This is a genomic window from Paenibacillus sp. 01L418, from assembly GCF_056400045.1.
Map to the genome: position 1 here is coordinate 1 of NZ_JBFTSN010000009.1, position 56020 is coordinate 56020.

The 56020-nt window shown below is 43.8% G+C and carries 41 protein-coding genes; 33 read left to right on the top strand and 8 right to left on the bottom strand.

The features are described from left to right. The 9 genes from AC1DSE_RS02500 to AC1DSE_RS02540 form a co-directional block, all read left to right on the top strand. A partial coding sequence (locus AC1DSE_RS02500; RefSeq protein ID WP_477527366.1) for an NADPH-dependent FMN reductase occupies positions 1–385 on the top strand: 385 nt, incomplete at its 5' end. Positions 386–551: 166 nt separating this feature from the next. Then, positions 552–836 carry a hypothetical protein gene (locus AC1DSE_RS02505; RefSeq protein WP_477508977.1) on the top strand — a complete coding sequence of 95 codons (285 nt, stop codon included), beginning with the start codon at positions 552–554 and terminating at the stop codon, positions 834–836. 362 nt (positions 837–1198) lie between these two features. Next, positions 1199–2374, top strand: a complete 1176-nt coding sequence (locus tag AC1DSE_RS02510) for a family 16 glycosylhydrolase (protein ID WP_477508976.1) — start codon at positions 1199–1201, stop codon at positions 2372–2374. Positions 2375–2431: 57 nt separating this feature from the next. Beyond that, entirely contained in the window at positions 2432–3649 is a 1218-nt protein-coding gene (gene bglS / locus AC1DSE_RS02515) for a beta-glucanase (RefSeq protein ID WP_477508975.1), read from the top strand. Between the two features lie 81 nt (positions 3650–3730). Beyond that, on the top strand, positions 3731–5062 hold the full coding sequence (locus tag AC1DSE_RS02520) for an ABC transporter substrate-binding protein (protein WP_477527367.1): 1332 nt from the start codon (positions 3731–3733) through the stop codon (positions 5060–5062). A 42-nt stretch (positions 5063–5104) separates the two neighbouring features. Further along, positions 5105–5998, top strand: coding sequence for a carbohydrate ABC transporter permease (locus AC1DSE_RS02525; protein WP_441880255.1), 894 nt, complete (start codon positions 5105–5107; stop codon positions 5996–5998). A gap of 13 nt (positions 5999–6011) precedes the next feature. Beyond that, complete coding sequence (locus AC1DSE_RS02530; protein WP_441880257.1) at positions 6012–6857, top strand: carbohydrate ABC transporter permease; 846 nt, start codon at positions 6012–6014, stop codon at positions 6855–6857. A 250-nt stretch (positions 6858–7107) separates the two neighbouring features. Next, positions 7108–8142, top strand: a complete 1035-nt coding sequence (locus tag AC1DSE_RS02535) for an ABC transporter substrate-binding protein (RefSeq protein WP_441880258.1) — start codon at positions 7108–7110, stop codon at positions 8140–8142. Positions 8143–8266: 124 nt separating this feature from the next. After that, positions 8267–9880, top strand: coding sequence for a helix-turn-helix domain-containing protein (locus AC1DSE_RS02540; protein ID WP_477508973.1), 1614 nt, complete (start codon positions 8267–8269; stop codon positions 9878–9880). 223 nt (positions 9881–10103) lie between these two features. Here AC1DSE_RS02540 and AC1DSE_RS02545 read toward each other — a convergent pair whose 3' ends face one another. The 4 genes from AC1DSE_RS02545 to AC1DSE_RS02560 all read right to left on the bottom strand — a co-directional run bounded on the left by AC1DSE_RS02545 (position 10104) and on the right by AC1DSE_RS02560 (position 17805). Next, positions 10104–13253 (bottom strand): ATP-binding protein, encoded by a 3150-nt coding sequence (locus tag AC1DSE_RS02545; RefSeq protein ID WP_477509121.1) that lies wholly within the window; start codon positions 13251–13253, stop codon positions 10104–10106. Positions 13254–13780: 527 nt separating this feature from the next. Next, the gene (locus AC1DSE_RS02550) at positions 13781–14785 is read right to left on the bottom strand and encodes a FecCD family ABC transporter permease (RefSeq protein ID WP_477508972.1); all 1005 of its coding nucleotides are present in this window, start codon (positions 14783–14785) and stop codon (positions 13781–13783) included. Next, entirely contained in the window at positions 14782–15819 is a 1038-nt protein-coding gene (locus AC1DSE_RS02555) for a FecCD family ABC transporter permease (protein ID WP_477508971.1), read from the bottom strand. Before AC1DSE_RS02555 ends, AC1DSE_RS02550 begins: the two co-directional genes overlap by 4 nt. 6 nt (positions 15820–15825) lie before the next feature. Then, the gene (locus tag AC1DSE_RS02560) at positions 15826–17805 is read right to left on the bottom strand and encodes an AraC family transcriptional regulator (protein WP_477508970.1); all 1980 of its coding nucleotides are present in this window, start codon (positions 17803–17805) and stop codon (positions 15826–15828) included. Positions 17806–18552: 747 nt separating this feature from the next. Between AC1DSE_RS02560 and AC1DSE_RS02565 the strand changes: the two genes are divergently transcribed. Beyond that, positions 18553–23190 carry a glycoside hydrolase family 3 C-terminal domain-containing protein gene (locus AC1DSE_RS02565; protein WP_477527368.1) on the top strand — a complete coding sequence of 1546 codons (4638 nt, stop codon included), beginning with the start codon at positions 18553–18555 and terminating at the stop codon, positions 23188–23190. Between the two features lie 60 nt (positions 23191–23250). Here the strand turns inward: AC1DSE_RS02565 and AC1DSE_RS02570 are convergent, their stop codons facing one another. Together AC1DSE_RS02570 and AC1DSE_RS02575 are read right to left on the bottom strand one after the other, a co-directional pair. Then, complete coding sequence (locus tag AC1DSE_RS02570; RefSeq protein WP_477508968.1) at positions 23251–24798, bottom strand: response regulator; 1548 nt, start codon at positions 24796–24798, stop codon at positions 23251–23253. 7 nt (positions 24799–24805) lie between these two features. Further along, a complete protein-coding gene (locus AC1DSE_RS02575; protein WP_477508967.1) occupies positions 24806–26605 on the bottom strand; it encodes a cache domain-containing sensor histidine kinase in 1800 nt (599 codons plus the stop codon). Between the two features lie 171 nt (positions 26606–26776). Between AC1DSE_RS02575 and AC1DSE_RS02580 the strand changes: the two genes are divergently transcribed. The 4 genes from AC1DSE_RS02580 (at position 26777) to AC1DSE_RS02595 (ending at position 31606) form a co-directional block, all read left to right on the top strand. Then, positions 26777–28144 carry an ABC transporter substrate-binding protein gene (locus AC1DSE_RS02580; protein ID WP_477508966.1) on the top strand — a complete coding sequence of 456 codons (1368 nt, stop codon included), beginning with the start codon at positions 26777–26779 and terminating at the stop codon, positions 28142–28144. Positions 28145–28231: 87 nt separating this feature from the next. Next, positions 28232–29113, top strand: coding sequence for a carbohydrate ABC transporter permease (locus tag AC1DSE_RS02585; RefSeq protein ID WP_477508965.1), 882 nt, complete (start codon positions 28232–28234; stop codon positions 29111–29113). Beyond that, the gene (locus tag AC1DSE_RS02590; protein WP_477508964.1) at positions 29110–29946 is read left to right on the top strand and encodes a carbohydrate ABC transporter permease; all 837 of its coding nucleotides are present in this window, start codon (positions 29110–29112) and stop codon (positions 29944–29946) included. Before AC1DSE_RS02585 ends, AC1DSE_RS02590 begins: the two co-directional genes overlap by 4 nt. A gap of 94 nt (positions 29947–30040) precedes the next feature. Next, on the top strand, positions 30041–31606 hold the full coding sequence (locus tag AC1DSE_RS02595) for an alpha-L-rhamnosidase-related protein (RefSeq protein ID WP_477508963.1): 1566 nt from the start codon (positions 30041–30043) through the stop codon (positions 31604–31606). Positions 31607–31807: 201 nt separating this feature from the next. Here the strand turns inward: AC1DSE_RS02595 and AC1DSE_RS02600 are convergent, their stop codons facing one another. After that, positions 31808–32266 carry an Lrp/AsnC family transcriptional regulator gene (locus tag AC1DSE_RS02600; protein ID WP_477508962.1) on the bottom strand — a complete coding sequence of 153 codons (459 nt, stop codon included), beginning with the start codon at positions 32264–32266 and terminating at the stop codon, positions 31808–31810. Between the two features lie 176 nt (positions 32267–32442). Here AC1DSE_RS02600 and AC1DSE_RS02605 point away from each other — a divergent pair, with 176 nt between their 5' ends. Then, positions 32443–33612, top strand: coding sequence for a serine hydrolase domain-containing protein (locus AC1DSE_RS02605; protein ID WP_477508961.1), 1170 nt, complete (start codon positions 32443–32445; stop codon positions 33610–33612). 35 nt (positions 33613–33647) lie between these two features. Continuing rightward, positions 33648–34856: an MFS transporter gene (locus AC1DSE_RS02610; protein ID WP_477508960.1), complete on the top strand. Its 1209-nt coding sequence runs from the start codon at positions 33648–33650 to the stop codon at positions 34854–34856. Positions 34857–35052: 196 nt separating this feature from the next. On the opposite strand, the gene AC1DSE_RS02615 is transcribed toward AC1DSE_RS02610, so the two are convergent. Continuing rightward, positions 35053–36105: an oxidoreductase gene (locus AC1DSE_RS02615; RefSeq protein ID WP_477508959.1), complete on the bottom strand. Its 1053-nt coding sequence runs from the start codon at positions 36103–36105 to the stop codon at positions 35053–35055. Between the two features lie 155 nt (positions 36106–36260). Here AC1DSE_RS02615 and AC1DSE_RS02620 point away from each other — a divergent pair, with 155 nt between their 5' ends. The 17 genes from AC1DSE_RS02620 to AC1DSE_RS02700 form a co-directional block, all read left to right on the top strand. Then, complete coding sequence (locus AC1DSE_RS02620; RefSeq protein ID WP_477508958.1) at positions 36261–36704, top strand: Lrp/AsnC family transcriptional regulator; 444 nt, start codon at positions 36261–36263, stop codon at positions 36702–36704. Positions 36705–36842: 138 nt separating this feature from the next. Beyond that, complete coding sequence (selD, locus tag AC1DSE_RS02625) at positions 36843–37892, top strand: selenide, water dikinase SelD (protein WP_477508957.1); 1050 nt, start codon at positions 36843–36845, stop codon at positions 37890–37892. A gap of 27 nt (positions 37893–37919) precedes the next feature. Beyond that, complete coding sequence (gene mnmH, locus AC1DSE_RS02630; protein WP_477527369.1) at positions 37920–38975, top strand: tRNA 2-selenouridine(34) synthase MnmH; 1056 nt, start codon at positions 37920–37922, stop codon at positions 38973–38975. Positions 38976–39028: 53 nt separating this feature from the next. Beyond that, positions 39029–40150 carry a cysteine desulfurase family protein gene (locus tag AC1DSE_RS02635; protein WP_477508955.1) on the top strand — a complete coding sequence of 374 codons (1122 nt, stop codon included), beginning with the start codon at positions 39029–39031 and terminating at the stop codon, positions 40148–40150. Between the two features lie 123 nt (positions 40151–40273). Continuing rightward, positions 40274–41260 (top strand): aldo/keto reductase, encoded by a 987-nt coding sequence (locus AC1DSE_RS02640; protein ID WP_477508954.1) that lies wholly within the window; start codon positions 40274–40276, stop codon positions 41258–41260. Between the two features lie 84 nt (positions 41261–41344). Further along, positions 41345–41734, top strand: coding sequence for a MerR family transcriptional regulator (locus AC1DSE_RS02645; RefSeq protein WP_339204343.1), 390 nt, complete (start codon positions 41345–41347; stop codon positions 41732–41734). Between the two features lie 136 nt (positions 41735–41870). Further along, a complete protein-coding gene (locus tag AC1DSE_RS02650; RefSeq protein WP_477508953.1) occupies positions 41871–42386 on the top strand; it encodes a GNAT family N-acetyltransferase in 516 nt (171 codons plus the stop codon). A gap of 17 nt (positions 42387–42403) precedes the next feature. After that, positions 42404–43636, top strand: a complete 1233-nt coding sequence (locus tag AC1DSE_RS02655; protein WP_477527370.1) for an aminopeptidase — start codon at positions 42404–42406, stop codon at positions 43634–43636. 411 nt (positions 43637–44047) lie between these two features. Beyond that, positions 44048–45790: a sensor histidine kinase gene (locus tag AC1DSE_RS02660; protein WP_441880295.1), complete on the top strand. Its 1743-nt coding sequence runs from the start codon at positions 44048–44050 to the stop codon at positions 45788–45790. Next, positions 45790–47124, top strand: a complete 1335-nt coding sequence (locus AC1DSE_RS02665) for a response regulator transcription factor (protein WP_477508951.1) — start codon at positions 45790–45792, stop codon at positions 47122–47124. The genes AC1DSE_RS02660 and AC1DSE_RS02665 overlap by 1 nt, the downstream gene beginning before the upstream one ends. Before the next feature lie 116 nt (positions 47125–47240). Further along, the gene (locus AC1DSE_RS02670; protein ID WP_477508950.1) at positions 47241–48968 is read left to right on the top strand and encodes an extracellular solute-binding protein; all 1728 of its coding nucleotides are present in this window, start codon (positions 47241–47243) and stop codon (positions 48966–48968) included. Positions 48969–49058: 90 nt separating this feature from the next. After that, positions 49059–49949, top strand: coding sequence for an ABC transporter permease (locus AC1DSE_RS02675; protein WP_477508949.1), 891 nt, complete (start codon positions 49059–49061; stop codon positions 49947–49949). Between the two features lie 18 nt (positions 49950–49967). After that, on the top strand, positions 49968–50855 hold the full coding sequence (locus tag AC1DSE_RS02680; protein WP_430060443.1) for a carbohydrate ABC transporter permease: 888 nt from the start codon (positions 49968–49970) through the stop codon (positions 50853–50855). Between the two features lie 31 nt (positions 50856–50886). Then, positions 50887–52149, top strand: a complete 1263-nt coding sequence (locus tag AC1DSE_RS02685) for a Gfo/Idh/MocA family protein (RefSeq protein ID WP_477527371.1) — start codon at positions 50887–50889, stop codon at positions 52147–52149. Positions 52150–52164: 15 nt separating this feature from the next. Next, a complete protein-coding gene (locus tag AC1DSE_RS02690; RefSeq protein WP_477508948.1) occupies positions 52165–53826 on the top strand; it encodes a DUF4091 domain-containing protein in 1662 nt (553 codons plus the stop codon). Between the two features lie 35 nt (positions 53827–53861). After that, a complete protein-coding gene (locus AC1DSE_RS02695) occupies positions 53862–55613 on the top strand; it encodes a beta-galactosidase (RefSeq protein WP_477508947.1) in 1752 nt (583 codons plus the stop codon). Positions 55614–55744: 131 nt separating this feature from the next. Further along, positions 55745–56020: ChbG/HpnK family deacetylase (locus AC1DSE_RS02700; RefSeq protein ID WP_477527372.1), on the top strand; the 276-nt coding region annotated here is incomplete at its 3' end.

Genomic DNA, 56020 nt, shown 5'->3' on the forward strand with positions numbered 1-56020 from the left:
CAATATATCCGACTACAATGAAGATACACAAAAGGTAATTGAGATGATAACAACTGCTGATTTCTATATTATCGGCACACCGATTTTTCAGTCGTCGATTACCGGCGTATTAAAAAATCTATTTGATCTCGTTCCCGTTCCCAAAATATCGAACAAAGTAATGGGATTTATCGCTACTGGAGGAACCAGTCATCATTACCTCGTAGTTGAAAATCAGCTGAAGCCGATAGCTGGTTATTTTAGAGCTTATGTAGCACCGGGCCATGTTTATATTCATGATGAACATTTTGATGAGCAGCAGCAAATTGCAAATGAGGACATCATTGCGCGTATCGAGAAGTTAGCTGATGAAGTTGTATTTATGCAGAATAGGCTAAAAGGTTAAGCAAGAATAGCTCGTTGTTATAAAAGTATAAATTATAAATGATCTATGCATTGATCTTTGGATAAACTTCCGATATATGGTAAAATGGAAAAGAGATCTGATTCTGATCTTCGCTTGATTGGAGCGGTTCTCCTTTTTTTCATAACAGATCGGGAGGTYATCATATATGAAAAAAATATGTTTAATAGCGGGATCAACATTCCTTCTATCTGGAACTCTACTATTTGGTATTGTATATCTAGCCATTGCTAATTTTGCTGGAAAAATGACGGGATGGAGTGATCCGCCCGGTAAATTCGCAATAGCTATGGATGAGACGATGATGACAGCACCTCATGTTATCAGCATTTTGTTCATGATTATAGGAATAATATTTTATGCTGTTGCTATTTATATGGCTTTACCTGTTAAGAAGGCAGAGGATAGCAGCAATGAAATAAGTGTGCAGTGAATGCTTTTGTTCTCTTAGCAAAAGTCTATATGAATATTAAACCGTCGAGCTCAGCACTCGAACGGTTTTTTTTATGCCTAAAAACTACGCTTCATCTGGACCTATGCCAAATAACAGTTGGATAGTGCCATTTTATAATCGTTAAGGAGGAGAAAAGCCTATTTTTTATTTGTAAAATTTAACCGTAAAGAACTTATTATTGCAAAATGCTAACTGTGGGAATGACACGAATGTAAAGAATGTTTTTCATCTACTTAACGAAGTAAAACTAAGCTTTTACGTTGGGAGGTGGGGCCTCAGGTAACGGCAATTAGGAGAGGTAAAAATGGAGAAAAGCACAATTTACTATGGGAGGCTCATTTGTGAAACAAAATCTTAAATCCACGCTGCTAACATTCATAGTCGCTGTTATGCTCTGCTCAATGCCGGTTGCTGCTATGGCAGAGGAAGCTGAAGCACCAGAAGCTTTAGGTAAAACATTTATAGATTTGCTGGACCAGAAGGATACGGATCGCTGGTATGCTTCTAACGGATGGTCCAATGGCGGAACCTTTCTGAGCGGCTGGAGAGATGATCATGTCATCTTTGAAGACGGGAAATTGAAATTGTTGATTGACGACAAGCCGTGTGCACAGGATAAAGCGCAATGCTCCGATAAACCGTATGCTTCAGGGGAATATTCTACAACACAGCGTTACGGATACGGTAAGTTTGAGGTTCGAATGAAAGCGGTTAAAGGCGATGGAGTCGTAACCGGGTTTTTCACCTATGGCGCTGATTCAGACGGTAAGGCTGACGAGATCGATATTGAGATTTTAGGTAAAAACACGACGCAGTTCGAAACGAATTATTTTACAAAAGGTGTTGGCATGCATTCGACGATCATTCCTCTAGGGTTTGATGCAGCGGATGATTTCCATGATTACGCCTTTGAGTGGGCGCCGGATTCCATCAAGTGGTATGTAGACGGCAAGCTCGTTCATACGGAAACCGGCTCGAGAGGAGAGCTCCCTTCAGCACCTGGCTATATGATTGTGAACATGTGGCCGGCTACCAAAACCAATGGCTGGGCGAACGAGTATGTGTATCCAGGTAAAACCCAGATCGCTGAGGTGGATCGAATAGCTTATACGCTGCCAAAGCAGCAGCCTGAAACTAATGTAGATCCTTCAACACCTGTAAAACAAGGGAAATCAGTAGATCTGCTAGTTGAAGATGCACGAGAACTAAAAGTATTCAAAATCGGACAAACAGAAATGGCACCGCTTCGTTTTGTTATGGAAAGTTTATATGCAACGGTGAAATGGAATACAGCTAAACAAGAAATCATCGTCAATGACAAATTGTCCAAATCCGAATTGATATTTAAGGTGAATTCGAACGTTGCTTTTATTAATGGGATAAAAACGATGATGAAAAATCCAGTCATCCTGAATAATGGCCATGCTTACGTACCGCTGCTTGTTTTAACGGATGCGATTGGTGCTGACGTCATTCGGAAGGATGGAAAAGTAAGCATTAGCAGAGGAAATGAGTAAATTGAAAGCCTGTTTACCACTTTTTTTCGCAATACCAATCTGAGAAAGAGGTGTGTAATGATGAACAAGGCAAGCAATAGCAAAAAAAGAATGATGGTATGGCTCTTATCCTGTATGCTGCTTCTCTCTTTAATGATGCCGACTGTTACTTCTGCTGCTGATATTGCGTTTGATGAACCGTTGAATGGGATTAACAATAATTTGTTCTACACGTCGGATGGCTGGGGCAACGGAGTGGACTTTGGCGTTGGCTGGCGGGCAGCGAATCAAGAGTTTAGTAATGGAATTATGGCGCTTCGTTTGGACAATACGGGTTGCCCTGCCAATTGCGCAGGCAAAAATTATGCTTCCGGCGAATATGCAACGAATGTGAAATATGGATACGGTCGTGTCGAAGCGCGCATTAAAGCGGCTAAGGGTACAGGGCTTGTGACAGCACTCTTTACGTATTCGGGCCAAGCGACAAACACGTCAAACGATGAAATTGACATTGAAATATTAGGCAAGGATACGACTAAGCTGGAAGCGAACTACTTCACAAACGGCGTAGGCCAGCATAGCACGATTATCGATCTTGGATTCGACTCTTCCTTGGCCTTCCATAACTATGCCTTCGAATGGTCTCCTACGTATATCAAGTGGTTCGTTGATGGTAATTTGGTGCATACGGAGAACGGCTCGCGTGGTACGCTTCCTACAAGTCCAGGTCATATTATGGCCAATTTATGGTCAGGCGCAGGGCCTGCTGAAGTCTGGACCGGGCCGTTCGTCTATCCAGGCACGCCGATTCGGGCGTATTACGATTGGATCAAATTTACGCCAGCAAGCGATCTTCCTCCGGGAGAAGCAGAAGGCACGGGGCTTACTGCCAATTACTTCAACAACATGGATTTCACCTCGTTAAAAGCGACTAGAACCGATGCAACCGTGAACTTCGATTGGGGTTTAGGGGCTCCTATGACCAGTATGGATGCAGATACCTTCTCCGTAAGATGGACGGGCAAAGTGAAGCCTCAATACACAGGAACCTATACTTTTTATACGAGTAGCGATGATGGGGTTCGGCTCTGGGTGAACAATCAGCTCATCATTAATAAGTGGGTGGATCAGGCTACGACGGAATGGTCTGGAACKATTCAATTAACAGCGGGGCAGAAGTACGATATTAAGCTTGAATACTACGACAATACGGAAGACGCCATCGCTAAGTTGTCTTGGTCGAGTCCGCTTCAAGCGAAACAAATCATCCCGCAAAATAGATTGTATTTGAATTAATGGCAGTATGATCCTCCGTGACGAAATCTGTTGCGGAGGATCATTTTCAAAAGGGAGCAATGACAAAAGGAGAGATTGATTATGAACATGAAAAGGCCGGTATTTGTAACACTGCTCATCATGATATTATTTATCGTTGCTGCTTGCGGTTCAAATAATGGGAGTGCTGAGGCGGAAAAGCCAGCAGCTTCTGACACGCAATCCGAAGTGGCTAATGGACTTAAAGGAGAGTTTGAAATCCAATATTTTGTCGGGGGTTATGGGGATGCGTGGTGGATTGATGTTATTGATCAATTCCAGAAGCTAAATCCTGATCTGAAAATCAAGCAATCGGCTGGCCCCAAAATTAACGATCAAATGAAACCGAGATGGATTCAAGGCAATCCCCCAGATCTTGTTTACATAGATGGAGCTGGATCAAATCCGAGGCAGATGGTAGAAGACGACCAGCTTCTGGATCTATCGGATTGGATTCAAGAAGCGAGCAACGTAGACGGAGAGAAAATTACTGATGTTATGATCGCAAGTCCTGAGCAATACGGCGGCAAAACCTATAATATTCCGCTTGTATTCGGCTCATATGGCACATTCTACGATGCAGCGTTGTTTGAGAAAAATGGATGGGCTGTTCCTACAGACTTTGATCGTTTCTTGGAGGTAAGTGAGAAAATAAAAGCTGCTGGTATTAGTCCCTATATTCATACAGGCGTATATCCGGATTACATTCTTGGCGGCTTCGTATATCCAGCGATTATATCGGCGAACGGTGATAATGGGCAAATTCTGAAAGACATGGGTGACATGAAAGAAGGTATTTTCAAAAGCGAGCCCGTTCTTAAAGCGCTTCGTCAATTAAGCGAGATTTCCGCTAAGGGTCTAATTGATAAAGGTGCTCCTGCGCTTAACCATACAGATTCGCAGATGCAATTTCTACAGCACAAGGCTGCTATGATTCCGAATGGGCTATGGCTGGAAAGCGAAATGAAAAATGATGCGCCGACAGATTTTAAGTATGGGTTCGTTCCTTCAATAACCCAAGCGAAGGGCGGGAAATTCATAGCGTTGCCGTACACAAGTACGATGGCGATTGCCAAAAAAGCGAAAAATCCTGAAGCTGCCAAAGCGTTCATCGAATTTATTTTCACCAAAAAAGCGTCGTTGAACTGGGCGGAGAAAACCGGTGCTCTCATGAACGTGAAAGTAGATTTGGAATCTTCCAATGCTGGGGATACGGCCAAAAATGCTATGAAATATTACAATAGCGACAATACGATTGTCGCACCTGTAGTTGTGTTTAATGCTGATGTATTCAAGGTGATGAGTGATGCAACGATAGCTTTGACGATCAACAAAATCACACCGGAAGAGTGGACGGAGCGGGTTGAGGCAGCAGCAGCCAAGGCTAGAAAGTAAGCCACTTGCAATCTAGTTATTTCAGGTAAAGGATGAGCGTCAATGTCGCGTCAAGCACAAAGAAAGCTATTCATTATTACATTCCTTATTCCAACGTTTCTCTTCTTCTGCCTTTTTACACTGTTTCCCATTTCCAAAGGCATATACATCTCTTTGTTTGACTGGTCTGGCAGCTCTGAGCACATGACTTATATTGGTTTGGACAACTTTAAGGCTCTGATTCAGGATCCGATCGTATGGAGAGCGATTGGCAACGATTATTTTCTAGTCATTGGGAAAGTAATTGGAATCATTCTGTTAGCTACTTTCTTCGCAGTTGCAGTTACTAGGCTCAGAGTGCGGGGGCAGCAGTTTTTTAGATTAGTCTTTTTTCTTCCGAATTTGATCTCAATTGTGGTTATAGGTGTGTTATGGCGATTTGTTTATAATCCGAGCATCGGCTTTCTGAATTCGTTTCTTGGGATATTCACGAATGCCCATAACAATAGGCCTTGGCTAGGGGAAGAAGGAACGGCATTGTGGTCGATCTTATGGCCCTCGATTTGGGCTGGGGTAGGATTTTATTTTCTCCTGCTCGTTGCCAGCATTCTTAGCATACCTGCTTCTTTGTACGAGGCGGCTGAAATGGATGGAGCCTCGCCTAATCGACAGTTTTGGAGGATTACGCTTCCCTTGATCTGGGAGCAGGTTAAGGTCAGCATTCTTCATATTGTGATGACGACTTTAAACGGCTCCTTCGTGATGGTTTTATTGATGACGGAAGGAGGACCAGATAATTCAACGCAAGTGCTAGGTTCCTATTTGTACCAAATGGGATTCCGTCAATTTCATATGGGTTACGCTGCAGCACTTGGTGTATTGATCTTGATCTTATCTCTAGCAACAACGCTAGTCTTGCAGCGAGTGCTTCGACGCGATAGCATTGAATTTTCATAGAGGAGATGCATGTATGAGCTTCAGTCAGCCTTCACGAATATTTAGGACAGCAGCCATCCTCGTTCTTCTTCTGTGGACCTCGGCTGTGCTTTATCCGCTGCTTTGGACATTGCTAAGCGCTTTAAAAAATAATACGCAATTTTTAACGAACAAACCTTGGTCACTGCCTGAATTTCCGCTTTACTGGAGCAACTTTTCTTATGTGTGGAAAACCTATCATTTTGGCGACTATTTTTTGAATTCCGTATACATTACTTTAATGAGCTCATGTTTATCCATTTTGTTATCGGCTACAACTGCCTATGTTATAGCACGTTTCAAGTTCAGCGGCAGCCAGTTGATGTATATGATCTATTTGTCCTCAATGATGATCCCTCTTATTTTGGGGCTGGTACCGTTGTTCTTTCTCCTAAACGATTTGTACTTAATTAATAAACTAAACGGATTAGTACTTGTATATACAGCGTGGTCATTGCCGTTTGGCGTTTTTGTGTTGGTCAGTTTTTTCAAATCGCTGCCGAAGGAATTGGAGGAAGCCTCCTATATTGACGGGGCGGGGTATTTTAGAACCTTTTTTCAAATTATGCTGCCGATGGCTCGATCCGGTATGATTCCCATTTTGATTATGAACGCTTTGAACAATTGGAATGAGTACATTATGGGGACGATCTTCGTGAATGAGCCTTCCAAGTACACACTGCCTGTTGGAATTGCGATCATGCAGGGGGAGATGCAGTACCGAACCGAATGGGGGCCATTGTTCGCTGGACTGTTAATTTCAATGGTGCCTGTTGTACTCGTCTATGCTTTTTTTCAAAGATATATTGTAGCTGGAATAACTGCTGGTGCGGTAAAATAATGATTATTTGCGACAAACAATCGGCTTTGGGCGAAACATTTTGCCTAGAGGCGGTTGTTTTTTTATATAAAGATGACATGTTTTTTAGGATTGAATCGTGTTCGTTATCTCATGTTTGGATAAAAAACTCGCATGAGAATGGACATTGTATCCCAAAACCATAATGATATAATTGCTCATGAACGAAATGAGAATGATAATCAATGAAAACATTTCGTTACGACAATACATATACAGGAGTGGGTAAAATATGTTTCGGCATACAGGTTCACGCAGCATTATCGTAAGGGGTCTCATTTCTCTACTGATTGTTTTCATCGCACTCACAGGATGCAGCACACCGCAAGAAGAGAAGGAAGAAGCAGCGAACAAAGGAAATGCTGTGAATACGCAAACAGACAAAGCCGCAGAGAATGATAAAGAAGTGAAAACGAATGAGAATGAAACACGCGTAGTGAAGGATTTTTTTGGTGACGTTGAAATTCCGGTTAAACCAAAGCGAATAGCTGCTATTTATTTGGAGGATTATTTAGTCACTCTTGGCGTGGAGCCTGTTGTACAGTGGTACCATCCGATGTGGGGCAAACAGGAATATTTGAATTTAGACGTTCCTCCATTTGATATAACAGGAAGCATTGAAGCACTGCTGGATGCGGAACCAGATCTTATTATTACAGATGGTTTTGTAGATGAAGCGATCTATGAAAAATACTCTAAGGTAGCACCAACCTTTCGGATGCCTGACGACATTTTGATGAGCAGCTCCTCCGATATTCTTCTTAAGATTGCTGATCTAATTGGTGAACAAGAGAAAGCCGAGAAGCTGGTGAAGGACTACGAGCAGCAAATCGCGGATACAAAAAGCAAGCTGAAAGCAGCAATTGGAGAAGAATCTGTTGCTGTGTTGCGACTTAATATCGGCGAGACTGACCTCAATCTTCTTGGAATTAAGAACAAATTTATTGGTTCTATCCTTTACAAAGAATTAGGCTTAACTCCGCCAAAGATGGTTGCGGATATGGAAGCCTTTATTGAAACGATCTCCATGGAGAAGCTTCCTGATCTTAATGCAGACCATATCATTATTTTAACTTCAAATGGATCTTGGTCATCGGCCGAAAATCAAGAATCCATTAAAAATCTATTCGATAGTCCGATTTGGCAAAGCGTCCCTGCTATAAAGAAAGGAAATGTTTATCAAGTGGATCGGACCTATTGGCAGACGGGTGCTTTCACGGCTAACCAACTCAAAATTAAAGATTTGGAAAAAGTGCTGCTGAAGTAACATTCGCGCTGCGATTACAATTTTATCGGAAGAGCATTTCAACGAACAGTTGAAGTGCTCTTCTTTATCGTTTATAGTGATTTTATTGATAATCATTCTCACGGAAAGGAGGGCTTATGAATCTATGCAAGAGACAAACGCCAATACGAATACATCTCCAAGCAAAATCTATCGCTTAACCGGAGTGAAATATAAGGAATCTGAACCTCATGAACAACAAAAAGCGAGAAAAAATGATTGCTATCGATTGTTTGTCATTATGGACGGAGGAGGGCGCCTCGTTCTTGATGGATGTGGTTATCAGCTCGAGCGCGGCAAATGTTTTATTTCCGAGCCAGGGGCAACCATTACAAATGAAGTTGGCAGCAGCGGACTCATTCATTATGAACTAAGCTTTGAGATTCTTTACATTGGAAAAGATGCTCGGGCCGCATCGGATAGCGATTGGAGTACTTCATTTCCATGTACAGGAGAAGTGGTGTGCCACCCATTTTCCCAATGCTTGGAGTGGGTTGAGAGGCTACATAGCTTTAGCTTATCAGACACTAGTGATGAGCTGGACGATTTGGATCAACAAATATGTTTTCAACAATTGCTCCGACATATTCTCAAGCACAATCTGACCATTTCTCATGCCCAGAGTAGTCGGAAAGCGGTTGAAGCTACAATTGATCGGCTATACCATGACTATCGCAACGAATGGTCGGTGGGCCAGCTGGCGAATTTGACCGATGTTGGCCGCACACACTATTCGCGTTTGTTCAAAGAGATAACGGGTCAGGTGCCGCTGCAGTACTTATCCGGCATTCGAATTAATCAAGCGAAGCACCTGCTGCAAGCAACCGATGATCGTTTGTCCGATATTGCACAGAACGCCGGATTTGGCGATGAGTTTTATTTTAACCGCCGCTTCAAGAAGACAGTCGGCATATCGCCAGGGCAATACCGAAGACATTACCGAGAGGAGATTCGTGTATTCGCACCGTTTCTTGAAGATTTTCTGGTAACGCTTGGCGTTACGCCTATCCTGCAGTGCTCCATAACGAATTGGGGAAAACAGTCGTATTTGGGGCTTGAGCATATTCCTGCAATTGAGATTTCCGATAAATATGCTGCTCAGCTGCCGATAAAGCCGGACTTTATTTTGGTAGACAACGGCTTTCCAGATAAATGGGACCATCATCTCTTGGAGGAACAGGCTCCGCTCTACAAAATGTCCAATGAGGGGGAAGATTGGCAGGAGACTTTGCGAATCATGGCAGATCTAATTGGGAGAGGAAAAAACGTAAAAGTCGTTGATATTATAGCGAAGTATGAAAAAAAAGCAGAAGCTGCTCGGAAAAAGCTTCGCCCGATTCATCATCAAACCACCGTTTTTCTGCGAATTCAAGCCAATGGAATATTGCTGTACGGCGGTCCGGATAAGGGATACACGGGGCCTGTTCTCTATAGTGACCTGGGAATGACGCCTCATCCGCTTGTAAAGCAATTGACAAAGAGCACAAGGACAGCCGTGCTAACACCAGAATTGCTCGCGCAAATCGATGCCGATAATGTGTTCGTCACTTTTGAAATTTCAGAACAAGAGAAAAGGAATCTTTACGCGACGCCACATTGGCAATCGCTTCCCGCAGTACGTCATAACCGTGTATTCGAGGTTGATTTTCTGAGCTGGATGAATTACGGCGTCCTCGCCCATAGCCTGAAAATCGATGATGTCCTTCGTGCGCTTGGCTAGATAAGGAAGAGCGTGAAGGAGCCCCTCCTCTCCGATATCTTCAAGCTGCAACTTCAGTGCTTTCATGGCTAGCCTACCCCTACTTTTAACCGTTCCGAGCGGAATGTCGCAGTTCACGGACACTTCTTTCGAATTTTTTTTTCGAATAATAAAAAGACGAACAAATGAGAAACCATTTGTCCGTCTTTTTTGTATCGATGAAGTTGTTTAGCAGCTGCTAAAATCAATCGTTATCCATAGCCTGCTGATTGCGATTGTTTGGAATGACAAACGACACGGTGGTTCCTTCCTTGGGCTTACTGATTATAGATAAGCCTTGACCATACATTTGAGTCAATCGTCGATTCGTATTGGCAATCCCTATTCCGCCTTTTCCTTTCATCGTTGGACTGAGCAGTTGAATGACCTGTTCTTCATTCATGCCTATGCCATTATCAATGACTTCAACTCGTATGAAGCTGTCTTGGCGATTGATTCGAATATGCAGCGTGCCGCCATTGTTCTGACTAAGAAGCCCATGTTTAATCGCATTTTCAACCAGCGGCTGTATAGAAAGAGGCGGGATAAGCAAGCTGATGTTGGCATCAACTTCCCATACGACAGTCAACCTGTCCTCGAAACGTTCTTTTTCAATATACAAATAGGCTTTGACAAGCTCCAGCTCGTGAGAGAGCTCAACAAGCTCCCCTGTATTTAAGAAGTCAAAGCTAATCCGTAAAAAGGATACAAAAGAATCGCCCAGATTACGCATCTTTTCAGTATCAATATCGCTTAGCGCCATTAAGGAGTTAAGTGTATTGAACAGAAAATGCGGATGGATTTGTGCCTGAAGATAAGCGGCTTCTAAACGCAAACGTTCATTAATAGACTGCTTCAGCATGGTCAACGCCCTGATTCGGTATTTGAGTTCCAGAGCATCTACAGGCTTGGTAACATAATCATTGGCTCCAGACGAGAATCCGGTATAGATGTCAGCAGGCTGACTTCGGGCAGTCAACAGCAAAATGGGGAGCTCCGATACAGAGTATTGCTCCCGTACCTTCTTCGTTAACTCGTAGCCGGACATCTGTGGCATCATAACATCGGCAACTAATAGATCCCACTGCCCACTGCCTAGCAACACTAACGCTTCACGTGCTGAATTGGCTGTTGTAATGTTATAAGGCTCGGAAGATAAAATGCCAACAAGCACATTCAGATTAACCGGGTCGTCATCCACTGCAAGAATATTCATTTTTCCATCATTCAGAAATGGCGGGTTGGTTGCAGAGGCTGCTAATTCGTCGATTGTGATGTCAGGAAAAAATAATCTACCATGGCTTTCTTCTGTTCCTTCCGTTGTATGGTGTATAGGAAGCAAGGGCTGTGCTGAAGGTAGGCTGGACATATTGGCAAGCGGTAATTGAAAGCTGAAAACAGAACCTTTGCCGAGTGTAGAGCGAACAGTTAGTGCTCCGCCATGCAATTCGACCAACTGCTTGCAAATGCTTAAACCAAGCCCGATTCCTCTTCCATCATTGATACCATAAATGCCTTGTTCGTAAGGGAGAAAGATGCGCGCCTGCGTTTCTTTATTCATGCCGACTCCGGTATCGGAGACATGAATGACGGCATTCCCATGCTGAATTTCGGTAGAGATGGAAATTGTTCCTTCTTCCGTGTATTTTAGAGCGTTGTGCAATAAGTTGTACAAAATTTGTACAAGCCTTTTCTCATCTGCCATGACCCAAGGCATCGATTCAGCTATATTCACATGCAGTTGAATCGGTTTGCCTTCGATCATAAATTTCAGCATGCTAACGATGCCAGGCACGATGGATTGAATTTGTAAAGGCTCCTGCTGCAGCACGATTCGGTGTTCCTTCAGCCTTGCTACATCTAGAAGATCACCGAGCATATGCGACATACGGCGGCTTATTCTTATAAGCAGCTCCATATCGTTAACGCTTTTTGTATTCATTTGCCCTTTCTCTTTCGTTACAACGGTTTGAGCAATATTCATAATACCGTGCAGCGGCGTTCGCAGTTCATGTGAAGTATTGGCAAGAAATTGGTCTTTCAGCTTGTCAGCCTTTTTTAACTGTTCGTTCAGCTCTTTGTTTTCCTTCGAGTTACGGAAAAATTGCTTTAACCAGTACGTAGAAAAACCAATGATAGCTGCTATGATATCTATTGGATAATATACAACCGAAACCTGGCTATTTGAGTTGATTAAGCTCCACAGAAAGCTGGACATAACKCCTGCAGCAGATAACAACAGGAAGACGACGTCGTTGTTGTCTGTTTGCTTCCTTAAGACCATCGTTCCTGTTATATAAACGAACCAAGCAAAGGGCAATAGATAAAAAAAAGAAAATATTTTTAATGCTACCGATTCATTTACAAGCGGTGCGTTTGCGACAATTAGAAACACAGAATAAAAAATGAGCGCTGCAGTGAATGCTCCCAGCCAGCGGTTCTTCGGAGGAGCCGAAGACAATCTTCTAAATAGTAGAAAAATAAAAAAGGAATGCCAAAGCAGAGAGAGCAGCCTGAGCTTCAGCGCCCATGTATAGTTGAGTGGCAGCCATAACAAGAGCAGGTTGTCATGGCCGACGACGATCGTAATACCGGTAGCGAGCGTTAATAAACCAACGATAAGCAAACTTTTTTCTTTAGGATTGAATAAGAAAAGGATAGTAGCATACAAGCCGTGAAGCAGCAAAACAACAAATATGACGAGCTGAAAGCCGATAGAGTACCATCGCACATAATCAATCGCTGCTTGTGAACCAAATTGAATGGAGTGTAAAATTCCCCCGTTGTAAGCATCGTCATAGTTAGCAACACGAATGAGCAGTTCAAGCTCTTTGGTGCCTTTTACAGAGTAAGAAGCGGTGTAGGAGATTTTCTTGGGCTTGTACTCCTCAGCATTTTCGGCAGGTTTTCCGAAGTCGTTCTCAACAAGTCCATTTAATTCTACGCCTGATGAGGCTTGTATTTTTTGCAGCCAAAATGCAACAGGCTGCTCTAGCGGATCGATCAGAATACGCAATCGGTACGTTCCGTACCCGATAGAGGTGTCTGCCTCTTTGGTCAGCACACTGCCCCAGTCACCTGGAACCTGAATATAGCGGAACTGGTTTTGCAGCGGCTGAACATCCTGATGATGGATTAATTTTGCAGGGTAAAACTCCCATTGGCCATCCAATGGAATGGTAGCTGAGTTGTTAAAGTCCCAGCCGCGCATGTCGAGTACGCCATTTACAGCACGAGGGTGCTCCGCTGTAGAAAATAGTTCAGACCATGTCCATCGCAGGGCAAGAAGAATGCTAAGAAACAATAGAATAATAGCTACATATTTGAAGGTGATTTTATTTTTCAGCTGTATCATCATACATTGAAATTCGACATAATACGCGTTTTTCCTTTAACATATTTTGGCTATTTTTATGATTGAAGCGAGTAATGTATACGATTGGCAGCTTGGGAAAATATCAAAAAAACAGCGGCAAAGGTGCTTCTAGTTATGTTCATTAAGCTAACTTAGTAGAATATGTTCTCATAGGTAGTTAGTTTTGATATACTGTATAAGTAAATGAGAATCATTATCGATTATTTTATTTTCTAACATATATGGTTTGTCTTTAGGGCCAGCAGGCTACTTGTCTTCACAGGGCCGAACGATTTATGACGCAAGGTTTCGATGGTATTTCAGGATGTGTATTTGTTTCAGGATACGATAGCTAACAATATCCGATTCGGAAAGAGCGATGCGTCGCAGGAGGAAATTTAGTAGATATGTCTGAGTCATGATTGATTGAAGAAGAAAGGAAGACCTCGAGCCTAGTAGGCCGAGGTCTTCCTTTCTTTACATCAGGGGGAAATGTATCTGATTACATTCGATTTTCTTTACCATGTTTATCGCATCAATAAATATAGGAAATAAGGGACGCTTAGGATCGTAACGATAATACCTGCTGGAATATCAGCTCCAAAACTAACGGTGCGGGCAATCGTATCGGCCGCAACCATAATAATGCCGCCAATGAGCGCTGAAGCAGGAAGCAATAGCTTATGGTCTGGACCAACAAGTTTGCGTGCAATATGAGGACTGATCAGCCCGAGGAAGACGATTGAGCCTCCGAGTGCGACGCATCCCGATGCAATGGCGACCGCGGCTAGGACGAGCCCTAGAAATTCTTTTTTAACGTGAGCGCCTACGCCAGTAGCAATCTCAGTGCCAAGATTCAATGTATTGAGCACTAATGATTTGTACCAGATATACGACACAAGTATTAGCACCCATGGGGCAAGAAGCGCAATATATTGCCATTCCGTCCCCCATAAATAACCAGCCTGCCATTTCTGAGCGAAGACATACTGCTCGTCATCCAGCTTGAGCGTCAGAAACAGGGTTAAGGCGCTGAGGCCGACATTTATTGCAGCTCCTGTCAGTACGAGACGAGTGGAAGAAGGATCGCTTCGTGACCTATAGGCAAGAATATAAATCAACAGTGCAGCCAGCAATCCCCCAACAAACGCCATGACGGGTAGCAGGAAGGCAGATGATAATCCAGAAAGGCCGAATAGCGTAATGAACAGTAGAACCATGAGCCCTGAACCGGCGTTGATACCGAGCATCCCTGGATCAGCGAGATCGTTGCGCAGAAGTCCTTGGAGAACAGCTCCAGAGATCGCCATTCCCATGCCTACAAGCGCAGCCAATACGATGCGCGGCAGCCGAAACTTGAACACGACAAGATTTTGTCTCTCCGTGCCTTGTCCAAATAAAGTGTTCAGCACCTCTCCGGGGTGAAGCGCCATCTTCCCTGTATTCATGCTGATAAGAATACCAGCAATTAGCATCACCAGCAGCCCTGCTAGCAGCAGACTTCTTCTTCCGTGTAATAGTTGCTGCCTCATTCAAACGCTCTCCTTTCCCTGCGAGAAATCAACAAGAAGAAAGGAACGCCGACAATGGCGAAAATAATGCCAAGCGCCATTTCGTTCGGACGGTTGACCAAACGGCCGATTAGATCGGCGATTAGCATAAACAGTCCGCCATATACAGCCGAGGCAGGAATGATATACCGATAATCGACCCCAACCATGAACCGCATCATATGCGGAACAATGAGTCCTACGAATCCGACCGGGCCTACGAGCACAACTGATACACCGGCCAATAGAAGAACCGCAAGGGAAGAGAGGAGCTTGACGACTACAGTTCGCTGTCCCACGCCCCGCGCAATTTCCTCGCCTAGGTTCAGGATAGTAATAGAGCGCGCGAGTCCTATCGATAGTGCTAAACCTATCACAAACCAAGGGGCAGTCAGTGCGAGCTCCGCCCAAGTAGCCCCAGCAACGCTACCTGACGTCCAGTAGGAGAGAGCTTGACCGATATTAAAATTAATAGAGATAAATGTACCAATTGCTCCAAAAAGCAGTGTGATTGACATGCCCGCAAGCACTAGCCGCTGAGGTGACATGCCCTTGCGGCTCAGAGAAGCGGTTAAATACGTTAACCCTGCGCCAAGGCCGGCTCCGATGAAGCATACCAATAGCAGCACGCTATATTGGCTCCCCGGCATAAATGCTAATGCAATCGCCATAGCTAAGGCGGCTCCTGCGTTTATTCCCATCAACCCTGAATCAGCCAGCGGATTGCGTGTGCTTCCTTGCATAATCGCTCCTGCGACCGCAAGGCTGGAACCAACGATGATATCTGCAATGGTTCGGGGGAACCGCAGGAAACGAATAATTTGGTGTTCAGTTAGCTTTTGATCAAAAGAAAAGACAGCGCTCCATGCCGTTGATAGGTCCATTCGAGCAGCTCCGAACGAAATGGACGCAGCAGCAGCCAACAGCACTAACAGGCATCCAACGAGCATAATGGTAGCAAAATAAGTGTTTGTAGGCTGGCTTTTTGAAGCCAGCTGCTCTTTTACGTAGACCATGCCGGTTTAGTTTTTTGTTGCTGTGGCCAGCAACTGTTCGACGATAAAGTCAAGCTGTTCATCAAGGGAATAGATATCACTGTAATATGAGAGGTTAAAGCTCAGCTCGATCATTCTGCCTTCTTTGACAGCTGGAATGCTATTCCAAATTGGATTGCCAGTCAAATCATCCATTCCTTCATAGGAAGAACGGACAACATAATCGCCAATATACTCTGGAAGGACTTCCATAGAAACGGTATCACCTTCTTCATCCGTTGATCCATCAATTTTTTTCTGAATGATCTCTGGCGCTTTCATGCCTAAATATTCATAAATAATTTGAGAGCCGCGTCCAAATTGCTTGCCGGTTACGACCGACATTTCCTTTTTTCCGCCTTCAATAATCGTTACCGTTTTGTCCAGTACGCCAGCTGCTGCGAGCTTCTCTTTGCTTTCTTTTACCTTCGTATTAAAGTTGTCAAGGAGGGTTTGCGTTTCCTGCTCCTTACCGAAGGTTTGGCCCAGCAAAGCAAGTCTTTCATCCGTAGTCATTTTTTCATTTGGAACAAGAATGGTTGGTGCAATTTGGCTTAATTTCTTATACGTATCCTCAGAAGGGACAATAATGAGATCTGGCTCAAGCGCCATAATGGCTTCTGGGTTCGGCTCAAACCAACTGCCCAGCATTTTCACCCCTGCAAGATCCTTTTCAAAAGCAGCCCCTTCGAATACATCGGACACACCAACTGGCTTAATTCCCATAGCAACGACGTCACCTAGCAAATAAAGCACGACTACACGTTTAGGTTCAGCTGGAACCTCAACATCACCCATTACAGTAGACACGATACGTGTTGATTTACTTGCTTGATTGTTATCGCCAGCGGTACCATTCGTATTTTGAGCGGCATTGGATGCAGCTGCGGTATTTGTAGTAGTCGAAGAAGAATTGCCGGTATTCGTTCCGCCTGCTGAGCAAGCTCCTAGCAGTAGCATTAAACTGAGCAATATGCTCACAGCTAATCCAGGTTTTGTGTGTCTTTTCATTTGTATAGACCCTCCACGTTTATATTGATAATGATTATCATCATCGTTACCAATATAACGCCTCATCCCGCCTGATCCAATGGATAATCTGGTTAAATTAAATGGATAATCATCTATTTTTCGTCGCTGCCGCTCTGATGTCCGAAAGTGAAGCGGTGACAATCCCGTATATTTTTTGAAAATTCGGCTGAAATAATAGACATCTGAATAGCCGATTTCCCTTGCGATTTCCTGCATATCAGCATCTGTACCAAGCAGTAATTCGATGGCGTGAGCTACCCGAACCTGAATTAAATAATGGATCGGACCGGCCCCTTTTTCTTCCTTAAACCGCATGGATAGATGACGTGGGCTGTAATTCAGCGTATCAGCAATTGATTCCAGTGTTAGGCTCTTTTGATAATGTTCATCTATGTACCTTATGGCTTGTGATACAAGATCCGGTTTGCGCGCATCAATCCCTTGAGTATCCATTTGACGAAGAAGCTCATGCAGAAACTGATAAAAGAGTCCCTTAATATGAAGCTGATCCAAACTATGCGCACCTTGCCATATATTTCTCATAAGGGTGAGGCAGCGGAGCAGAGCGAGCGGCTCCTCTGGCCGAAAGGCATATTGGAGCGAAAAAGGATTATAGCGCTCCATTAATTGTGTAAGCTCTTTCCGGCCCGTGAATGCATACCCGGTTTTGTAAAACAGTTGATAATATTCAAATTCTTCCTTTGCCTCTATATCTAGGCGCATCCCTTTACCGCCATGCAGCATATGAAAGCGCCTTGCTTCATGCTTATTGCCGTCGAGCTGTAGAGTTGCTGAACCTCGAACACCATAAATAAAGCTGCTTGCCGGCAGCAGATAAGACTCAAGCAGCTCGCCTGGTTCCATAATAACGTGACGTATGTCCAATATTTTTACAGCTGCATGATTCCATAACAAAATATGTTCTTCCAGTTTCATAATGCTTTCATCTCCAATCCTTCTCCCTGTAAGATTGGATTCGTATAAACGGGGAGAAGTACGTTAGAGCTATACGATCTCACCATTATAATTGATAACCATTATCACTTACAATTTAAATATGCTGATTTGCTGTCGAATTGGCATTTAAGTGATGACTGTGTGCTTGCGATTCTAACGAACAGTATGACGCTTATTATGAAGAAAACTAATATTCTTACGTTTTAGCGAATCGTATTAGCGTTATTGCATGCTGTTTGGGGTGTTTTGCGTTGTTTTTCAACAAATAATGATTCTGGAGTTCGTTAAACTTCTAATCGTTAATAAATTGGCGAAATAAGAGCTGCTAGGTTCGTAAGCGAGGTACCTGGCACATAGAAAAACACAATGCACAACGAAAAGTGCAGAACATGCCTAGGACTAACTTTTCCACGAGACATTATGTTAATTGTAGAACACTGACAATGAGCTTTTTGCATAGTCGTATTATCATCAAATTTCATATCTTGTTTTCGAGTATTCGAATGAAAAAGCAACTTTTTCAGCATGTTGTAGAAAGATATGGTTATGAAACCCGGATGGAAGAGGTGGGGAGTGCCTCGGGGGTTGGTGGTTCTACTGAACTGAAAATCTAAAATTACTGCACCAAAAGGTAGAAACAAAGTGTACTCTTGGCAATTGTATAATGAGCTTGGGTCACTATTGAAAGCGATTGCAAAAAAATGAGAGAAGAGAGGGAGCGAAAAAATGAACTACAAAACCCAGCATAGAAGGGGTAAGAAAATGCTGTCTTTGGTGCTTGCAGGGGTTCTTGCCACAAGCATAACTGCAAACGCCGTCCAGCCAGTTCAAGCAGCAGCAAATGTTGTATTTAAAACGCAGAACGGAGGAGTCTTTGACGGGATGCCGTTATTTGATGGCAATCCGGAGCATTTGGATGCGTATGTGGATACGTATTTTGATTATACGGGGCTCGAGGGACCCGCTGTTTATGTAACAGGCTCACGCAATCATTATACGCTGACACAAGGGCGAAATGCCGGGAAAATCATTCCTGGCGCACTTGCGGCCGCGGATAATGTGCAAGGGGTGTCAACGGATTTCCCAGCGCTGGTAGGCATGGGACAATCCTGGAACAAGGAGCTGCTCTCCAATATAGGGAAGGTAGTGGGCAGTGAAAAAATCAGTTTACTTAAAGTAAAACAAGGAGAGTCCAATATTCATGGCGGTACGAATGCATCGGCTACTGTTGCTTTTACAGTGGTCAGCGACATGCGTATCAACCCTTTAAGCGGAAGATTCGACGAGGGCTATTCTGAAGATCCTTACATGGCAGGGACATTAATAGATAAGATGGCTTCGGGACTTAGCGGCATAGACCAAGCGGCAAGCGATGACGGATTCTGGATGCGTGCAGCTGTCGGTACCAAGCATTATTCTGTTTATAACGCGCAATGGTTCCGTGAGACTTCAAACAATAGCGCCGGGGCAAGAGCGATGTTCGAGTACCAGACACGCAGCCCACTTAAGGGTCTGGAATCGGGCTCAATTGCAGGTGTTATGACTTCATATGGCCGTACGAATGGGATACCGAATATTTTATCTCCCCTGCAGCTGCATGCGAATGATTTCTCGAAGTACGGCGTTTACAGCTCGCCAGACTTTAACGCGGATGCCCATGTATCGAGTTCAGGCAATTTAAGCAACGGCTATGATACTAATTATGCTGTCGACCGTACGCATGCAACGGTACTGATGGCGCTGGCTGAAGCGAATGCCGGAAGGCCGTCAGGTACGACGCCTGCCGATGTGCCGGATTTGGTTGCACTGGTAAATAAAGGGGAGTATGGCATTACCGCAGAGGATTTAATTAAGGCAGCAAGGCCTCATGTGAATCAAATGGTACGCGTTGGCATTTTTAATGAAGTCAATGAAAACGGAATACCGAAATTTTATCCGTTTGCACAGGATGCTAAGGATGTGCGTACGACAGCGGCAGCAACTTACAGCTTGCCGGAGCATCAGCTAATTGCACTTCAAGCAGCGCAAGAGAGCATTGTTTTATTGAAAAATGACGGTATTCTGCCGCTGGCCAAAAATAAAAATGCAGCGGTATCCGGTATCTACGCAGATGCGAGATTTAAAACGACTTATTCAGTAGGAACAACTCCTGCGCTTCCTGAATCGGGCGTATCTCCGCTGCTCGCGATTATTAATGCGAATGGATCTAACCATGTTACTTACGATTCAGCGAGCAAGGTTATCGCACTTACTGCAATGAATAATAATCAGACCGTTACCGCTAATGTGTATGATCCTGCAGCTAATACGGGAGGAGCTCAGCTAGTAACGACAGCGGACCAGCTTAATGTTTCCGATCCTGCCCAGCTATTCCGGGTCTTCGATTGGGGACAAGAAGGGTACAGCTTGCTATCGCTCAAAAACAACCGCTGGGTGACATCTCCGGCCAGTAATAATGCAGCGGTAGGCAATACGGATGGAACAACGCTCAATTTAACCAACAATGATTGGGATCTTGCAGCGATGCTTGGGAATACGAGTGCGATCCCGCCAAGAATTCGCATCGAGCAAAACGCTGACCAAACCATATCGCTTGTAGCGAATGGCTATAGAAGCGGCTTCTCCGGTGATTTTACAAATTGGTATTATTCAAATGGACGTTTTATTACAGCAGGTGCAGATGCCAAGCTGAAAACAGCAGCTGCGGTACTCGGAAATGAATCGAATGCAGCTATTCGCAGTGCAGATGTGAAATTTAAAGAAACGGTTGTGAAGGAAGTCGGACAGGATGCTGTTGCTAGGGCGGCGACTGCTGATTATGCCGTAGTATTCGTGGGAGCAGTCCCGCGCCATAGCGCAGGGGAAGGCAATGACCGCTCCAGCCTGTACATGGGCGATGCCGATTACGAGCTTGTAGACAAGGTGTCTGCTGCTTTCGCGGCGAAAGGCAAGAAGACGATCGTTGTTGTCAAAAGTAGCTTTCCAGTTGGGCTTGAGGAAATTCAGAACAATCCGAATGTCTCTGCTATCGTGTATCAGCCATATGGGGGGCAATACGATTCACGGGCACTGGCTCAGGTGCTTTATGGCGATTATGCGCCAACGGGCCGCCTGACGTCCACTTGGTATTCAGATATGTCCGCTTTCCCGGCAATAAATAAATATGTTATTCCAGAGGGTAACAAGACTGCATCAATGGCTACCATTGATCCGCGTTTTACATTGGACATGACGAATGCCGATCCTATGGAGTCAAAGCTTACTTATATGTACACGGATGCACCAATTACGTATCCGTTCGGATACGGCCTCTCTTACAGCAGCTTTATATACAGCGATTTGGCAGTGCCAATGAGTGCTAGCGGGAATGAGCCGTTTACCGTTTCTGTAAAAGTGAAAAATGCTGGCGTTGTCGATACTTCAGAAGTCGTTCAGCTTTATATTAAAAACAATCAATCAGGCTATGGCGGCTCTGCTCCGAAGAAGCAGCTCGTCGCGTTTGAGAAAATCGCTTTGGCAGCAGGCGAGAGTAAAGTGGTTACTCTGTCTGTTGACCCTGGTGACTTCGGCATCTGGGACGTGAATAAAAATAGCTTCATTGTAGAAAATGGTGCATACACGTTAATGGTTGGCGCATCCTCCAAGGACATTCGCGGTGAGAAGGTCCTTGCAATTAATGGAGATGCGATTGCACCGCTGCAGGTCTATAAACCGTTTAATGTGTTCGACCATGCTTATGCCTCCCATGAAGTCATCTATCATGAGGTTTCTAAAGAACGCACTGCGCAAAATCTGAAAGCGAAAAAGGTAGTCGGAGGTTATTATGCCGTCCGCTCAAAACAAAACGGTTCCTACGTAGCGCTGCCGAATGTGGATCTGACAAATGCAAAAAGCGTTAAAGCCTCGGTAGCTTCTGACGCAGCGGGAGGAATAATTACATTACACGCGGATTCCCCAAGCAGCGCCCCGCTCGCGATGATTGAGGTTCCGGCAACAAAGCCTAGATCCTATACGATTGCGAATGCATCTGTTCCGGTAACGGAGCTGGCTTATGTCGACGTAAAAGCAGAATTGAGCAACACGAGCTTGAAGGGCAAGCACAATCTCTACGTTGTGTTCAAAGCCGCCGATCTTCGTATTGACAGCTTGGCGTTTGAGAGTGAACCCGTAATCAGCAGCTCTAGTCAGCTTACTGCTGCCCAAATAAACCCTGCCGTTGTTGTGAAGAGCGACGGTGCTCCTTTTGGTGCAGATGCCTCCAATTTGGACAATTGGAATATTGTTTCTGCTGCCAGCGGCTTAACGTTAGCTTCGGTCACTCCAGCGGCATCTGGCTTAGAAGCCACGCTGCAGTTCAGCGGAACTGCGAAAGCTGCAACAATCGCCATCCAATCGAAGGCAGCTTCCTTCGACGGCAATTTGACAAACAGCAATACGTTGACACTAACGATTGCAAATTCTTCATCAGGAGGCGGTAACACATCTGGCACTGGTACGCCTAGCATAGAGCAGACGGTTACGATTACAGCAGCAACCGCGTCCGATACTGCTAAGGTGAAGAATATCAAGGCTGAGGGCGTTACTGTAGTTGGGGCGCCAGTAGGCATTAAAGTAAAGGATTTGAAAGGCTCTTATGTAACAGCAACGATTTCGATTCAGTCTGAAGCAGGCAAAAAGGTGACCGCACTGGCGATGGTTGCCGATGACGGCACGTTAACACCGGTGCCGAGCCGAATTACAACAGATACGAGCGGTAAGTCGATCATCAAAGCGCTTGTATCCTTAAGCGGCACTTATGTGACTGTATCATCGGAGCGTGTGTTTACTGACGTTCCAGTTAAAGCGTGGTACGCAGCAGAGATTGCCAAAGCAAGCAGTCAGCTTTTAATCAATGGTGTGACATCATCTACGATGCAACCGGGAGCTTCAACAACCAAGGCACAGACGCTGATGGCAGCACTTAACGTGCTTGGCATAACGCCGGTAAAAAACGCAGCGGATGTGAAATGGTATGATGAAGTGGTCAGAACTGCAAGTCAGCATAGATTAGTTAGCTACACAACACTAGCGATAGATACGCCAATGTCTCGTGAAGGCATGGCTGACGTACTCGTCAATGCCCTTCGGTATGCTGGTCTCGACATCACGCTGAGCGAAGGGGAAGTGAGCAAGCTGCTGCAAGGCTTCTCGGATACTGCGAGCATATCCAAGGAAAACCGAACARCAATGGCGGTCGCTGTTAAATACGGTATTTTCAAAGGGAATTCGGCGCAGCAACTGCTGCCTTCAAGCACGATTACGCGTGCTGAGTTGGCTGCTGTCGCGATCCGTACCTACAGCGTAATTATCGATCTCATTTCCTAATATTAAGAGATAGGAGAATAGCCTGCACCTCGTGAGAGGGCAGGCTATTCTTACTTAGCTTTAGCTTTTGCGAAATTCTTCTGGCGTCTGGCCTGTCATTTTTTTAAATACCCGAAAAAAGTATTTGGGATTATCATAACCTAGCTGCTTCGCAACCTTGTATATTTTGTCATCGGTGCTTTTTAATAGTGTTTTGGCTTGCTCAATGCGCAGTTGGTTAATATAGTCGGTAAAATTTTGCGCAGTTTTTTCTTTGAACAGGAAACTTAAATAGCTTGGATTAAGATAAAAAAGAGATGATATTTTTTCCAGTGTTAAATCCTTGGTGTAATTTTTGTGTATATACGTTTTAATATTATCGATCATGTTTTCGGAGGAGTAAGCTGAGTTTTCCTTCAATAAATCGGCGGTACTCATTAAGACAGTGAGCAGGTACTCCTGAATGGAAATCAGATCAAAAGAAATATTAAGCACGGACTCCAGGCTTGAGGACGGCGAGCCGTCTTCATGCGTTTGGAGGTAGGCCGAAAGTATTTTTTTGACCTCTTGAATCATATCTCTGCTTTGCTCCTTTAGCTGAGCAAGGGAGACGGCAGGCTGTCGTATATAAAAGGCGAAAAAATCAAGTACCAGCTCTTTCACCTTCGCGGTTTGACCTGATTCAATCAGGAACAGCAGCTCATGAGTCCGTTCCCACAGCATAACATCCGGTAAAAGTCTTTGTTTGTTGTAAAGATAGCAGCGCCCAAAATCGGTAATCGACCGCTGATCCAATGCGGCAATCGTTTCATGGTGTGCTTGGCGCAGCATACTTAAATGGTGGACAACAGTACTTATGCCTACGCAGCCTTCGCTGCCCTTCCTTACACTAACGGTGTGGATAAGCTCCGCTGCCGTTCTTTCGGCATGCTTAAGCATCGTCGTGACTGATCGCTCCTCCGTAAACGATAGAAGGATGAATGCGAGCTTATCGCTTTGGGAATGCGGGATATAAATATAATCCTGCTGAAGCCCGATCATAGGCTGTTGAATCGAAGCTGGCGCATAGAGCGTCAGTAAAATATGTGCCGAAGCAGCAGACACTTCCTTTAGCCGCGCCGATTGGAAGATGGGCAGCTTATCTTTCTGCTGAATCCCAATTAGGAGATGCAGCAGCGATTGGATATCGGAATGATAACTGATGTGCTCCTTTTCAGCTGCTTTTAGTACTACCTCCTGCTTGACGTTCCGCTCCTTCTCAATAGCATCGATCGCTTGCTCCAGCGTGCGATGAATCTCTTCCCTGCTAAATGGTTTCAGCAAATAACTAACAACTTTAGCGGATATCGCTTCTTTCATATATTCAAAGTCCGAATGTCCGCTAATAACGATCATTTTTTTGTCGGGATATTGCTGATGCACGATTTTCATTAATGATTTTCCATCCATTTCAGGCATGCGCATATCCGTAAAGATAATATCCGGGTCTAGGTGCTGAATTAATTCCAGCCCATCGGCACCATTGTCGGCCTCTCCGGCGAATGTGAGCTTATGCTCGAAGGATTGAATTTTTTTGAGTAGTCCCTTTCGTATTAAGGGCTCATCATCTACGATAATGAATGAATACATCTGGCGTTCACCTCTTCTCCCAATTCGAAGGAATTTTGATTTGAATGGTTGTGCCTATGTTTTTTTCGCTTTCAATGGTAACGCCATCTTCGATTCCGTAATAAAGAGTGAGCCGAGAATGGACGTTCTTTATACCAATACTTTGCTTGGTACGCTGCCCAATAGACGAAAACTCAGGCGGCTGGGCGAGCAGATTCCGTAGCTCCGTGACCTGCTCTTGCGACATGCCTGCACCGTCATCGCAAATTTCGAAGATTATGAGTTCATTGTGCTGATAACCCTTGATCGTGATTCGACCTTTGCCACGCTTGTTCTCAAGGCCGTGATAAATCGCGTTTTCCACGAGTGGCTGCAGAATCAGCTTCAACATTTTGGTTTGCAGTACTTGTTCTTCAATTTCTTTTGTAAATGCAATTTTTTCGCTATAACGGATTTGCTGAATTGCCATATAATTGTCCACGTGCTGGATTTCCTCGGCAGCGGCAACCAGCTCGCTATCGGTTTTAATACTGTACCTAAACATATCACCTAAAGCTTTGGTCATAACAACGATGCTTTCGACTTCTTCGATTTCTGCAATGCTATTGATTGATTCAAGCGTGTTGTACAAGAAATGTGAGTTGATTTGAGCTTCCAGCGCCTTCATTTGCGAATCCATGGTCAAAATGCGATTTTGGTAGCTCTCGCGAATATGGGTATCAATATCCTTCATCATCTTGCCGTACTCATAATACAGAATCCCAATTTCATCGACTCTTTTTTTGTCGGCTTCAATCATGACGAAGCGCTGCGATTTGTTTTTGCGCATCAGCTTTGTTAATTGAATGATCGGCTTTGTAATTAAATTAGAGAGGAAGAAGGAAAGAAGTAGAAAGATAATGGCGCAGGAGGCCGATACATAAATGATCAGCTTTTGCGATATGCCGTATTGTTCATACACTTTGGCGACCGAAATATTGGCAATGACCTTCCAATTATTGCTTGGTACAGCTTGAATGACTGTTAAGCTTTTGGAATCTGTGAATTGCTGCTTAGAGCCCGTCATCGCCATAGACTTGCGGAGCAGTCCATCCGGCAAATATTGACCAATGTCACGATTAGTGCCGTCATATAATATTTTCCCCTGCTCATTTGCTAAATAAATATTTGATATGCTTGGGGCTGGATTCCTGTTTAAGCCTGCAAAAATGTCCATGCTGCAATCCAGCATAAAAACGCCTAAAAATTCATTGGAATTGGGATCAAAAAGCGACCTTGAAAAACCGATTGAAGATTTGGCATTAATGATATAGGGCTTTACACCAACATCGCCGATGTAAAGCTCTCCTTTGCTTGCAACGGTCTGCTTGTACCATTCGTCGTTGAAGGGAATGTAATCAACCATTAAGTCTGTTCCATTTCCGTAGCTAATGAATTTTCCGTCGGGCGTGAATAGGTAAATTCCATTAATGTAATTATAACCCAGTAAAATATTTTCGAAAATCAGCTTCAGCTTGGCTCTCGTAATGAAAATCTCGTATTGGTTGTTCGTATTTTGCAGCTTCCTCAGCTCATCGCTGACTGTACTGTAAGCGGTTGCAGTGGATGACTGCTGCTGCACAGTAATTGAGATCCGGTCAATATTTTTCAAGATTTCCTCAATGCTTTTTACCGAGTTGTTGATCGTTGTGGATGCAACAAGGGAGGTCTGTTCATTGACAAGCCGGGTATAGCTGCGATAAGAACTGACAGTAACGACAATAATAGGCACGATGGATACGAGAACAAGAACAAGAAACAGCTTAGTTTTAATATTAAAAAAGAGCATACACGTATCCTCCTTGTTTGTCTAATCTAAAAATAGTGCACCAAATGAGCTAAAGCATTTATACTGTTTCTCACATTATTATAAAAGTGTGCTTAAGGCAATAGCGTCTCATGAAATGGCAGGAGAGAGTAAGTCATTACCACAAACAATAAAAACAGGGGGAAATGCAAAATGAAATCAGTAAAAACAATGGGGCTCGCTATTTTAGTATTTTGCTTCGTTCTGCTCAGTGCTTGCAGCTCCAACAATGGTACTTTGAACGCGACGAATACGCCGGCAACTAATGCAGGCACCAACGACGCAGGTGGTAAAAATGCAGGAACTGATTCTTCAGAGCCGATTACGTTAACGATGATGATGTCTGGCAACAAAGCGTCGGAAGGGGAAGATTTCGAGCTCGAGACGTTGCCGCGTCTCGTGAAGGAGAAATTCCCGAACATCACGCTTGAAGTACAGAAGCTTCCCGATGATCAATACAATACTTCGGTGCGTACAAAGCTTGCAGCGGGACAAGGGCCGGATATTTTCTGGATCTTCCCTAAAAATGCAGCAGGCGGAGTCATCGATTTCGCTAAAGCGGGTTTTGCTGCTGATCTGTCCGATTTAAAATTCTGGGACAATATCGGTGCTGGCGCTAAGGAGGATATGTCCTATGACGGCAAGCCTTACGGCGTCGCTGAAGGTCTTGATTACCTAGGCGTTTACTACAACAAGGAAATGCTGGAGCAAGTGGGTGTGACCGAATTCCCGAAAGACTGGACATCCTTCCTTGAAGCTTGCCAAAAGCTGAAGGATGCAGGCATTACGCCGATCGTGCTTGGCGATAAAGACCCTTGGGTCATTCAATTCGGTATGTACCCGATTGCAGCAAACGTGGTTTACCCGGATGAAATGGATTTTGATGTAAAAGTGCAAAATGGTGAAAAATCGCTGAACGACCCTAAATGGGTGAAAACTATTTCGATGTACAAAGAGCTGTATGACAAAGGTTATGTCGTGAAAAATTCACTTGGAGTAGGCAGCGCGCAGGCTTCCCAGTTGTTCATCGATGGCAAAGCGGCTATGACGTTTACAGGCACATGGGACTACGCTTCTATGACGTCGAAGGGCGCGGCGGAGTTTAATCGCGGATTTGCTTCTCTTCCAGGCAATGACGCTGGCAAACCAACGTTTGTATCAGCGGCAACCGCTGCTGGCTATGGGTTAAATGCAAAGTCCAAAAATCTTGATGCAGCTAAAGAAATTCTTAATTATCTGTTCGACGGTGAATCGGAATTGTTTAAAGCTTATGTTGCTTCCAACAGCTCCATCAGTGTATACAAGGATGTTCCTTTGACAAACGAGTTGTTCAAGGACGTCAACGATAACTATCAAACAAACGGCAATTCGGTATACTTTAGCAACCAAATGTGGCCTGCAGGTGTTTCTGATGTGATGCAAGCCAAATTCGCAGAAATCATTGGCGGACAAAAAACGACGCCGGAGGATGTTGCGAAGGCGATGGATGAGAAGTTCCAGGAGCTATGGAAAAATAAATAATCTTTAGAGTGAATGGGTAAGTAGTAGCGGAGGGAAGACGACTGTCTTCCCTGCCGTTATGAGGTTAGCTGGAGAGGATGGAGCAACATGAATTCGACCGTAATGAAAAAAACAATGTACTTTTTTGCAATACCGGCCCTCATTTTTTATTTAATTTTTTGGATATTTCCGATATTGAGATTGTTTCAATATAGTATCACTGATTACAACGGTTTCGCTCAAGCGTACAATTACATCGGACTAGATAACTACAAAGCACTATTTAAAGGAGATACACTAGGTATTTCCGTCAAGAATACGTTGATTTATACGCTAGTTACAGTGGTGCTCGGCAATATCATTGGTCTTGCACTTGCACTTCTCTTAAACATGAAAATTAGAGGGAAAGGGATTTATCGCTCCTTGTCTTACATTCCGACGTTATTCAGCGCAATCGTTGTCGGATTCATTTGGAGCTACGTATACATGCCGGATTACGGTATGATCTCAACCTTCCTGGATAAATTCGGCATAAATGACGACAATCTAAATTTCCTAGGCAGCTACTCCTCAGCACTATATGCCATCATTTTTGTTGAGATATGGAAAAATATTGGAACAACAATGATTATTTTCCTTGCTGGCTTGCAAACCGTCCCTAATGATTTGCTCGAAGCAGGGAAAATGGACGGTTGTGGCCCTTGGCGGCTGTTGCAGCATGTGAAGCTGCCGCTGCTTGCGACTGCGATAACGATTAATGTAACGCTTAGTCTAATCAATGGATTGAAGGCCTTCGACTTCCCGTTTATTATGACAAACGGTGGTCCGGGCACTTCTACCAATACGTTGATTTATTCCATCTACAAGATGGCTTTTACGGAGCAGCTGTTCGGTAAGGCATCAGCGCTTGGCGTTATTTCCTTTGCCCTGATTATTGTGCTTACTGCAGCATTTGTTATCCGCATGAACAAACGGGAGGTGTCGGCATGACTATCGGTTCTTTGACGAAAAAGACACTGGTTCAACTGGGCGTCATCGTTGTGATGGCTGTTAATTTGATCCCGCTCATTATTGCATTGTCGACTTCGCTTCGTGATCCAAAAAATAATGCCAATCCGCTAAACTTGTTTAGTGAAATTTCTTTTGCAAGCTATCGTACTGCCTTTGAACGGATGCATTTTCCGCAAGCACTTATGAACAGCATTATACTTACAGGACTTTCTGTTATCTTCGTCGTACTGCTGGCAGCGATGGCGGCTTACCCAATGGCGAGGCTTAAAACCAAATGGAGCAAATTTTTATATTTGTTTTTTCTCTCGGGACTGGTTGTGCCCTCACAGATGGTGCTCATCCCGATCGTGCAGATGATCAATTCGCTTCATATACCGACTTCACAGTATACACCGATACTGATGTTTATTACATGCAGTCTTCCTTTTTCCACATTTTTGTATACAGGCTTCATTAGAAGCGGCGTACCGGAAGAGGTGGAGGAAGCGGCTCATATTGATGGAGCGGGGTTGTTCCGCAGGTTTTGGCTGGTGGTATTCCCTCTGCTTATCCCGGTTACGGTGTCGGTCATTATTACACAGGGTGTATGGATATGGAATGACTACTTCTTTAATATGATCTTCATCTCCCGAGCGGCTGAATCCCCATTGCCCCTAGCTATGCTGGGCTTTCTCGGTGATCAGCAAAACCCTACGCAGTGGAATGTGCTGTTTGCTGCCTGTTTCCTGTGCGCGCTGCCGCTCCTAGTTGCTTTTCTGTTTTTGCAAAAATACTTTGTGGGCGGGATGACGGTTGGAGCAGTCAAAGGCTGAGTAGCAAACCAAGTGGAGAGAAAAACTCCCCCCGATCTATTTTGACCGCAGGCCTTACGATTATTAGCCTTCAGGCAGAAGTGGAGATAAGGCAATGAAAACGAAACAAACGAACCAACCATTCGTGGACTTGGCGGAGACGCTGATTCCACATTTATATGAAGAAAAGGTTTTTCCTACAAGCCTGATTGACATTGTGAAAGACACAGACGCCTTTCAGGGCTGGCGGACAGTGCGTATCGATTCGATTGATGAGCTAGCCAATCGAGTATTATCCAAAGGAGACAGCGTAACGCTCGATTTTGGGGTTCATCAGGTTGGGTACCTTACGCTCTCAATTAACAATGTACACAGTAATGCGGATGCGCCGCTTCGGTTAAAGCTCATATTCGGTGAGATGCCTTGTGAGATCGGAGAGGACTTCGACAATTATGAAGGCTGGCTCAGCCGGTCTTGGCTGCAGGATGAGACGATCAATATCGACGTGCTGCCAGGGATGGTAACGCTGCCAAGGCGCTATACTTTCCGGTATTTGAAAATAATCGTACTGGCCACATCACAGCGGTACAGCGTTTCATTTTCTGAGATTTATTGCAAGACCGTAACCTCAGGTGATGTCTCGCAGGTCAAGCCGCTTCCGGACGGTATATCCAATGAGCTAAAGGTGATGGATCGCATCGGTATTAAGACACTTCAGGACTGTATGCATACTGTCTTTGAGGACGGTCCGAAGCGGGATCGAAGGCTTTGGATCGGCGATCTGCGACTTCAAGCGCTAGTAAACTATGAAACGTTTAACAGCAATGACCTTGTCAAAAGATGTTTGTATCTCTTTGGCGGAATGCTGCTTGAGGACGGACAGGTAGGTGCTTGTTTATATGAGAAGCCTGCACCTTTTGTAGATGACATCTATTTATATGATTACTCGCTCTTTTTCGTTGCCACTTTATATGATTATTATGAAGCAACCAAGGATCGTATTACGCTAAATGAGCTGTGGCCGATTGCAGTGGAGCAGCTTCGAATTGGGTTGAAGCGACTGGATGAACGGGGAATCGTAACGGATGATGATACATGGTACTGCTTTCTTGATTGGCATGATGAGCTGAACAAGCAGGCAGGCGCGCAGGCCGTTCTAATTTATTGTCTTAAAAGAGGACTTGCACTAGCTGAGAAGCTGGGTGAAGGTGAAGCGCATGCTTTTATTTCGTCGGCAATCCAGCAAGCGACGGACGCGGCTATGACGTTTCTTTGGGATCAAGATCAAGGGTATTTCACAAGCGGGCCTGGTAGTCAGATATCTTGGGCCTCACAAATTTGGATGGTGCTGGCAGAGGTGATGGATGCGGAACAAAATGGCATGCTGCTTGATCGTTTATTCGATCGGCCTCCGGCAATTGCGATGTCGACGCCATACCTTTATCATCATCTGATTGAGGCACTGCTGTTGAGTGGAAGAAAAGAGAAGGCAATGTCCGAAATGCGCGCCTATTGGGGCGAGATGATCAAGGATGGAGCGGATACCTTCTGGGAGCTGTATAATCCTAGCGATAAGAAGCTGTCGCCGTACGGCAGCAATTTAATCAACAGCTACTGTCATGCATGGAGCTGTACTCCGACTTATTTTATACGGAAATACTTTGTAAATGACTACAGCTAGAAAGCTATTCTCTAGGAGGAGAGCCTCTCAACTCGATTATAAAAAAGAGAGGATATTGGAACTAATTTAAAGTGCATCCCTAAAAATGGACATTGAAACAAACCTCAGGTTTATTCGATGGAATTTTAGGGACGCATTTTTTTGTGCTGCTATCAAAGGGGCAAAAGCTAAGGACATATCTTCTATTTCGAAAGGGACGGATTAACTCAGCATATTGGAGTTGGCATCTATAAGCGCGGGGATAAGAAATTTATGATCGATAGGCGATGACATGACAATTAGAATTGTATAGGTTCCGTATTTGTCACATTGATTTCCGAACTCTTCAAGAGCTTGTGTGGAGTCGGTTATTACTTTCAATAAGTAATTGTGTTCTCCGCTGATGCGGTAACATTCTACGACTTCAGGAGCAGAGCGGCAGAACGCAAGGAATGCATGACAATCTCTTGAATGAAACAACATGTAGGCTGATGCATGTTTACCAATTTTATCAGGAGAAATAACGGTGCGATACTCACTAATAATTCCTTTTTCCTCCATGCGCTTAACTCTTTCTGTTACTGCGGGCTGCGATAAACCGACGCTTTTTCCAAGTTCAGTCATAGAAATTCTCGCTTGGCTTTGGAGATGATAAAGTATTTGCTTATCTACATGGTCCATACAAATCTACTCCTTTAAATTTAAGGTATCCGTTATAAACTAGCTTGGCTTTAACCGTAAAAAGGCGAATCTAACTTCGTTCCCTTATGTAAGCTCGATAACTTATTTTATATAATATACTTACAATAGTAAAGTGTATAAGGCTTTAACTATTTCGAAAGGATGAACATCTAAGTATGTTGCATACAAACAAGTTTAGTACAGAACGATTAGCAGGTAGGATCGATGAGGTCATCGATCGAACGCTTGCTGATAAGCGGTTGGTCGGTGCTGTCATTAAAGTGGCGATAGACGGGGATGTGGTTTATAGCCGCGCTGCGGGTTATGCCGATCGTGAAATGAATCGGCTCATGCGTGAAGATGCATTATTCCGGCTAGCTTCTGTTACCAAACCTATCGTTACAACAGCTGCCTTAGCATTAGTTGGGCAAGGCCTACTCAAGCTGAATGACCGTGTTGATCACTGGCTGCCAAACTTTCAGCCACGTCTCCAAAATGGTGAGCTTGCCCTATTAACGGTTCGTCATTTGATGACGCACACTGCTGGGCTGACCTATCGGTTCTTTCAAGAAGAAAATGGTTCTTATCATCAAGCTGGCGTATCGGATGGTATGGATCAACCTGGCATCAGTTTGGAAGAGAACCTGATTCGTTTAGCTTCTGTACCGCTCCTTTATACGCCAGGCACCAAGTGGAAATATTCGATCGCGACAGATGTGCTGGGCGCAGTAATTGAGAAGGTTACAGGAACACCGTTAAGCGAAGCAGTGCATTCACTTGTGACAAAGCCAATTGGTATGAGCGATACTAGCTTTATTGCAATCGCCCCAGAACGTCTTACTACTGCTTATACTAATGAAGTTCCAGAACCACGGCCTTTGCTTGAGCACGATAGCATTCCCTTCTTAGAAGGAACAGCGGGCTTCCGTCTTTCCCCGCGCCGGGCACTTGATGATACGGCTTATCCTTCTGGGGGTGCTGGCATGATTGGAAGTGCAGACGATTTTTTGGTGCTGCTGGAAACATTACGGAATGGCGGAGCTCCTCTGCTGCCACAGTCTCTTGTTCAGGAGATGTCCACAAACCAGATTGGTGATCTGCCAATGGATTTCTGGCCGGGGAGAGGCTTTGGCCTAGGCATTACGGTGCTTAAGGATCCAGTGTTAGCAAACACTTCTGAATCAACTGGTACATGGCGCATGGGTGGCACCTATGGTCATTCGTGGTTCGTTGATCCTGATCAGCGTCTAAGTGTGGTGGCGTTCACCAATACTGCACTCGAAGGCATGTCAGGTCAGTTTACCGTTGACCTTTGCGATGCTGTTTATGACGGGCTTAATAAATAGAGATCGAACATAAATAAAAGAGAGGTACTTTTATAATGAATTCAAACCCAGCTTCTGTTACACAGAGTGCTTCCAGCGCAGTTCCTTCAGAACGTCTCCCGTGGGCTGGATTACTCGCCCTTGCGATGACGGGGTTTATTTGTATCCTAACTGAAACGATTCCAGCAGGCTTGCTGCTGCAAATAGGTCATGGACTTGGAGTATCGGAAGCCTTTGCTGGTCAGCTTGTCACCTTGTACGCCCTTGGTTCACTGCTGGCTGCGATTCCCCTAACGACCATGACGCGCGGCTGGCGGAGAAGGCCGTTGCTGCTTATGTGCATTCTTGGTTTTCTCGTCTTTAACACAGTTACCACTTTTTCTTCCAACTATACACTGACGCTGATCGCTCGGTTTTTCGCGGGCGTTTCTGCGGGTGTCTTATGGGGCATGATAGCAGGTTATGCCCGCCGTATGGTGCCGGAATCACTCAAGGGAAGAGCTATGGCAGTGGCCATGGTGGGTACACCTCTAGCGCTGGCGCTTGGTGTCCCCGCAGGAACTTGGCTTGGTTCGCTCGTAGGCTGGCGCTTTGTCTTTGGGATTATGTCACTTATGGCTCTGATATTAGTCGTCTGGGTGGTTTGGAAATTACCGGACTATCCAGGAGAATCGCCAGGTAAAAGACTCTCGTTATATAAGGTATTTGGTATGTCAGGAGTACGTCCGGTACTGTTTGTTGTTCTTGCTTGGGTGCTTGCACATAACATCTTGTATACCTATATTGCACCGTATCTTGCTCATGCTCGACTCTCTCATCGTGTAGACTTGGTACTGCTTATTTTCGGCATAACAGCGCTTGTTGGAATTTGGATCATCGGTGTTTTGATCGACCGGAAACTGCGGCCACTCGTTTTGATTAGCCTGCTTGCTTTCGCCATCGCATCCATCGTATTAACCTTTAGTAATAACCAACCGATCGTGATCTACCTAGTGGTTGCTGTATGGGGGCTGACGTTCGGAGGCGCGGCGACATTGCTGCAGACAACCATGGCTGAAGCTGCTGGCGAAAGCGCAGATGTGGCCCAGTCTATGCTGGTGACGGCATGGAACCTAGCCATCGGCGTTGGTGGCGTGTTGGGCGCTATTCTTATAGAAACTGTAGGTGTCGGTTCTTTCCCGCTGTCATTGCTTATTCTTATCGTTCTTGCACTACTAGTCGCGTGGCGTGCTAAAGAATACGGATTCCCTTCAAAGAGGCATTAGGTGTTTATTATGAATTTAATCAGCTGAATGATTTATGCGAGTTTAAGTTGTTACTTGCTTCAGAGAAGAAAGCCGTCAGACATGAGCTGGCGGCTTCTGTTTTTTTATGGTGATTAAGGATGGGGGGATTGCTGTTTATCGCAAACGCATATTCTAGTCTGCATTTTTTAATCTATAGTGATTTATTAGTAACGTATTAGACAAGATGTTTAAGATGAAGTGCAGCATCATACGGTGTTATGCTGGTTCCGGCCTTCAAACGCTGAACAAAATCAGGATTGGCGAGGAGCGGCCGCCCGAAAGCCGCTAAGTCTATGGTTCCCGCTTTTATAGCAGCGGCAGCAGATTCATAATCTAAATTTCCTACTCCGATTATTTTACCATTCCAATGTTCACGCACAGCTTGATGAAATGTCATTCCTTTGGTGAATATCTTAGTAAACTGGTTGGTTGAGGGGTGAAGAATCTTAAGGCCTAATGCCTTGAAAATTTGTATATAAGCAGCCATTGTTTGTTCGGGATTATCCCAACTATAATTCGGAATATCATCTTTTATTTCTGAAAAACGAACGATAGTCCTTGGCGCTCCTATTTCTGTAACGACGGCAGTTAGCAGCTCTTTCATGAATGTTAGACGCTGTGATATGTCCCCGCCATAGTTGTCCGTCCGAGTGTTTGTAACCTCTGAATTAAACTGATCGATTAAATACCCATGGGCTGCATGGATTTCAACCCCGTCAAAACCGGCAATTATCGCATTTCTCGCAGCAGCAGCATGCTGTTCAATCACTTCGGAAATTTCGTCCTGAGACATCGCCTCAGGTATCTCATAAGGTTTGCGTAACCGATGTACGAGTCCATTTGCTGCAATGCTAGATGGCGCTTGAGGAGGAAAACCTCCTGTTAATTCATGATGGGTCAGCCTGCCAACATGCCAAAGCTGCGCCACGATCGTTCCACCTTCCAAATGAACAGCATCAGTCACCTTTTTCCATGCTTGGATCTGCTCGTTGGTGTATAGCCCTGATATACCATAGGTTCCTTTGGCTCTTGGGCTAGGGTTTATCCCCTCCGTAATGATCAGACCAACACCGTCAGCTGCCCGTTTACGGTAATATTCTACGACATCTGGACCAACCACTCCTGACTTATTGTCGGCAAAGGAACGAGTCATAGGCGCCATGACTACACGTGATTGAAGCGTCCAATTTTCAATCGTAACTTGTTCAAGCAATTTATTAGATTCCATCTTTATGCCTCCTCAGTGCTTAACAGTTGATTATGCATTAATGTTATAATGGAATCGTTCTATTTTACATAATAAATTCAAGGTATTGCATCATGATTTCCTTTAAAATTGTTTTATTAATGTTATTTGACATTGAAAATAAAGGAGTGACTAGTTTGGTCGATGAACTGGATAAAAACATTATTATGATTCTTCAAGATCAGGCAAGAATTTCAATGACGGAGTTAGGGAAAGCCGTTGCATTGTCGCAGCCAGCAGTAACAGAAAGAGTGCGGAGGTTGGAGGAAAAAGGCATTATTGATCATTACCGTGCTGTTGTTTCTCTTGAAAAATTGAACAAATCGATTGTTGCCTACTTATTATTTCATACGAAGAGCTGCGAAAGTTTTGTTGATCATTGCAAAAATTCGCTTGATGTACTTGAGATGCATCGTATAAGTGGTCAGTACAATTTTTTGGTTAAGGTGATTAGCGAATCATTGCATTCCATGGAAAATGTGATTAATGAAATGGGAAAGTTTGGAGACTCGACAACTTTAATCGTCCTCTCCTCACCTATTGAGCATAGTAAGGTCGTACCTAATATTCAGGATAAATAGATAGAAACCCATATATTCATTTTGAATACATTCCTGACACTAGCTTTAAATATGCCAATATAAATTTGCGTTCCCACTAAACATCAGGTACGATTTTATTATTAATTATTAATGACGAGTAAGAGAGGGACGAATCTAATGCATTCAAACGAAACCATAAAGCTGACATCTTTATCTAGCAAGGGAGGATGCGGTTGCAAAATCGGTCCGGCTGATTTAAAAGAAGTCATAGGAAACCTCCCGCTAGCGGAACGTAATCCTAATTTGCTTGTGGGCATCGAAACAAGCGATGATGCAGGTGTATTTCGAATAAGCGACGATTTGGCATTGGTTCAAACAGTGGATTTTTTTACTCCAATCGTAGATGACCCTTATTCTTTCGGACAGATTGCAGCGGCTAACGCAATAAGCGATATTTATGCAATGGGCGGTAAGCCATTAACGGTATTAAACATTGTTGCTTTTCCCATCGCAACACTAGATAAGCACATTTTAACAGACATCTTACGTGGAGCAGCAGATAAGGTGAAAGAGGCTGGAGCTACCCTTGTAGGCGGACACTCCATTGACGATAAGGAACCCAAGTTTGGACTAGCAGTAACCGGTTTAATTCATCCCGATCAAATTAAAACCAATGCAGGTGCTAGACCTGGAGACAAGCTGATTTTGACGAAGCCAATTGGTGTGGGCATTATGACAACTTCGATTAAGAAGGAACAATTAAGTGTGGAAGAAATCGAGCGTGTTACTCGCGTCATGGCTACATTGAATAAGACAGCAGCAGAAATAATGAATAAATATGAAACGCATGCTTGTACTGATGTAACGGGTTTTGGCTTAATCGGACATGCACTGGAAATGGCTAAAGGAAGCGAAGTAGGAATAACGATTGTAAACGAAGCGGTACCCAAATTGCCTCGTGTCAGAGAACTTGCAGAAAATGGATTTGTTCCTGGCGGCACGAAGAACAATTTTAAGCATGTTGAAAATGATGTTATTTTCCCACAAGCGATGGACCAAGTTGATCGATGGATTCTATGTGATGCGGTGACTTCAGGCGGTTTATTCATTGCGGTTGCGGCAGACCAGTCTGAGCAAATGCTGAATGAGCTTAAGCAAGCAGGTGTGGAAGCAAGTATAGTTGGAGAAGCAACAGAAAGTAATGCTGGCCAAATTGTTGTGCTGTAAGATAAACCATTAAGGAGTCATTAAACTATGTTTCAAGACATCACGATCGAGGAATGTTCTAAGCTTCGGCAACAGGGAGAACTTGTTCTTATTGATGTAAGATCCCCGTCCGAATACAATGAAGCATCAATTCCCGGAAGTCTTAATATCCCTCTATTTAACGATCAAGAACGGGCTGAAATAGGAACACTCTACAAGCAAGTAAGTGTGCAAGCTGCAAAAGAAAGAGGCTTGGAAATCGTATCTGCGAAGCTTCCAACCTTCATCAAAACATTTGCTGGCCTATCCGAAAATAAGGCTGTCTTTTGTTGGCGCGGTGGTATGAGAAGTAAAACAACGGCGACTGTACTATCTCTTATGGGAATTAGGGTCTATCGAATAACGGGAGGATATCGCGCATATCGTCAATATGTTGTTGAACGATTAAACGATATTAGTTACGATCCGCAGTCATTCATCTTACATGGAAACACAGGCAGTGGAAAAACCGCTATCCTGCATAAAATGAAACAAAATGGCCATCCTGTTTTGGATTTAGAAGGGCTGGCTGGTCATAGAGGGTCGATTTTTGGTGGAATAGGTTTAAAAGCGCATAACCAAAAAACGTTTGATTCGTTACTGCTTGATAATATACATGAAAATGAGAAATTTTCCTATGTATTGTTTGAAGCGGAAAGCCGCCGAATTGGCAATATTACGGTTCCGGACCTCATGATGGAGTTGAGAGCAAAAGGGCATCACATTAGCTTGGAGATGCCACTTGAAGCCCGTGTTAATCAAATCATCGAAGACTACAAACCTTGGGAAAATATAGATGAGTGTATGGGGGCATTCCGAAAGATTAAATCCCGTATTCATACCCCTGTTGCAGCGGAAATAGAAGCATGCTTGATGAGTGAAAAATATAATACTGCTGTGGAGCTGCTTCTCACTTATTACTATGACCCAAGGTATTCGCATTCGACGAGCGAACATGATGAACAAATCTCTTCTATTGTGAAGGCAGCAAATACGGCTGAGGCAACGATCAAGATTGAACAGATAGTAAATTCGTTAATGGAACGAAAATCGATGGAGCAATAGCAAATGAAAGGTTGCCGCAAATGATTGCAGGCGAGGGTGCAAAGGAGAAAGCTATGAACCAGATTTATTTGGACTACAACGCAAGTACGCCAATCGCTCCAGAAGTTCTTGCAGAAATGTATCCATACCTGCAAGGAAGCTACGGCAATCCATCATCTAGTCATTGGGCGTCCGTTTCGACAAAGGAAGCTATTTTGGAGGCGCGCATAAAAGTTGCTGCTTTACTCCGTTGTTCTCCAGACGAGGTGATCTTTACTAGCGGGGGAAGCGAATCCAATAATCATGCCTTAAAGGGCGTATTTTTTGCACTTAAAGAAAAGGGTAATCATATCATTACGACAACAGTTGAGCATCCAGCCATTTTGAATCCTTGTTCATTTCTAGAGCGCTTGGGAGCAGATGTTACCTATATAAACGTAGATGAAACTGGCCGCATATTGCCGGAAACTATCGAATCAGCCATTAACAAGCGTACTATTTTAATCTCGGTTATGCATGCGAATAATGAAGTTGGGACGATTCAGCCCCTCGGTGAAATAGCCGAAATAGCAAAAAAACATGGCGTATTGTTCCATACGGATGCTGCTCAATCCGTTGGCAAAATCCCGGTACATGTTGATCAATTAGGTGTCGACTTGGTAACGATAGCGGGACATAAACTATATGCTCCGAAAGGGATCGGGGCATTGTATGTGCGTAGGGGATCCAAGATAGAACCCTATAGTCATGGAGCCGGTCATGAACATGGCATGCGCGCAGGAACAGAAAATGTTCCTTACATCGTTGCATTGGGAAAGGCCGCAGAAATGGCAATGCTCATGCAAGATAACAATGAAATGAGTAGATTAAGCGAGTACTTCTTAGAGCGATTGGTTGCGAAATTTGGTAATCTTATCAAGCTGAATGGTCATCCGACTAACCGATTGCCTAACACCTTGAATATAAGCTTTATAGGTTTGGATGCTAATGAAATTCTGAACAAGATTCCCGAAATCGCAGCGTCCACTGGATCAGCCTGTCATGCCGGTATGACGACAATCTCCCCAGTATTAAAAGCAATGCAGATCGATGAAACTGCGGCCCGAGGCGCTATTAGATTTAGTCTAGGAAAGTATACGAATAAGAATGATATTGATCAAGCAATTATGTTATTGGAAGAAGCCATTATCGTCTAAGCTGATGCAAGAAATACTCTAAACACTTACTACTTTCGCACAATCGCTTGACTTGGAGTTAACTCCAAGGAGTACACTACAGCTGAAGGAAACAATATCTATTTGAAAGTGAGGAACGATTAAATGGAATATGTGAAACTCGGTAATACAGGCTTGGATGTATCTCGGCTATGTCTTGGCTGTATGAGCTTTGGTGTAGCGGAGCGGTGGGTGCATCCTTGGGTACTTGATGAAGCGAGCAGCCGTCCAATCATAAAAAAAGCATTGGATTTAGGCATCAACTTTTTTGATACTGCGAACGTATACTCAGACGGAACAAGCGAAGAAATTGTGGGTCAAGCTTTAAAGGATTATGCCAATCGAGATGAAATTGTTCTGGCGACAAAGGTTCATTTTCGGATGCAAAAAGGCCCAAACGGTGCTGGTCTTTCTCGAAAGGCAATCATGAGTGAAATAGATAAGAGCCTTAAGCGACTCGGAACGGATTATGTAGACCTTTATCAAATTCATCGCTGGGATTACAATACGCCCATAGAAGAAACGATGGAAGCATTACATGATGTTGTGAAGGCTGGAAAGGCAAGATACATTGGCGCTTCAGCCATGTACGCATGGCAGTTCCTAAAGGCATTGCATGTAGCTGAAAAAAATGGATGGACTCGGTTCGTATCGATGCAAAATCATTTAAACCTCATCTACCGTGAAGAAGAGAGAGAAATGCTGCCGCTTTGTAAGGAAGAAAAAATTGGCGTCATTCCTTATAGCCCGCTCGCATCAGGAAGATTGACACGTGATTGGTCAGAAACAACGCATCGTTTCGAAACCGATCAAGTTCAAAAATCTAAATACGATGCGACTGCAAATACTGACCGATTAATTGTAGAGCGGGTTGCAGCCATTGCCGAAAGACATGGCGTTCCTCGTGCTCAGATCGCGTTAGCCTGGGTACTACATAAAGAACCAGTAACCGCACCAATTATTGGCGCTACAAAAATATCGCATCTCGAAGATGCAGCAGCTGCAGTTTCCATTAAGCTAACACCAGAAGAAATTGCATCGCTGGAAGAGCCGTATGTTCCACATCCAGTCGTTGGGCCTATTACGATGTAATGAGTGTTTAATATAAGGAACAACAAGAACGCCCGATTGATTTTTTCGGGCGTTCTTGATCTTAAATTAGGGAGTGAAATCTGCATGTTGATAGCTGAAGCAAGCGCGAAATTTGATTTATCACCGGACACGCTCCGCTATTATGAACGGGTCGGGCTTATTCCACGGGTGAACCGCAATAAAAGCGGAATCAGGGATTATACGGAGGAAGACTGCAGATGGGTTGAATATATTAAATGTATGCGTGGTGTAGGTCTTCCTATTGAGATTTTGATTGAATATGTTGCGTTGTATCAACAGGGTGATGAAACCATCGGGGCTAGGAAAGAGCTTTTAATCGAGCAGCATAAACTGCTAGCCAAAAAAATGGAAGAGATGAAAAAAGGATTAGAACGCATGGATGATAAAATTGCAAGATATGAACAGACAATATTAAAAAAAGAAAAAATGCTAAGTAGATCTAAGACTCAATAGTCTATCGAACCCCTTCGTTTTATTGGCATTGATTCATTTAGGTCTTAACATAAATATTTGGTTAATAGAAAAATTCAGATGAATGTGATAATTTATTAATTATGACTTGCATTTGAAAAGGTGGTTTGTAAACGTTATGGAGCTCGTTTTTCCAAAAGTAGAGACTGTGGAAGAAGTCTCGGTTTTAGCGCAATTGGCATCGGAAATTTGGAATGAATATTTTATAAGCATTATAACAAAAGAACAAATTGATTATATGGTGGATAAATTCCAATCGGATCATGCGATTACGAATCAAATTGAAAATCAAGGTTATGAATATTTTTTCATGAATATACATGGCCATAATATCGGCTACTTGGGGATAAAACAAGAAGAAGACAAGTTGTTTTTAAGCAAGTTTTATATACGCAAAGAGCATCGCGGAAAAGGTTATGCAAGTCAGGCTATGGCGTTCTTGGAAGAGATATGCAAAGATCGAAGGTTAGGTATGATATGGCTCACGGTAAATCGTTATAATGATACAACGATTGCTGTGTATGAGAAAAAAGGGTTTAAATCAGTTCGTACTCAGGTGGCTGATATAGGAAATGGTTTTGTGATGGATGATTTTATAATGGAAAAAGAAGTTGCAATAGAAGAAGTCGAGTAACAAGGGGGTTTTGGTGAATGGAGAAGTTTGAGTTAATGTTGAACAAATATGCTGAATTAGTCGTTAAGGTTGGTGTGAACGTTCAAGTGGGGCAAGTGCTTATCGTACATGCCCCGATTGAAACGGCTGAACTAACGCGATTAATTGTAGCAAAAGCTTATGAGGCAGGAGCCAAATATGTCATTGTAGAGTGGGATGACGATGCCATTACTCGCGTTCGGTATGAGAAGGCATCAGATGATTCCTTCGATTATTATCCACAGTGGCTTGCCGATAGCATGGTGCATTTTGCTGAAGAGGGCGGAGCTATACTGCATATTAAAGTGCCTAATCCAGAGCTGTTTCGCGGCATCGATTCTGCAAAAGTATCGGCTGCGGTCAAGTCCGCTGCTGTCGCGCGAGAAGAATATTCAAAGTATACGCGGAATAGCAAAATTAGCTGGTCGCTGATCAAGGCACCAACTCGTGCATGGGCGGATAAAGTGTATGCCGATCTTCCGGAGGAGCAGCGCGTGGATGCGATGTGGGAAGCTATTTTCCACATGGTGCGAGTAAATACAGATGATCCTATTGCCGCTTGGCGTGAGCACATTAATCATTTGAAAACAAGCCAGGATCTTCTTAATGCGAAACGCTATAAGAGTCTGCATTATCGCGCGCCGGGAACGGATCTGCGAGTACAACTGCCTGAAGGACATATTTGGCGTGGCGGCGGCGGGGAAAATGAGAAAGGTGTTTATTTTGTTGCGAATATGCCAACTGAAGAAGTGTACACCATGCCTCATCGTACCGGTGTGAACGGCACGGTAAAAAGCACATTGCCACTCAATTTGAACGGCAGGTTAGTTGAAGGAATCACGTTTACGTTTAAGGACGGCAAAGTGGTTGCTTATGATGCCGAATCGGGACTTGAACATTTAACTTCATTGCTCGAAACGGATGAAGGTGCATCCTATCTCGGAGAGATGGCATTAGTGCCACATGATTCCCCAATATCGAACTTGAATAGAGTATTTTATAATACAGGCATTGACGAGAATGCTTCCTGTCATTTTGCACTGGGAAGTGCTTATCCTGTCAACCTGGAAGGTGGAACGAAGCTCTCCAAAGAGGAACTACTGGAGCGAGGCGCTAACGTAAGTCTTACACATGTTGACTTCATGATTGGTTGCGCCGATCTCGCTATTGATGGAGAACTGCCTGACGGCACAATCGAGCCTGTCTTTCGTCAAGGGAATTGGGCTTACTAGAAATAAAATGTGGGAAGTGACTGGTTCGTGCGCTCTTGAAGCACTATAGAGAAAGGTTAGCATATCAATTGATGTGCTAACCTTTTTTTGTTAATTACAGTGTTACCTTAGAATAAGAGGAACCAGAAGCCCGCGCCTCTACCATGGAAAAACCCGACCATTAAAAGGTCGGGTTTTTATTTGTTTTACGCCAAAAATTGGCGTGAACTCTAGGCTTTAAATTCAAAAGGTGGCTGGCATGGTTGAACTATCTATTGCGTCTAAATAAAATCTTGGTATGATTCCTTTATGAATGTTAACGGCAAAAGCCCTCCGTTAAGAAGTTGAACAATCTGTACCAAGTCTTTGTTATTCTGGTTATATTAATTAGCATCGAGAAGTTTTCCTAGATGGTGAAGAAGGGGATATCCTATGAAATTGCAGGCTGCCGGCAAAGCGAAGTGGTTCGTCTATCAGAAAATTGTCATCGTATTTATCGTGTTTCTTGTTCCCCTCATTTCGATGAATATTTGGGTCAATTACAAGGGCATGTCGTTTTCGAAAAATACAATGCTGGATTCCGCCGAAGCGGGAGCTTCTTTTTATGCGAAGCAGCTGGACAAGGAAATGTATTTTATTCGCAATCAGCAATTAGGCTTTATTAACGGTGAAGATTTGCAAAAGCTTAGCTTCAGGGGAGGAAGCCTTGGGAAATATGATGAGGTTAGACTCATTGAGCAAGTGAAGGATCGATTGAGCTTTCTTATGAATTCGAGTGAATACGTACTTAATGCAGGCGTTTATATTGCTTCAGAGGGTAAAACCATCTCGATTTCGAATGGGGTTACCAATACGCCAAATGATGAATACGAGCTTATTTCTAAGCTTATAGGCGTTGCAATTAAGCCCTCTTTTTACCTAGATGGTGATCGGATCTTCTTTATTGAAACGGCAAATAATGATGGCATATGGTCGTATATCGAAATTTCTAAAGTGAAGCTGCTCGAAGAGCTGCATACCATTACTACCCTCTATCAGGAGTCAGAGGTTTTGCTTGGGAGCGAGGGTCTGGGGAGTGTATTTGCGACGACGCAAGATGCGCAAGCTATTATTGTACAGCAACAGCTGGTTAAATTACCTAATGAGCAAGATGACAATATGTCCAAAATGGAGAAGGTAAACGGCATCCGTTATTTTGTTATCCATAATTTTGTAAGCTCTTTAAATCTGTCATTAATTATGTATGTGAATCAGAACGAGATCACTAGATCATTAAGCCAGTTTTATACGCTGTATTATTTGCTGTTCAGCATTACCATTATCATTCTTTTGCTTTATTCATTCTCCGTTAACGTCATGATCCATCGCCCATTGTCCAATCTAGGCAAGGCGTTTCGTATGATAGAAACAGATAATCTGAACTTAGTGATCGAATCCAAGACAAAGGATGAATTTCATTATTTATTTCAAAGCTTTAATCGGATGGCACATCGCTTGAAAGTTTCCATAAAGGAAAACTATGAACAAAAGATAGCGCTGCAGCACTCGGAATTAAAGCAGCTGCAATCTCAAATTAACCCTCATTTTTTATACAACAGCTTTTTTAACATTTATATGATGTGTAAGGTAGGCGACTCGGATAGTGCGGCGGAGCTCTCCCAAAAGCTGGGAAGCTATTATCAATACATTACAAGAAGCGGTTCTGATGAAGTGCTGCTTAATAAGGAATTTCAGCATGCGCTCGATTATTGTGAGATTCAATGTATTCGCTTTTCCAACCGCATTTCGTATGAATACACGGAGATTTCAGATCAATTGCATACCGTTTACGTTCCAAGACTTATCATTCAGCCGATCGTAGAGAATGTATTTGATCATGCCTTTGAAGATGGTACGATGAACGGAGTTGTCTATATTGGAGCCAGCTATCAGGATGATATCGTACGCATCACCGTAGAGGACAACGGCAGTTTATTAACAGATGATAAAATTGAGCAGTTGCAGGAGCAGCTTGCAGTCAAAACGAAGCAGATTGAGAAAACGGGATTAATTAACGTCAGCAATCGCCTAAAATTAATTTATGGAGCGGACAGCGGCTTATTTGTCTCCCGAAGCCAATACGGCGGATTAAAAGTGGAGCTTATCATACATCTTGAGAATAAGGGGGCACAATAATGTACCGATTGTTAATAGTAGATGACGAGCCTGTCATTGTGAATGGCCTAGTGCAGCTTTTTCAGGGAAACAAAGACTTTGAGCTGTATATATGCAAAGCCTATTCCTCTGGTGAAGCGCTTGAAATAGCAAAAAAGACGAAACTGGATATTTTGATCAGCGATATTCGTATGCCTCAGAAGAATGGCCTGCAATTGGTGGATGAGATGGTATACTATTGGCCCGCATGCCGAGTCATTTTTCTTACAGGGTATAGCGAATTTGATTACGTATACGAAGCGTTAAAGAAAAACGTAGAAAACTATATTTTGAAAACAGAAGGCATTGAGCCTATTTTCCAAGCGGTAAAAGAGGTAATAGGTAAGCTGGAAGAAGAGAAAAGCGTTAAGCTGCAGCAGGAGAAGGCGCAAAGACATATTCAAATCGCCGAGCCTTATCTAAAAAAAGAAATGATGGAAGCTATGCTTGACGGAGAGCCGCTTCCTTCTTTATTGACTGAGTCCATTTATGCAGAAGTGGAATTTGGCATTGCTGCTGAGCGCCCCGCTTTCTTCCTGGTAGGACAAGTGGATCGGCTTGAGGTTGAAAATTTAAAGGTGCTGGAATCGGTGCAGCGGATTTTTGACAATCATTTGCCGGCTTCCATAGCTAGAGAGAAAGCTATCTACAATGGCAGCTCACTTCTATGGATTCTTCAAGCGGATGAGGAATTATTGGGACGTTTTCGAGGGAATCAACCAGATGAGAATACGAAGGAGCAAGGCATCGCATCCTATATGAAAGGAATTCTTGAGCTTGTACAGAATGAATGCGTTGAGGTTCTCTCGGCTTCAGTTTCATTCGGCATTTCTGGAAATTTGTTAGGAAAGTGGGATACGCTCCATCTCCAAGTGGAAGCTGTTCGTGCAATGATTCAGAAAAGAGCGGCATTTGGCCAAAAAATGGTTATTGTTGATTACGAAAAATCGAATGCTTCTGAATCCGATATGAGCGGAGAGATGAAGCAAGAAGAATTTAAACAATTGCTTATCGAACAAATTCATCAATATGTTCATAACAATCTTTCTAAGGATGTGTCTCTAACGGCTATTGCGGACGAGGTGCATTTTAATCCATCCTATTTGTCTCGCTATTATAAGCAGATCACAGGGCATAATCTATTAGAGTACATTCAATCTACAAAAATGACCGTTGCCATCGATCTGATGATGAATACTTCCTTGAAATTAAATGAAATTGCGAGTAAGGCGGGTTTTGACTCGGCTTCGTATTTTACGACTTTTTTCAAAAAAATGACGGGTCTATCACCTCAAGAGTATCGAAATTCGCAATAAGTAAAAAATTCAAAAGCGATGTAAAAAAAGTGAAATTGAAACCGCTTTCCCTCTCGAAATATAATAAACACAGGGATCAGGGCTACTAACATTATCAAAAGGGGGAAGTGTTCCATATGAAAAATTATAAGACAATGAAGATGATTTTGTTGTTATCGCTGTCTGCTTCAGCCATTACAGCATGCTCCAGCCAAGGAAATGACAAAGGAAACACATCCACTTCTAAACCGTCAACAGAGAACAACCAGACTGAAGTCACTCCGCCAGATCCATTCGGTAAATACGCTGAACCGGTTACGGTTACAGAAGTGCTTGGATTTAATCCACCTGAGGATTCAAGAACGCCAAAAGGAATTACACCAGATCAAAATGCTTACTTTAAAGATTTAAAAGAGATGATGAACATCGAAGTGAAATATAAATGGACCGTGCCTTCCAGCCAATTTGAACAAAAGTTCTCACTTGCGATGGCATCGGGCGACCTGCCTGATATTTTGGAGCTGGACCCGAAAAACTTCGAAAAGCTGAAAAAGCAAGATATGCTCGCTGATCTGACAGAAGCATATGAGCAATATGCATCTCCTACACTTAAGAAATATATGGAGTCTGATGGCGGCTTTGCAATGAAGACTTATAACGCAGACGGCAAACAGCTGGCCATTCCAGCTTTTGAAGATCCATTCCTATCCACGCAGCTGCTTTGGATTCGGAAGGATTGGCTGGATAATTTGAACTTGCAAGCGCCTACGACAATCGATGAGCTGGAGAAGGTTGCAGAAGCATTTGTGAAAAACGATCCAGATCAAAACAAGCAAAATGATACTTATGGTATTTCATTGCAGAAAACGTTGTTTTTCTGGGGCTTTGATGTAAGAGGATTGTTTAACGGATTCGGAGCTTACCCATCCATTGGTGATGCTCAAACGGCTTGGATCAAAAATGGTGAAGATAAACTAATACCGGGCCTTATTCAACCTGAGGTGAAGACGGCACTTAGCAAGCTGCAGTCTTGGTACCAAAATGGCATTCTCAATAAGGAGTTTGCGCTGAAGGATGAGAACAAAGCAGTAGAAGATCTTACTTCGGGCAAGGTAGGTATTTCCTACGGAGAATGGTGGTACCCGAACTGGCCGCTTAATTTAAATATTGACAAAGATCCGAAGGCTGAATGGATTGCTGTTCAAATTCCAGGGCTGGACGGTCCAGCAAAATCACTCGTTCCGAAAATTCGCGCTGGCAAGGTTTTCGCTGTAAACAAAAAAGCGAAAAATCCAGAAGCTGCTATTAAAATGATCAACTTCTATATCGAAATGGGTAACAAACAATATTTAGAGAAAAACAAAGCCGAGAATGGTTATGTATACAACTGGTTTAATCCACGTATCTACAACCCGGCTCAAATTGAAACCATCTATACAGAAGTAAACAAAGCACTCGACGCTAAACAAACTGAAATTACGCTGGATGATGAGAACTACAAGAACGTGGCGGACGTATTCAAAGCAGGAACCGATTTCCTCGCAGGCAATACAAAAGATGCTTCCAAAGGCGTCAATTGGGGTCAATATTACAGCCGTGCAGCAAAAGATGGCGGCTGGGGAACGACGCGTAAAATTAAAGAAAGCGGAGCGTTTGTAAACAATGAATTCTATGGCCTTCCTACAAAAACACAAGTAGAAAAAGGTGCTCAGCTTGATAAGCTTATGCAGGAATCCTTTACAAAGATCATTATGGGCGCTTCCATTGATGAATTTGATAAGTTCGTTGCAAGCTGGAAATCGCTAGGCGGCGATGATATTACAGCAGAAGTTAATGCATGGTACGGCGAGCAAGCGAAAAATTAAATCTTAAATCAATCAAAAGCGGGAGAGACGAGTCGAGGAGTCGACAACTCCTCCCGCTTTAAAATTAGCAGCTGGTTAGGAGGGTCATCTATGAGAACGCTGAAAAAAGAATATGTACTACATTTGATGTTACTGCCCGGTGTTATCGCTACTTTGATCTATGCATACGGTCCTATGGCTGGCCTTGTGATGGCTTTTCAACAATTTGAACCATTATCCGGTTTTTTTAAATCTGAATTCGTAGGCTTTGACAATTTCCGTTACGTATTTGCGTTGCCGGATTTTGGTCAAGTGCTTTGGAATACGATCATTATTGCGATTTTCAAAATGATCCTGTTTTTGCTTGTTCCTCTTATTCTTGCGTTATTGCTAAATGAAGTAACAAGAAAATGGTTCTCAGGTTTCATTCAATCTGCCATCTTCCTTCCGTTCTTTCTGTCATGGACCGTGCTTGGCGGAGTCGTCATTGAATTGTTCTCGCTGAGCGGACCTGTTAATGGCTTGTTAACCGAAATGGGATTTCAGCCGATTATGTTTATGCTCGACAATGACTGGTTCAGAGGCATTGTCATTGGATCAGATGTGTGGAAAGGCATGGGCTACAATATGATTGTTATGCTCGCTGCCATTGTAGGCATCAATGCAACGCTTTATGAAGCAGCAGAGGTTGACGGAGCAGGCAAATGGAAGCAAGTGATGCACATTACGCTTCCAGGCATTTCCCCCATACTCATTTTGCTTGGCGTATTAAGCTTAGGCGGAATTCTAAATGCTGGCTTCGAACAAATTCTAATTATGTATAACCCGACCGTTTATGAAGGCGCAGATATCATTGATACATTCGTTTATCGACTAGGGATGTTCAGCCAGCAATTCGGACCGGCAGCGGCAATCGGCCTCTTTAAATCGGTCATTTCATTAGGGTTAGTATCCATTACCTACTATGCGGCTTATAAACTTAACAACTACAGAATATTCTAGAACGGAGGTAATACAGTGATACACAAACCATCAATCAGTAGAAAGCTTTTTGTCGTCTTCAATACGTTGTTGTTAACAGCTATCACGCTGCTTGGTATTATCCCGTTTATTCATTTACTCTCCATCTCACTTAGCTCGAATACGGCTGCGATGGCAGGAGAAGTTAAGCTTTGGCCTGTCGGCTTCTCCTTGGATGCCTATCAATACTTGGGAGAGAAGGTTGAGTTCTTCCGATCATTATGGGTATCCGTACAGCGGGTCGTGCTTGGGACGGCTGTTAATATGCTGCTTGTATTTATTACCGCTTTTCCGCTTGCGAAATCTAATCATCAGTTTAAATTTAGAACCCCTTATGTATGGTTCTTTGCGATAACGATGTTTTTCGGCGGCGGATTGATTCCTACGTATATCATTGTCAAAGATACAGGCATCATTGATTCGATTTGGGCGCTCGTTTTGCCGGGTGCTTTGAATGTATGGAATATGGTGCTCATGCTGAATTTCTTCAGATCCATTCCGAGAGAACTGGATGAGGCAGCGACAATTGACGGTGCGGGACACTGGCGTGTGCTTTGGCAAATTTATTTGCCTGTATCGCTTCCTTCGATCGCAACGATTGGCTTGTTCACGATTGTTGGGCATTGGAACTCTTGGTTTGATGGCATTCTTTACTTGAATTCACCAGAAAAGTACCCATTGCAAACGTATCTGTCTACATTAATTATGTCGATTAATGCCCAAATGTCTTCCATGTCTATTGAGCAGCTTAAAGTGATGGACAACTTAAGCGAGAAGACACTTCGAAATGCGCAAATCTTTATGGGTGCTTTGCCCATTATGCTCGTATATCCGTTCTTGCAAAAGTATTTTGTTAAAGGCATGACCGTAGGAAGCGTCAAGGAATAGATAGACTTACAACATCGAGGAGAGATTAATTATGAAAAAAGTAACGGTTGCCATAATTGGAGCGGGCTTGCGGGGTGTCAACTATTTGGAGTATGCTCTTGCTCATCCTAATGAGCTGCAAGTTGTAGCTGTTGCAGAGCCGGTTGCAGAGCGCAGGGAGAGCTTCCAAGCTAGACATAACATTGCAGATAATATGTGTTTTGAGAACTGGGATGATTTTTTCGCTATGCCAAAACTAGCCGATGCCGTACTCATCTGCACGCAAGATAAACAGCATTTTGATCCGACAATGAAAGCACTTGAGGCAGGTTATCATGTGCTGCTTGAGAAGCCGATGTCTCCCGATGCCAAAGAATGTTTGCTTATGGGAGAAAAGGCGTCTCAGTTAAATCGAGTGTTTTCGATTTGTCATGTGCTTCGTTATACGAATTTCTTCTCTACCATTAAAGAATTATTAGAAAAAGAAACAATTGGTAAATTAATGTCTATCACGCATAATGAAAATGTAGGGTTCTGGCATCAAGCGCATAGCTTCGTAAGAGGAAATTGGAGCCGGAAAGAGGATTCTAGTCCAATGATTCTAGCGAAGTCCTGTCATGATCTGGACATTTTGCTCTGGTTGGCTGGTTCGGAATGTGTTCGTGTATCCTCCTTCGGATCACTCTCACATTTCACAGCCGATCAAGCGCCGGCAGGAGCGCCGTTACGCTGCTTAGACGGGTGTCCAGTGGCAGACGAATGTCTCTACTACGCGCCTAATTACTATTTAACAGAGGATACGAATTGGCCAACTTCGGCAATTAGTAATGATCTGAGCTATAGTGCGCGTTATAAGGCGCTTGAGGAAGGACCTTATGGCAGATGCGTCTATCATTGTGACAAMGATGTTGTTGACCAMCAGGTTGTGAATTTGGAGTTTGCGAATTCCGTCACTGCAGCATTTACGATGAGCGCATTTACTAGAGATGTCAGCCGCACAATCAAGCTTATGGGAACCAAAGGTGAAATCCGCGGCGCCATGGAGAAAAATGAAATTGAAGTGATCCACTTTGGCAGCGGCAAGATTGAGCGAATCTCATTTGAAGATATGGGAGGTCATGTTGGCCACGGCGGCGGTGATATGGGTTTACTCAAGGATTTCTTAAAGCTGGTAAGAGAAGATGGCAAGAGTGAGGGACTTACCTCGGCAAGTCAATCCGTTCAAAGCCATTTAATGGCCTTCGCGGCGGAGCAATCAAGAGTAGATGGAAACAGCATCAATCTCAAAGATTTTGCAGAAAGCATTCTAATTTAAAGAGGTGCAAGATGTATGAATAATCCAGTTCAATTTGAGACGAAACTACTAAGCTCGTTGGCAAAAGTATTCGCAGATGAGACGCCAACCGAACAAACCTTTCAAAGCGCTTCTGCGCTTTTCGGCGAAACCTATTCCTTCCAAGTCGCATACACCTCAGATACTCTCTTAAAAAATATAAATGTAAACATCGACTCCGACCTTGCAGACCGTATTTTGATTAGGTCTGTTGGGCTGGCTCCTTCGGAGATGCCATGTTTCACAAATCCTGATGATAACGTCCTGCGCACGACACCGGGACTATATCCAGATCCATTATATGAGCTGAATCAACAATCCATTAATGCGGTACCTGAGCAGTGGCGTTCCATTTGGGTGAGCGTGGAGCTTGATGAATCTGTCGCTGCGGGTGTTCATTCCATTCAATTCTCCTTCCAATCAGAGGAAGGGGAGTCCTTAGCGGTATCCGATACATTTCAATTGACAGTCATCCCTGCTGCATTGCCCGCGCAGCAGTTAATTCACACGGAATGGTTTCATGTGGATTGTATTGCAACGCAGTACGGTGTCGAAGTCTTTAGTGAAGCGCATTGGACGCTTCTGGAACGTTATGTGGACGCGATGGTCAAGCACGGCATGAACATGGTATTGACGCCACTCTTTACGCCGCCGCTCGATACCCTTGTTGGAGGTGAGCGTCCAACTGTCCAACTGGTGAAAGTTGATGTGGAGGGAGATACTTATACATTTGGCTTTGATCAACTTACGCGGTGGGTAACGATGTGCAAGAAGCTGGACGTGAAGTACTTTGAGTTTTCACACTTGTTTACGCAATGGGGAGCAAAATGCGCTCCGAAAATTATGGGAACGGTACAAGGAGAAGAGAGAAAACTATTCGGCTGGGAGACGGATGCATCCTCTGAAGCTTATCGCAGCTTCTTGGATCAATTCCTGCCGAGTCTTGATCGCTACTTGAAAGAAAATGGACTGGATCAGCAAAGCTGGTTCCATATTTCGGATGAGCCGGACCTCAGTCAATTGGAATCCTATCAGGCTGCAAGCCAGATCGTGCGTAAGCATTTGTCTGATTATCCTATTATGGACGCGCTGTCTGATTTGGATATGTATGAGCGGGGTCTAGTGCAAAGACCGATTCCGGGGAACAATCATATCGAACCGTTTCTGGAGCATGGCGTTCCGGATTTATGGACCTATTATTGCTGTGCGCAGCATCAAGAAGTGTCCAATCGTTTTTTTAACATGCCTTCCTCTAGAAACCGGGTTATTGGGCTTCAGTTGTATAAGTTTGGATTGAAGGGCTTTCTGCATTGGGGTTTTAATTTCTGGTATTCGCAGTACTCCATCGATCAGAAGCTGGATCCCTATCGGTCAACGGATGCAAAGCTTGCGTTTCCTTCGGGAGATTCCTTCTTGGTTTATCCTGGCGAAGAGGGTCCAATTGAGTCTATTCGCTTGGAAGTTCTCTATGAGGCGATGCAAGACTTGCGCGCACTCGAGCTGCTAGAGCAGGAGATTGGCAAAGAACAGACGATAAAGCTGTTGGAAGAGGGTTTGCAAGAACCATTGACGTTCTCTGTTTATCCAAAGGGCAGTGGAGAATGGCTGTTAGCGACAAGAGAGAGAATCAATCAGGCTATAGCGAGTCATTATGCTTAATTAATGATTTAACTATTTTATAAGGCGGGAAATAAATGACTACATTTAATTATTCAGGATCTTCATTTTATTATAATGATCAGCCGATACGTCTTCTCTCAGGAGCTTTTCATTATTTCCGAACTGTACCTGAGCATTGGCAAGATCGACTTGCAAAATTAAAAGCCTGCGGGCTCAATACCGTGGAAACGTATGTCCCATGGAATCTTCACGAGCCGAAGAAAGGCCAATTTTATTTTGAAGGCATGGCGGATATCGTTCGTTTTATTGAGCTGGCTGGAGAAATCGGGCTGCATGTTATTGTTCGACCAGCGCCTTATATTTGTGCGGAATGGGAATTTGGCGGATTGCCATCTTGGCTGCTGGCGGACCCTGATATGCGCCTGCGCTGCTACCATAAGCCGTTTCTAGATCATGTAGATGCTTATTATGATGTGCTGCTTCCGAAATTAAAACCGCTTCTATGCACCAATGGCGGGCCGATCATCGCGATGCAGGTCGAGAATGAATATGGAAGCTATAGCAATGACAAACGCTACTTGATTCATCAAAAAGAAAGCATGATTGCACGTGGAATAGACGTTCTGCTATTCACCTCCGATGGACCTGAAGATGCAATGCTGCAAGGCGGTATGATCGATGGTGTTCTGGCAACGGTGAATTTTGGTTCTCGGCCAGCAGAAGCGTTCGAGAAGCTTAAACAATATCAACCGGATGCGCCATTTATGTGTATGGAATATTGGAACGGTTGGTTTGATCATTGGGGGGAGGAGCATCATACCCGTCCCGCTGAGGATGTCGCGAGTGTGCTTGATGAAATGCTTAGTCTGAACGGGTCCGTTAATTTCTATATGTTCCATGGCGGAACAAACTTTGGTTTCTACAACGGAGCGAACGGCCATACGGCGGATAGCTATGAACCTACGGTGACTAGCTATGATTATGATGCCTTGCTAAATGAATCCGGTGAACCGACCGCTAAATATTATGCGGTGCGCGATGTTATCTCCAAATATGTGGATGTACCTGCATGTGAATTGCCAGCTCCGATCGCTAGGAAAGCGTATGGACAAGTGAAAATGACCGAGCAAGCTTCATTAGCGGCTAATTTGGACAACATCTCTGCACCTATTTATACGGCATACCCTGAGACAATGGAAAAACTGGGGCAGGATTACGGATTTATTCATTATCGTACGTTTATTAGCGGACCACGTCCTAAAGATCAGTTTTTCTTGCAAGACGTGCATGACCGCGCACAAATTTTCATTAACGGACAGCCGGCTGGTGTTCTGGACCGCGTTCATACCGATGTGAAGATAGAATTTGAAGTGCCTGCTGAAGGAGTAGAGGTCTCTATCCTTGTTGAGAATTTAGGCCGAGTTAATTACGGACCTTATATGAAAGACCGGAAAGGGATTACCGAAGGGGTACGTTTTGGGCGCCAGTTCTTGTCGGATTGGACGACGTACACGTTACCGCTAACGGACTTATCGGGTTTGCAATTCGGGAACATCACGGAACAAACAGGTCCGAGCTTCTTCCGAGGAACGTTAATTGTGGATGAGCCATGTGATACTTTCCTTAGTTTGGAAGGGTGGACCAAAGGGGTCGTGTTTATCAATGGTTTCAATCTGGGTCGTTATTGGGATATTGGACCGCAGAAGAGATTGTATGTGCCAGGTCCATTATTGAAGCAAGGTGATAATGAGATTATTATCTTTGAATTGCATGGAACGACGGATAACACAGTTAGCTTCTTGGACCAACCTGATTTAGGCTCTTAAAATAAGACAACTATAAATTGAATTGAATAACCAGTATATATTGAACGGAAATAAATGACTTGGGCAAGGGCGTAGGCACAAATGTGCTTACGCCCTTATTCATGTTTCAACTTGTATTAGGGAGAGAGTAAATGAATTCTAAATTTGGATATAAAGAATCAGATCGATTATTAATTATTAATGCGGATGATTATGGAATAACATGGGGAACCAATGAGGCTATTCATACATTATTTCAACAGGCTGCCATTACCTCAACTTCAATAATGATTCCCTGCCGAGCAGCCAAAGAAGCTTTAAGCAAGGGTGATATTCAGACTATCGAGCAGGCCGGAATTCATTTGACATTATCAAGTTCAGAGCATCAAGGATATAAGCCTGTGTATCATGAGAATCCGCTCTACAGC

Excerpts from the sequence above, each read along its gene's own strand:
- AC1DSE_RS02505 (WP_477508977.1), top strand. The coding sequence starts at position 552 with ATGAAAAAAATATGTTTAATAGCGGGATCAACATTCCTTCTATCTGGA.
- AC1DSE_RS02520 (WP_477527367.1), top strand. The coding sequence starts at position 3,731 with ATGAACATGAAAAGGCCGGTATTTGTAACACTGCTCATCATGATATTA.
- AC1DSE_RS02525 (WP_441880255.1), top strand. The coding sequence starts at position 5,105 with ATGTCGCGTCAAGCACAAAGAAAGCTATTCATTATTACATTCCTTATT.
- AC1DSE_RS02530 (WP_441880257.1), top strand. The coding sequence starts at position 6,012 with ATGAGCTTCAGTCAGCCTTCACGAATATTTAGGACAGCAGCCATCCTC.
- AC1DSE_RS02535 (WP_441880258.1), top strand. The coding sequence starts at position 7,108 with ATGTTTCGGCATACAGGTTCACGCAGCATTATCGTAAGGGGTCTCATT.
- AC1DSE_RS02540 (WP_477508973.1), top strand. The coding sequence starts at position 8,267 with ATGCAAGAGACAAACGCCAATACGAATACATCTCCAAGCAAAATCTAT.
- AC1DSE_RS02550 (WP_477508972.1), bottom strand. The coding sequence starts at position 14,785 with ATGAGGCAGCAACTATTACACGGAAGAAGAAGTCTGCTGCTAGCAGGG.
- AC1DSE_RS02555 (WP_477508971.1), bottom strand. The coding sequence starts at position 15,819 with ATGGTCTACGTAAAAGAGCAGCTGGCTTCAAAAAGCCAGCCTACAAAC.
- AC1DSE_RS02560 (WP_477508970.1), bottom strand. The coding sequence starts at position 17,805 with ATGAAACTGGAAGAACATATTTTGTTATGGAATCATGCAGCTGTAAAA.
- AC1DSE_RS02570 (WP_477508968.1), bottom strand. The coding sequence starts at position 24,798 with ATGTATTCATTCATTATCGTAGATGATGAGCCCTTAATACGAAAGGGA.
- AC1DSE_RS02575 (WP_477508967.1), bottom strand. The coding sequence starts at position 26,605 with ATGCTCTTTTTTAATATTAAAACTAAGCTGTTTCTTGTTCTTGTTCTC.
- AC1DSE_RS02580 (WP_477508966.1), top strand. The coding sequence starts at position 26,777 with ATGAAATCAGTAAAAACAATGGGGCTCGCTATTTTAGTATTTTGCTTC.
- AC1DSE_RS02585 (WP_477508965.1), top strand. The coding sequence starts at position 28,232 with ATGAATTCGACCGTAATGAAAAAAACAATGTACTTTTTTGCAATACCG.
- AC1DSE_RS02590 (WP_477508964.1), top strand. The coding sequence starts at position 29,110 with ATGACTATCGGTTCTTTGACGAAAAAGACACTGGTTCAACTGGGCGTC.
- AC1DSE_RS02595 (WP_477508963.1), top strand. The coding sequence starts at position 30,041 with ATGAAAACGAAACAAACGAACCAACCATTCGTGGACTTGGCGGAGACG.
- AC1DSE_RS02600 (WP_477508962.1), bottom strand. The coding sequence starts at position 32,266 with ATGGACCATGTAGATAAGCAAATACTTTATCATCTCCAAAGCCAAGCG.
- AC1DSE_RS02605 (WP_477508961.1), top strand. The coding sequence starts at position 32,443 with ATGTTGCATACAAACAAGTTTAGTACAGAACGATTAGCAGGTAGGATC.
- AC1DSE_RS02610 (WP_477508960.1), top strand. The coding sequence starts at position 33,648 with ATGAATTCAAACCCAGCTTCTGTTACACAGAGTGCTTCCAGCGCAGTT.
- AC1DSE_RS02615 (WP_477508959.1), bottom strand. The coding sequence starts at position 36,105 with ATGGAATCTAATAAATTGCTTGAACAAGTTACGATTGAAAATTGGACG.
- selD (WP_477508957.1), top strand. The coding sequence starts at position 36,843 with ATGCATTCAAACGAAACCATAAAGCTGACATCTTTATCTAGCAAGGGA.
- mnmH (WP_477527369.1), top strand. The coding sequence starts at position 37,920 with ATGTTTCAAGACATCACGATCGAGGAATGTTCTAAGCTTCGGCAACAG.
- AC1DSE_RS02635 (WP_477508955.1), top strand. The coding sequence starts at position 39,029 with ATGAACCAGATTTATTTGGACTACAACGCAAGTACGCCAATCGCTCCA.
- AC1DSE_RS02640 (WP_477508954.1), top strand. The coding sequence starts at position 40,274 with ATGGAATATGTGAAACTCGGTAATACAGGCTTGGATGTATCTCGGCTA.
- AC1DSE_RS02645 (WP_339204343.1), top strand. The coding sequence starts at position 41,345 with ATGTTGATAGCTGAAGCAAGCGCGAAATTTGATTTATCACCGGACACG.
- AC1DSE_RS02650 (WP_477508953.1), top strand. The coding sequence starts at position 41,871 with ATGGAGCTCGTTTTTCCAAAAGTAGAGACTGTGGAAGAAGTCTCGGTT.
- AC1DSE_RS02655 (WP_477527370.1), top strand. The coding sequence starts at position 42,404 with ATGGAGAAGTTTGAGTTAATGTTGAACAAATATGCTGAATTAGTCGTT.
- AC1DSE_RS02660 (WP_441880295.1), top strand. The coding sequence starts at position 44,048 with ATGAAATTGCAGGCTGCCGGCAAAGCGAAGTGGTTCGTCTATCAGAAA.
- AC1DSE_RS02665 (WP_477508951.1), top strand. The coding sequence starts at position 45,790 with ATGTACCGATTGTTAATAGTAGATGACGAGCCTGTCATTGTGAATGGC.
- AC1DSE_RS02670 (WP_477508950.1), top strand. The coding sequence starts at position 47,241 with ATGAAAAATTATAAGACAATGAAGATGATTTTGTTGTTATCGCTGTCT.
- AC1DSE_RS02675 (WP_477508949.1), top strand. The coding sequence starts at position 49,059 with ATGAGAACGCTGAAAAAAGAATATGTACTACATTTGATGTTACTGCCC.
- AC1DSE_RS02690 (WP_477508948.1), top strand. The coding sequence starts at position 52,165 with ATGAATAATCCAGTTCAATTTGAGACGAAACTACTAAGCTCGTTGGCA.
- AC1DSE_RS02695 (WP_477508947.1), top strand. The coding sequence starts at position 53,862 with ATGACTACATTTAATTATTCAGGATCTTCATTTTATTATAATGATCAG.